Here is a 56724-nt window from a genome sequence, read left to right as displayed (position 1 = left end):
CGTTCTTCGTCGCCCATGCCAGCGAAGGCGCGGTCGCCCGGTCCGTCCTGCCGGAGGCGGTGATCTACGTCCTCAACGGCCTCGCTCCCGGCAGCGGCCCGGCTCTCGTGGCGCACGCCCTGCGCCCGGTCGTCGGATCCCGCGAGGAACTCGACGAATGGGCGGCGCTGGGGGCGGAGGCGGGCCGGCCGCTCCCGGCGGCCCTTCACGTCGATACGGGCATGAACCGCCTCGGCCTGACCGTGCCCGAAGCCCTGGCGCTCGCCGGCGACCCGATCATCGCGGCCGCCGGGATCGACCTGCTGATGAGCCATCTCGTCAGCGCCGAACTGCCGGACGAGGCGATCAACCGCCGCCAGTGCGAGGCGTTCGGGGACGTCCTGCGCGCCTATCCCGGCATTCCGGGTTCGCTCGCCAATTCCTCCGGCTGCTATCTTGGCGAGGGCGTCGCCAACGACCTGCTCCGGCCGGGCTACGCCCTGTTCGGCGGCAATCCGACCCCGTGGCGGCCGAACCCGATGCGGCCGGTCGTCCGGCTCGAAGCGTCGATCGCTCAGGTTCGCGACGTCGCGGCCGGAGACGGCGCGGGCTACAATGCCCGCTGGACCGCCCCCGGCCCGCGACGGCTCGCCACCCTGTCGTTGGGGTATGCCGACGGCTATCCGCGCTCGGCGAGCGGGCGCGGCCATGCCCTCGTCGGCGGGGTGCCCTGCCCCATCGTCGGCCTGATCTCCATGGACCTGATCATCCTCGACGTCACCGACGCGCCCGCCGCCCGGCGCGGCGAACCGGCCATCCTGATCGGCGATTCCCTCGACGTGGACAGCGTCGGCCGCGCCGCCGGCACCATCGGCTACGAGATACTGACCGGTCTTGGTTCCCGTTATGTTCGTCGTTATGTAAGATCGATAGATTGATCCGGCGATTCCTACTCCATCGCCTCATCCTGAGGAGCCGAAGCGAAGCGTAGGCCTCGAAGGAGGGCTTCAGATGGCGCAGCGGGCTCTGGACCCCTCCTTCGAGGCCCGCTGACGCGGGTACCTCAGGATGAGGGCGCGGGTTGGATGGCCGCAAACTGTCGTCCGTGCTTCCTCAAAAGGCGATCATGGCCAAGATCCACCAGACCTTCGTCTGCCAATCCTGCGGCGCAGTCTACAATCGCTGGCGCGGGCGCTGCGAGGCCTGCAACGGCTGGAACACGATCGTCGAGGAGACGGGCGGGAGCGGCCCTCAGGCCGGTCCGGTCAAGACTCGGCCGAGCCGGTCGCATGGTCGCATCTTCCCCCTCGAAGGACTCACCGGCGAGGCGCGCGAGGCTCCGCGCATCCCCTCCGGGATCGGCGAACTCGACCGGGTGACCGGCGGCGGCTTCGTGCGCGGTTCGGTGATCCTCCTCGGCGGCGATCCCGGCATCGGCAAATCGACCCTTCTGATGCAGGCCACCGCCGCCATGGCGCGCACCGGCGAGCGCGTGGTCTACATCTCGGGCGAGGAGGCGGTGGCGCAGGTGCGCCTGCGGGCCGAGCGCCTCGGCCTGTCGAGCGCGGCGGTGGATCTTGCCGCCGAGACCAATGTCGAGGACATCGTCGAGACCCTGAGCCAGGGCCGCCCGCCCGCGCTCGCCATCATCGATTCGATCCAGACCATGTGGACGGAGACGGTGGAATCGGCCCCCGGCACGGTGACCCAGGTCCGGTCCTCGGCGCAATCCCTGATCCGCTTCGCCAAGACCACCGGCACGGCGGTGATCCTTGTCGGCCACGTGACCAAGGACGGGCAGATCGCCGGTCCCCGCGTGGTGGAGCACATGGTCGACGCCGTGGCCTCCTTCGAGGGCGACCAGGGCCACCATTTCCGCATCCTGCGCGCGGTGAAGAACCGCTTCGGTCCCACCGACGAGATCGGCGTGTTCGAGATGACCGATCGCGGGCTCGCCGAAGTTCCCAACCCATCCGCTTTGTTCCTGGCCGGACGCGACCATGCGGCGCCCGGAACGGCGGTGTTCGCCGGCATGGAGGGCACGCGGCCCCTGCTATTGGAGATTCAGGCCCTCGTGGCGCCCTCCTCCCTCGGCACGCCGCGCCGTGCCGTGGTGGGCTGGGATCCCAACCGCCTGTCCATGGTGCTCGCGGTGCTGGAGGCCCATGGCGGCATCCGGCTCGGCACCCACGACGTCTATCTCAACGTCGCCGGGGGCCTGCGCATCACCGAACCGGCGGCGGACCTCGCGGTGGCGGCCGCCCTGGTCTCGTCGCTGTCGGGCGCGGCGCTGCCGGGCGAGACCGTCTATTTCGGAGAGATCGGTCTCTCCGGCGCGATCCGCCCGGTGGCGCAGGCGCCGTCGCGGCTGAAGGAAGCGTTGAAGCTCGGCTTCGCCAAGGCCGTCACGCCGCAAGGCCGCAACGAGATCGGCGACAGCTCCCTGCCCACGGAGGCCCTGCGCCACATCGCCGATCTGGTGGCCGGCATCGCCAGCGGCGCGCCCAAACGCGGCAGGCCCGAGCGCAACCCGGCGCGGTACGAATACGAGGACGACGAGTGAGGCCGGACGCTTGTCCGCACCGGAGGGTGACGGCCGAGATTCCGCACGATATACAGGCGCGGCGGCGAGGGGGAGCCGCACGAGCCGGCGATCGTCAGCCCCTCTGCCCCGTGCGACCATAGCCTTAAATGCCGTTTTCCGTTCTCGATCTGGCCGTTCTCGGCATCGTCGTCATCTCGGCCCTGTTGGCCGCCGTCCGCGGGGCGACACGCGAGGTGCTGGCCATCGTCGCCTGGGTCGCCGCCGCGGCGGTCGCCTGGAAGCTCTATCCCCTGCTGCTGCCCACCGTGAGCCAGCACGTCTCGAACGCCACCGTGGCGCTCGTCGCCTCCATCGCGACGATCTTCCTCGCCACGCTCATCGTCGTCTCGATCATCACGGTGAAGGTCTCCGACATGATCCTCGATTCGCGCATCGGCGCGATCGACCGGTCCCTCGGGCTCGTCTTCGGCGCGGGACGCGGCTTTCTCATCTGCGTGATCGGCTGGGTGTTCCTCGCCTGGCTGGTCCAGGGCAAGATGCCCGACTGGGCGGCCCAGGCCCGCAGCCGTCCGATGCTCGAGAAATCGGGGGACGCCCTGGTGGCGCAGTTGCCCGAGAATCCGGAAGGGTTCCTCAAGCAGTTCAAGAAGTCCAAGGGCGATGCGGCGGACCCTGCCGAACCGGCGGCCGACGGCGATGCGGCACCCGCCCAGCGCCGCACCGAGCCGCCGGCCCGGCGCTGACCTTCTCACGCAGCGCGTCTGATCTGCGTGGCATGCCGCTTGGTTGCGGGGCCAAGGCCGACTAAATGACGGCTTCTTGCAGGAAGCGGCCGTCGTCATAGATCGGTCGCAGGATGCAAGCCGGTCCGTGGACGGTGCCGAACTCGGCAGCGGCGGGCAACCTTAGGATCGCAGAACCAGATGTCAGCACGCAGCGCGAGCGCCCGCCATTCGGTCGACGTGGTGGATGGGCTGGACCGGGACGGGGACACCCTGCGCGAAGAGTGCGGCGTCTTCGGCATATTCGGCCATCCAGACGCCTCGGCCATCGTGGCCCTCGGGCTCCATGCCCTCCAGCACCGGGGCCAGGAAGCGGCGGGCATCGTCTCCTTCGACGGGCACATCTTCCATTCCGAGCGCCGCCCCGGCCTCGTCGGCGATTCGTTCTCAGACCGGTCCACCATCGAGCATCTCGAAGGCTCGGCCGCCATCGGCCACGTGCGCTACTCGACGACGGGCGGCACGATCCTCCGCAACGTCCAGCCCCTCTTCGCCGAACTCGCCAGCGGCGGTCTCGCGGTGGCCCATAACGGCAACCTGACCAACGCCCTCTCCATCCGCCGCGATCTCGTGCGCGACGGCGCGATCACCCAGTCGACCTCCGACACGGAAGTGATCCTGCACCTCGCCGCCCGCAGCCGGGCGCCGCTCATCGTCGAGCGCTTCACCGAAGCCCTGCGCCAGGTCCAGGGCGCCTATGCCATCGTCGCGCTTACCAACAAGAAGCTGATCGGCGCCCGCGACCCCCTGGGCATCCGCCCCCTGGTCCTCGGCGAACTCGACGGACGCTACATCCTCGCCTCCGAGACCTGTGCGCTGGACATCATCGGCGCGAAGTTCATCCGCGACGTGGAGAATGGCGAGATCGTCGTCATCTCCGAGGAGGGCATCGAGTCGATCCGCTTCGCGCCGGCGCAGCCCATGCGTCCGTGCATTTTCGAATACATCTACTTCGCCCGGCCGGATTCGGTGGTGAATGGCAAGAGCGTCTATTCCGTCCGCAAGAACATCGGCCACGAACTCGCCCGCGAATCCGCCACCGCCGCCGACGTGGTGATCCCCGTGCCGGATTCCGGGGTGCCGGCCGCCCTCGGCTTTGCTCAGGAAACCGGCCTGCCCTTCGAGATGGGCATCATCCGCAACCATTATGTCGGGCGCACCTTCATCCAGCCGACGCAGTCCGTGCGCGAACTCGGCGTCCGCATGAAGCATTCGGCCAACCGCGCCGTCGTGGAAGGCAAGCGCATCGTCCTCGTGGATGACAGCCTGGTGCGCGGCACCACGTCCGTGAAGATCGTGCGGATGATGCGCGAGGCCGGGGCCAAGGAAGTTCATTTCCGCATTGCCTCGCCGCCGATCACCTATCCGGATTTCTACGGGATCGACACGCCTGAGCGCGAAAAGCTGCTCGCCGCCACCCACGACCTCGAAGGCATGCGCCGCTACATCGGCGCCGATTCCCTCGCCTTCCTCTCCATCGAGGGCCTCTACAAGGCCATGGGAGAGGAGGGCCGCAACGAGTCCTGCCCGCAATACACCGACCATTGCTTCACCGGCGACTACCCGACCGGCCTGACCGACCTCGCCATCGCCGGGCCGAAGCGTCTCGCCATGCTGGCCGAAGCGGATTGAAGCGACCATGACGAAGCCCCTCGCCGGCCGCATCGCCCTCGTCACCGGCTGTTCGCGCGGCATCGGCCGGGCAGCGGCCCTGGCCCTGGCCGAGGCCGGCGCTCACATCGTCGCCGTCGCCCGAACGCAAGGGGCACTGGAAGAACTCGACGACGCGATCCGGCACGCGGGTTCGAGCGCGACCCTCGTACCCCTCGACCTCACCGATTTCGACGCCATCGACCGGCTGGGCCTGAGCATCCACGAACGCTGGCAGAAGCTCGACGTGGTCGTGGGCAATGCCGGCATCCTCGGCAACCTCACGCCCCTCGGGCACGTGACGCCCAAGACCTGGACGCAGGTGATGGACATCAACGTCACCGCCAACTGGCGCCTGCTCCGCTCCGTAGACCCGCTGCTTCGGATGTCGGATGCGGGCCGCGCCATCTTCGTCACCTCCGGTGCCGCGCAGAAATGCAAGGCTTATTGGGGGCCGTACTCGGTGTCGAAGGCGGCCCTCGACGCCCTCGTGCGCACCTACGCGGCGGAGACCGAGACCACGCCAATCCGCGCCATGCTCCTCAACCCCGGCCCCCTTCGCACCTCCATGCGCAAGGCGGCGATGCCGGGCGAGGACGAGACGCTTCTGAAGACCCCGGACGATCTCGCCCCTCATTTCGTGCGCCTCGCGAGCCCGGACTGGGATCAATCGGGCACGATCTACGATTTCCCCAGCGACCGCGTGCTGACGCCGCAGATGGCGGCGTAGACCCGTTGTCTAAGCGCCGCTCCGTGACCTCGTCCTGAGGTGCCGCGAAGCGGCCTCGAAGGAGGGCTCCAGATCGCTCTGCGAGTTCTGGAGCCCTCCTTCGAGGCCTGTCCTTCGCTCCGGCACCTCAAGATGAGGGAGTGGGGTGGAACGAGAAAATCGAATCTCCGAAAGCCTCGATCATGATCGACGTTCGCTGCATCTGCGCCATCGGCCTGCGCGGCCAGTTGGGCCTCAACGGGCACCTGCCCTGGGAGGGCAATACGGATCCGCTCTTCGTCGAGGACGTGACGCGGTTCTTCGCGCTGACCATGGGCCACGTGCTCATCGCAGGGCCAAAGACCGTGGCCTCGGTGCCGGACTTCGCCTTCAAGGACCGGACCATCGACGTGATCCGCAGCCACGAGGACCCGGAAGAGGTGCTCAAGCGCTATCCGGGCCGGCGCATCTTCGTCGGCGGCGGTATCACGGTCTGGAACGTCTACGCCAAGTACATCCAGAACTGGGACATCACCCGCCTGCCCTATGACGGCGAAGCCGATCGCTGGTTCGATCCGGCCTGGCTGGTGGGCGGGGCGTTGCGGACCTGACGGCAACGACGACGCTCCCTGCGAGTTGATGCTGATCCACCGCAGGAAACCTCCATGACCGCGCACAGCTATCGTTTCGGCATCGAGGAGGAATACTTCCTGGCCGATGCCGAGACGCGAGGGACGCCGCGGCGGTCGGTGAAGCCGTTCCATACCGATGCGAGCGAGCGCCTGCCTGAAATAGGGCGCGAGATGCTCCAGTGTCAGGTGGAGGTCTGCACCCCGCCCTCCACGGAGTTCAGCGAGGCGCGCGAGATCCTGGGACGTCAGCGCGACGCCCTCGGCCGTCTGGCGAAAGACCACGAGCTCCTGCTCTTTGCCGCCGGCACCCATCCGGTGGCCGACTGGGCGCGGCAATTGCCGACGAAGGGCGAGCGCTATCGCGGCATCCTACGGGATGTAGGCCTAGCGGGACGGCGCAGCCTGATTTGCGGCATGCATGTGCATGTGGAGGTGCCCGACCCACAGGTGCGGGTGGACCTGATGAACCGGCTGCTGCCGTTCCAGCCCCTGCTGTTCGCGCTCTCGGCCTCGTCCCCCTTCTGGCAGGGCAAGCCCACGGGCCTCACCGCCTACCGGCTCAGCGCCTTCGGCGAGCTGCCGCGCACCGGCCTGCCGCAGCTCTTTGCCGACCCCGACGCCTACGAGCGCTACGTCCGTATCATGACCCGAGCCGGCTCGATCCAGGATGCGAGCTTTCTGTGGTGGTCGCTGCGTCCATCGATCAAGTTTCCGACCCTCGAATTGCGGGTGGCGGATTCCTGCACGCGACTTGAGGATGCGCTCGCCGTGGCGGCGCTCTTCCGCTGCCTCGTGCGCTGCGTCGTCCGAAGTCCGGACCTCAACGCCGATCTCGACGGCGTCTCCCGGGCCCTGGCGGAGGAAAACCTCTGGCGCGCCCAGCGCAGCGGCACCGAGGCCGAGATCATCGACGAGGCCAGCGAGGACGCCCTCCCCTTCGCCGACGCCCTCGACGCGATGCTTGCCCTCATCGATGCCGATGCCGACGCGCTCGGCTGCGGCGCGGAGGTGGAGCGCGCGAGAACCATCGTTCGCGAGGGCACCAGCGCCGACCGGCAGATCGCGGTATTCGAATCCGCCCGTAAGGCGGGCCGCACCAACCGGCAGGGGTTGGACGACGTGGTGGATTGGCTGAGCCGGGCGACGTGCGGGTCGTAAGGTTCAGCCCTTGTTCTCCTTGTCGAACGGGTTCTTCGACGTCCGAAGCGAAAGCCGGATCGGCACACCGGGGAGGTCAAAGGCTTCGCGCAAGTTGTTGACGAGGTAGCGGGTGTAGGATTTCGGCAGCCCGTCGAGCTGGTTGCCGAACAGGGCAAAGTGCGGCGGGCGGCTTTTCACCTGGGTGGCGTAGCGGATCTTGATACGGCGGCTCGCTACCGCAGGGGGTGGGTTGCGCTGCGTCGCCTCGTTGAGCCAGTCGTTGATCTTCGAGGTGGAGATACGCTTGTTCCAGACCTCGAAGGTCTCGGTGACGGCCTTCATCAGCGTGTCGATGCCGTCGCCGGCAAGGCCCGAGAGCGGTACAACGGACACGCCGCGCACCTGCGGCAGCAGGCGGGTGCAATCTTCGCGGAGCTTCTTCAACAGGCCCGGCTGGTCGGCCACGAGGTCCCACTTGTTGAGGCCGATGACCAGGGCGCGGCCCTCGCTCTCGATGAGATCGACGATGGTCAGGTCCTGCTTCTCGAACGGGATCGTGGCGTCGAGGAGTACCACCACCACCTCGGCGAAGCGCACGGCGCGCAGGCCGTCCGACACCGCGAGCTTCTCGAGCTTGTCGTCGATGCGCGCCTTGCGGCGCATGCCGGCGGTGTCGTGAAGCTTGATCCGGCGGCCGCGCCATTCCCAGTCGAGGGAGATCGAATCGCGGGTGATGCCCGCCTCGGGGCCGACGAGCAGGCGCTCCTCGCCGAGCATCCGGTTGATCAGGGTCGACTTGCCGGCATTGGGGCGGCCGACGATGGCGACCTTGAGCGAGCGGTTCGCAGGGTCGTCGTCGTATTCCTCGTCCTCATCGTCGAGCTTGGGAAGGGCCTCGATGAGGGCGTCGTGCAATTCGCCGATGCCCTCGCCGTGTTCGGCCGAGAATGGGATCGGGTCGCCGAGCCCGAGCGAAAACGCCTCGTAGGCGCCGGACAGACCGGTGCCGCCCTCCGCCTTGTTGGCGATGAGCACCACCGGGCAGCCGGCGCGGCGCACGAGTTCGGCGAAGGGCTGGTCGGCGGGAAGGATGCCGGCGCGGGCGTCGATGACGAACAGCACCACGTCGGCCTCAAGAATCGCGGTCTCGGTCTGCGCGCGCATGCGCCCGAGCAGCGAATCCGCGTCGGCCTGTTCGAGGCCCGCGGTGTCGATGACGCGAAACACCAATCCGCCGAAGTTGCAGTCTCCCTCACGCCGGTCGCGGGTCACGCCGGGGCGATCGTCCACGAGGGCGAGCTTCTTGCCCACCAGCCGGTTGAAGAGGGTCGACTTGCCGACATTCGGCCGTCCGACGATAGCGACGGTCGGCATGTCCATGGTGGTCTCGATTCAGTCGTCGTACAGAAAAAATTCGTCGTGCAGGCGGCGTGCCGGAACCGGCTCAGCGCGTCACGGGCGGGGGTGCGGCCGGCTCAGGAGCAGGCGCCGCGGTCACGGTGACCGGGCCGCCGGCCACGAGGGCGGCATAGACCTCGATGCGCTGGCGGAGGTTGGCCGGGGTCTGAGGATCGGAGATGATCTGGTCGAACCAGCGCCCGGCGGCATCGTACTCGCCGCGCTTCAGCGCCACGAGGCCGAGCATCTCGCGGGCGGTGTAGCGGAACGCACCGGCCGGGGCGGCGAGCCCCTGGAGGCTGGCGAGGGCCGGATCGGGGTTCGGCTGATCGAGGCGGATCAGCGCCGCGCGCAGGCGGGCGAGGTCGCGCAGGCCGTCGCCGAGCTTGGTGTCAGCGGCGAGCGCATCGTATTCGGCAGCGCCGGCGGACGCGTCGCGCTTGGCGGTCTCGGTGGCGGAGCGGAAACGCGCCAGCATCCGGTAGCCGCCCGGAGCGTCGCCTTCCAGCGCCTCGAACGCCTTGTCGGCCTCGGCGCCCTTGCCGTCCTTGGCGAGACGGTTGGCGGCTTCGAACTTCTCGGACGCCGCTTCCGCGCGGACCCGCTGGTCGTGCTGCCAATAGCGATAGCCGCCGACGCCGGCCACGACGAGAATCGCCACGGCGACGATGAGACCGCTGTAGCGCTTCCAGATCTGTGCGACCTGATCGCGGCGATAGTCTTCGTTGACCTCGCGGATGAACTCGTTGTTCTCGGCCATGTCGTCTCACGCCGACCGCGATACGATCGGCGGCCTTGAGGAAAACCAAGCCCGGCGCCTAGCACAGCCAGGCCGGCTTGGCGACTGGCCATGCGGCCGGCCTTGGCGACTGGCCATGCGGCCGGCCTGGCGACTGGCCATGCGGCCGGCCTGGCGACTGGCCATGCGGCCGGCCTGGCGACTGGCCATGCGGCCGGCCTGGCGACTGGCCATGCGCCGATGGCTTCAGGCCGGGACGGGCCAGGCCGAGACGCCGATCACCCATTGATGCAGGTATTTGGCGAAGACGAACCAGACGACGAAGCCGACGGCCACCGCGATGGCGTCGTTGCGCCAGCCGGCCGGCGCCGCGACGGCACCATGCTGGGCGGCCACCGCGCCGGCCGAGCGGGCGCGGCGCTTGGCGCTGATCCGGGCAATGACCGCCCAGGCGAGGAAGCTTCCGAACAGCAGGATCGAGCCGAGGTCGCCATTGGCGAGGAGGTGGGCCGTCGCCCAGATCTTTACCGCCAGCAGCATCGGGTGCTTGGCCCGCGCCCGGATATGGCCGGGCAGGTAGGCGGAGGCCAGGGCGATGAAGGCGAAGAGCGTCAGGAGCAGCGCGAGGTGGCGCGTGAAGACCGGCGGGTTCCAGACTTGGATGTAACCGGTCGCGCGGTACTGGCCGAAGCCGTAGGCGATGAGCACGATGCCGAGGACCGAGAGAAGCATGTAGCCGAGCTTGAACCGGCTCTCCCCGATTTCATCGATGACACCCGCGCGCTTCGTCCTCAACATGGAGAAGGCATGCGTGCCGAGGAACAGCACGAGGCCGAGGATGAGGATGAGCATGGGACGCCTTCGAATCGCGCCTGTGGATCATGTGATCCGCGCCAGGCCGGGTGAAGCAGACTGTAATGGTTCAAAACCCAAACTCGGGCCGATGTCCAGGCTCACCCGATGACGCGGCTCCTCGCCCTCCTCCTCCTCGTCCTGGTCCCGCACGATGCCGCGGCGCGGTCCGAACCGCCACTCTCGGCGCTGACCCTCGTCGGGCCGCCGACGACGATCTTCAAGGCCGGCCGCGATGCCTGCGACGGGGCGGACGTGCCGGACGCCTCCGCGCGTGCTTTCCGCGACGCGTCCGGCAGCGTCGCCCTGTTCGGGATGCACTATCGCAACCGGGCCTTGCGCGGGCCGGCCCTCGACCAGCTGAAGCTCGACTGCGCCGTGGTGCTCGAGTCCGGCGAGAAGGCCGATCCGGCGGCTTATGACGACCGTTCCTGGATCACCGCCACATGGACGGAGGACGGCAAGGCGGTCTCGGCCCTCCTCCACCACGAGTATCAGGCCAACGAACACGAGGGCCGCTGTCGCTCGAAGGTCTATATCGAGTGCTGGTACAACACGATCGTCGCCGCCTCCTCCGGCGATGGCGGGCGCAGCTTCTCCCGCGCCAAGCCCCCCGTGGTGGTGGCCGGGGTGCCGTTCCGCCAGGAGGTCGGCCAGGGCCGGCACCGGGGATTCTTCAACCCGTCCAACGTTTTCTCGGACGGGCGCTGGCGCTACGTTCTCATCGCCACCACTGGATGGTCCACGGGGGGCAGCGACCAAGCCGCCGGGGCCTGCCTGTTCCGCACCGACACGCCGTCCGATCCGACGCGCTGGCGCGCCTGGACCGGGCTCGGCTTCACCGCCGTCTTCCCGGACCCCTACGCCAGGCCGACCCTGCTCTCCAAGCCTTGCAAGCCGCTGGAGCCGTTCGGCCTGCCGGTCGGCGCCGTCATACGCCATCGCGCCACGGGGGCCTGGATCGCCGTGTTCATGGCCGGGGCCGGCGGCACCATCCCACAGTCGGGATTCTACTGGACGACATCGCGGGATCTCCTGACCTGGGACCGGCCGCGCCTGCTGCTCGCCGGCTCCACGCTCTATGACGATCCCTGCACGGCCAAGGGCGATCTCATCGCCTATCCGTCGATCCTCGATCCGCAGGCGACCGGCCGCAATTTCGACGATGCGGGCGATACGGCCCTCCTCACCTACGTGACGCTCCGCCGGGAGGGCTGCACCGTGACCTCGGACCGCGACCTCGTCCGCAGGCCGTTGACGCTCAAGGTCTGGCCGTGAAACGGGACGCGCCTACCTCCGTGCGAAACGAAAAAACCATTTACACCTGTATGGAGGCCCCTCGCGTGACTGAGCATTGCGTCGCCTGGACGGATCGGACCGAGACCACTGCGCCGAACGGCGTCGCCAAGCGCCATCTCGACGGCGAGGGTGCGAGCCTCGCTCGCATCACCGTCCCGGCCGGGACCAAGGCTCCGCGCCACAGCCATGCACACGAGCAGTTCGTTCAGGTGCTGGCAGGCTCGGGCACCCTGGAGACGGAACAGGGCACGAAGGCGTTCGGGCCAGGCAGCGTCTTCCACTTCCCGCCCGACGTCTGGCACGCGGCCGAGTTCGTCAGCGAGACGGTTCTCGTGGAGGTGAACCTCGCCCCGCCCTCTCATTCACGCTTCGCCTGAGCATGCTTGGTCTGAGCACGCTTGGTCTGAGCAGGCTTGGCCTGAGGGCCTCTCCTGCATCAGTGCGATGAGGGCGCGCAGGGTGGAGGGCACGTGACGACGCCCGGAATAGTAGAGATGGAATCCCGGAAAGGCCGGGCACCATTCCGCCATCAGCCGCTTCACCCTGCCCTGCGCCAGGGCGTCTGCCGCATGGCCCTCGAACACGAAGGCGAGACCGATGCCCCGGACCGCCGCCTCGACCATCAGTTCCTGGTCGCCGAAGGTCAGCGGTCCCTCTACCTCGGTGTCGCAGGCCACCCCGTCCCGTTCGAACTCCCATTTGAACAGGCGGCCATCGGGGAAGCGCTGGCGGATGCAGGCATGGCCGGCGAGATCCTGCGGGTGGCCCGGTATCCCGCGCCGGTCGAGATAGGCGGGCGAACCGATGACGGCGAAACGCTGGGGTCCGCCGATGGGTAGGGCGATCATGTCCCTTGCCACGCGGTCCCCCATCCGGATCCCCGCATCGAACCCGTCCGCCACCACGTCGGTCAGCGCATTGTCGCCGATGATCTCGACGGCGAGATGCGGATGGCGCGCGAGGAGCTGCGTCACCAGCGGCATGAGAATGAGCCGGCAGGCCGCGTGAGGGGCATTGATCCTGAGGCTTCCGGTGACCTCGACGCTCAGCAGACGCGCCGCGTCCACCGCGCTGCCGATCTCGACGAGGGCCGGACCCAGCCGCGCCAGGAGAATCGCGCCCGCTTCCGTCACGGCAACGCTGCGCGTGGTGCGATGGAGCAGCCGCACGCCCATCCGCGCTTCGAGCCCACGCAGGGCGTGGCTCAAGGCAGAGGGCGAGACGCCGAGCTCCGTGGCGGCTTTACGAAAGCTGCGATGGCTCGCCACGGACGCGAAAACAGCGAGATCCGACAGGTCAGCGCGCTGCATTGGTGAAACTCGCTCAGCAGCTCATGCGGGATTGTCCGGCTTATCCGATGAACCCGGCCCTGTCAGGTTTCGCTTCGATCTCGAACAGGAAGCGTCCCATGCAGAAGCGTCCCCTCGGCAGCACCGGCCTCACCCTCTCCGCCCCCGGTCTCGGCTGCATGGGCATGTCCGAATTCTACGGCCCGACGGAGGAGGCCGTGTCCCTGGAGACGCTGAACGCTGCGCTCGATTTCGGCTACGACTTCCTCGACACCGCCGACACCTACGGGCTCGGCCATAACGAGGAGCTGCTCGGCCGCTTTCTCCAGCGTCGCCGCGACCGGGTGGTGCTCGCCACCAAGTTCGGCATCGTGCGCGATGCGGCCGGGTCGCGCCGGATCGACAACAGCCCCGCCTACATCGCGGCGGCCTGCGACGCCTCGCTGAAGCGCCTGCGCGTCGAGACGATCGACCTGTATTACTGCCACCGCCGCAATCCCGAGACGCCGCTGGAGGAGACCATCGGCGCCATGGCGAAGCTCGTCGAGACGGGCAAGGTCGGGGCCCTCGGCCTCTCGGAAGTGTCCCCTGCGACCTTGCGGGCCGCCCATGCCATCCATCCCATTGCCGCTGTCCAGAGCGAGTATTCCCTGTGGAGCCGCACGCCGGAGGATGGAATGCTGGAGACCTGCGCCGAACTCGGCGTGACCTTCGTGGCCTATTCGCCCCTGGGGCGCGGCTTCCTCACGGGCGCCATCGATCCGAACGCCCTGAGCGCGGGTGATTTCCGCAAGGGCAATCCGCGTTTTCAGGGGGAGGCCCTGGCGCAGAACCGGTGCCTCGCCGAAGCGCTCGGCCATTTCGCCGCCGCACGCGGGGTCACCGCGGCACAGGTCGCGCTGGCTTGGCTGGTGACCAAGGCACCCAACGTGGTGCCGATCCCCGGCACCCGCCGTGCGACACGGCTCGCGGAGAATGCCGCAGCCATGGACTTGGCTTTGTCGACGGCGGAGATCGCGGAGCTCGACGCCCTCTTTTCACCGATAGCGGTGGCGGGCGACCGCTATGCCGCCGGAGGGAGGGCGGGCATCGAGGTGATGTGACGGTCCTCGGATCCAGGCAGCGGACCGCCTCAGGGCCCCCATGGTGTCCGCGAAGCCCCGTCCCGCACTACGGTGACGAAGCGCCATAATCGGTCCGCTCGGACACGATGCGACCGAGGACGAGATGAACGACGGCCCCCATCGCCCCGCCGAGCAGGACCTCGCTCGTCCGCTGGACCGCCGTATGGACGATACTGTGATCGGTGGAGGCCGTGAGGAGGATGAGGGCAGCAGTCCACATCGCCACACGCAATGCCGGCCATTGCCGGGCGATCGTGGCGGTGACCGCCACCGCCGTGGCCATGGCCGGCAGGGGACGATCCGGCTGGAACACGAGCAGGCGGGCGCAGACCACGGCCAAGACCGCGCCGATGAGCGTACCCGCCGCTCGCCAGAGGAAGGTGTTTCGTGTCTCGCGGATGCCGTCCTGGGACACGACCAATCCCGACACCACCGCCCAGACTGGATGGCCAAGATCGAGCGCCGCGGCGCCGAGATAGGCCAGGATCGCCGTGACCGTGCAACGGAGGACGAACAGGGCGGACTGGACCGAAGCAGGTCTGGGTCGGAGCGGGCTCATCGCAGTCGCGGTACCCCGGACCACGTCACCGGCATCCTCTCCGATCCTGCCTGGGGATACGTTGCCAGCGGCTCATGAACACAGCTTCGCATCGCGTCCCGCGCCTCATACCTCCAGAGCAGAGCGGCTACACCCACCCTATAACCAGCGATGACGTTAAGTCTTTGAAAATTTACTGAAAAATACTCTCGCTCTTACGGCGCCGAGCACGCCACCGTGAAAAAACGACGCTCACGAGTGAAACGACGAAGACCTTTGCATAGCCCCGCTGACCGTCGCCAAAATCCGTCGAGGAATTCTGGAGAAGCCAGCCAGCAATCGCCGCGATCAGCTTGAGGCTTGGTTCGCCGGGCCAGAGGGCCCTCAGGCGCTGTTCATCGGTCGCGTGCCGCCCTTCGACGGAAAGCCGGTCTGATTTGGGCTCGGCTCTTGGCGGCCGGCAAAACAAAGGGACGACCGCGCAGCGCGCTCGACACCATCATCGCCGCCGTGGCCGAGGCTCACGGCTGCACTGTCGTCACCGACAATGAAAAGGATTTCCTCGACATTAATGTCATCGACTCGCCGCGCGGAGCAGCGATTTGACCAAAATTCGTTCTGTCGACATACTTTTTATTGATGAGTTACTTGAGGTGGGCGGTGGGTCGCACCATCAATAGCCATCAAGAGTATCGGGAAGCGCTACGGCGGCGTTCAGATAAACCCGAGCAGATTGAAAACTCGCATGGCCAGCTACTCGCACGCTTTAACCGGCTTCAGGGGCGAAGCAGGCATGCATCGCCCGCCATACCTGACGGTCCCGCCAATATGGCGCCCAGAATTCAAGCCACTGCCGTGCTTGAATCACTCCCACTCGATCGTGCCAGGCGGCTTCGAGGTGATGTCGTAGGTCACCCGGTTGATGCCCTTCACCTCGTTGATGATGCGGGTGGCGACGCGGCCGAGGAAGGCCATGTCGAAGGGGTAGAAATCCGCCGTCATGCCGTCGACCGACGTCACGGCGCGAAGCGCGCAGACATGGTCGTAGGTGCGACCGTCGCCCATCACGCCCACGGTCTTCACGGGCAGGATCACCGCGAAGGCCTGCCAGATCGTATCGTAGAGCCCGGCCTTGCGGATCTCGTCGAGATAGATCGCGTCGGCCTTGCGCAGTGCTTCGAGCTTCTCGGCGGTGATGGTGCCGGGGCAACGGATGGCGAGGCCGGGACCGGGGAAGGGATGGCGGCCGACGAAGGCTTCCGGCAGGCCGAGTTCCTTGCCGAGCACCCGAACCTCGTCCTTGAACAATTCGCGCAGGGGCTCCACGAGCTGCATGTTCATTCGCTCGGGCAGGCCGCCGACATTGTGGTGGCTCTTGATCGTCACCGAGGGGCCGCCGGTGAAGGACACGCTCTCGATCACATCCGGGTAGAGGGTGCCCTGGGCGAGGAAGGCAGCGCCCCCGATCTTCTTGGCTTCCTCGTCGAACACATCGATGAACAGGCGGCCGATGGTCTTGCGCTTGATCTCCGGGTCGCTGACGCCCTCCAGCTCACCGAGGAACAGTTCCTGCGCCTGAACGTGGACCAGGGGGATGTTGTAATGGTCGCGGAACAGCCGCACGACTTCCTCGGCCTCGCCCATGCGCAGCAGTCCGTGATCGACGAAGACGCAGGTCAGCTGTTCGCCGATGGCCTCGTGGATCAGCACCGCCGCCACCGAGGAATCGACGCCGCCCGACAGGCCGCAGATCACCCGCTCCTTGCCCACCTGGGCGCGGATCTTGGCGATGGCCTCCTCGCGATAGGCACCCATGGTCCAGTCGCCGGTGCAGCCGGCGATGTCGCGCACGAAGTTGCGGATCAGCAGGGCGCCGTGCGGGGTGTGCGCTACCTCCGGGTGGAACTGGACCGCGTAGTAGTTGCGCGACTCGTCGGCCACCGCCGCGAAGGGCGCGTTCTTCGACAGGGCGACGGTGGTGAAGCCGTCGGGGAGCTTGGTCACCCGGTCGCCGTGGCTCATCCAGACCGGATAATGCTCGCCCACATGCCAGACGCCCTTGAACAGGGGACAGTCCGAAATGATCTCGATCTCGGCGCGGCCGAACTCGGCATGATGCCCGCCCTCGACCTCACCGCCCAGTTGGGCGGCCATGGTCTGCTGGCCGTAGCAGATGCCGAAGACAGGCACGCCCGAATCGAACACGACCTGGGGCGTGCGGGGCGAGGCGTCGCTTGTCACCGATTCGGGGCCGCCGGACAGAATCACGCCCTTGGGCTTCGACTCGGCGAAGGCCTCCGACGCCTTGGTGAAGGGGACGATCTCGCAATAGACCCCCTCCTCGCGCACCCGCCGCGCGATGAGCTGGGTCACCTGGGAGCCGAAATCGACGATGAGGATCTTGTCGTGGTCGGTATTCATGGATCGGAGTTAGACGAGGCCCCGCCGCCGTGCAACGCGCAGGTTCCGCAGGTCGCGCGCCGCCCACATGCATCGGGCGCGCCCATCGCCGATCCGACTCTGGTCGCTCATGCGCGGAGGAAGCCCCGCCTGCGCATCCAGGTGAGAAACAGGCCGGACCATGCCGCCGCCGGGGAGCCGGGCACGCCGAGGCCGAAACCATGGCCGCCGCGTTCGAACAGATGCAATTCGGTGGGCACCAGGGCGCCGCGCAGGGCGGAATACATTAGAAGACTGTTGTCCACCACGGCGATGGGATCGTCGGCGGCCTGGGCGAGGAAGGTCGGCGGCGCCTTCTCGCGCACATGCGTCTCCACCGAGTAGGCCGAGGCCTTCACCGGATCGGGCGGGTCGCCCGCGAGGATGCGCCGGGTGGAGGTCCGGTCAAAGGGCGGAAGCAGGGTGATGACGGGGTAGATCAGCCCAGCGAGTTCGGGCCGCGCCGAGAGCGCGTCGCTGGCATCGAGCCCGGCATAGGTCTCCGTAGAGGCGCGCATGGCCGCCTCCCCCATCAGGTGCCCGCCGGCAGAGAAGCCGAGCACGCCGACCCGCTCGGGGTCGATGCCGTAGGACACGGCGCCCGCCCGGACGAGGCGGAGCGCCCGCTGCACGTCCTGAAGCGGCGCGTCGGCACCGGCCGCCCAGCCCTCGCCGGGCAGGCGGTAGATCAGCACGAAGGCGGTGATGCCCACCGCAGCGAGCCAGCGCGCCACCGGGATGCCCTCGTTGCCGATATCGATGCGCCGATAGCCCCCTCCCGCCGCGACGACCAGGGCCGCCCCGTTTGGCCGGGGCGCGCGCATGACGAGGAGGCAGGGCCGCGCCACGTTGCTGATCACCCCGTCGCGGCTCTCGTCGAAACGCCCATCCGCCGCGATCGGACCGCCGCCGCCGGGGGGCAGGCCGGGCCACAGGTCGATCACGTCGAGGTTCGTGCCCGGGGCCGGAACCGTCTCGGCGCGGGCCTGCGCACCGCCGGACAGCATCGCCGCGGCTGCGGCGACCAATGTCCGGCGGTCGAGGCGCATCAGCCGCGTCGTTCCAGGGTGGCGACGTAGAACCCGTCCGTCCCCGTGAGCGCCGGACTCATCTGCAGGCCGTGCTCGGTGAACCGCACCACCTCCGCGAGGCCCGGCGCATGGTCGGCGGCGACCCTCTCGGCCGGCACAACCGTCAGAGCGCCATTCGCCCGCGCGAGAATGCCGTCGATGGCGGCGTCGTTCTCCTCCCGCAGCAGGGAGCAGGTGATGTAGGTGATCCGCCCGCCCCGCCGCACCAGGCGCGAGGCCCGGTCGAGCACCTCGGCCTGGTCCGTGACGCGGGCGCTGAGGGAGCCGGGGCGCAGCCGCCACTTGGCGTCGGGATTGCGCCGCCACGTCCCCGAGCCGGTGCAAGGCGCGTCGACCACCACCCGGTCCACGGTGCCGTCGAGGTCGCCGAGCACGTCGGTCCGCGCGCGACCGCCGCGCGGGGTCCGGATCTCCGCCTCGGCACCGGAGCGGCGCAGACGGTCGTGGATCGGCGCGAGCCGGCGCGGATCGTCGTCGGTGGCGATGAGCCGTCCGCTATTTTGCATCATCGCCGCGAGGGCGAGGGTCTTGCCGCCCCCCCCGGCGCAGAGATCGACCACGGTCTCGCCGGCACGCGCGCCGCTCAGGGCGCCGGCGATCTGGGAGCCCTCGTCCTGAATCTCGTACCAGCCGTCGAGGAATTCCGGCTCCACATGCAAGGCGGGGCCGCGCCCGTCTTCGCCAAGGGGAATGCGCAATCCGTTCGGCGCATGGGGCGTCGGCTGGGCCGCCAGATGCGCGAGCCCGGCCAGGGCGGCCTCGCGGTCACGCTTCAGGGTGTTGATGCGGATGTCGAGGGGTGCGCGGCGGGCCAGAGCGCGCAGCTCATCGAGGAGGGTATCGCCGAACAGGTGGCCGAGCGAAGGCACGATCCAGTCCGGCACGTCGCCGGCCACATGGGCCGGCGCGTCGGCCAGCGAGCCCTCCGAGATGGCCTTGCGCTCGGCATCGGTCAGGGGATCGGGCGCGAAACGCTCGCCGGAGAACAGCTCGGCGATGGTGGGCGCCGCACGTCCGTACTGCAGCCGCAGCATCCCGATGAGGATGGCGCGCGGGGTCTCCTCCCCCATCACCCAGGCGGAAGAGGCGCGCCGGCGCAGGGCGTCGTAGACGAGGCTCGCGATGGCAGCACGGTCGCCGGAACCGGCGAAGCGGTGGGCGAGGCCCCAATCCTTGAGGGCGTCCGCGGCCGGTCGGCGCCGGCCGGCGATGTCGGCGAGCACTTCGATGGCGGCGGAGAGACGAGCGGGAGGGGTCAGGACGAAATCCTCAGGGTTAGGGAAGCATGACCGGCCATGGCCGTTGCCGCGGTACGGTCACGCTTTGAGCCGGGGACCGACACAATACAGCCGAGCTTCCGGCGCGATCGGCCGTCAGACAGGCAGGGCGCCAGACGCGTCTCGTGCCCTTGCTGCGCCCGAGCCCGCTGCGTCAACGTCCGGAGCCTCGCAATCGTCATGTCCCCCATTCTTCATCTCACTCTCGCGGGCTTCGTCCTGCTCTGCGTCGCCGCCTGCTCCACCGCGCCCGCCGTCGACCTGACGCCGCCGCCCCAGCGCCCCTACGATGCCAAGACGCAGCTCGAATATGGCAACCCGCCGCCGCCGCCCCCGGCTCCGCGCTACTGAGCGACCGTCCGTCCGGGGCCGCCGCTCAGGCAGCCTCGCGGGCGCGGCGGTTCTCGTAGGCCTTGAGATGGGTGTAGACCCGGTCGAGCATCGGGTGCGCCCCATCGCGGCTGCGGGCGATGAGATCGCCGATGATGTGATCGGCCTCGATCCGCGCCTTGTTCTCGATGTCGCGCAGCATCGAGGCGGTGAAGGCCGAGCCTTCCGCGGTGAGGCTGGTGCGCGTGTTCTGCATCACCTTCTCTCGCGGCGCATAGCCGGCGTCTTCCGCGATCCGGCGACACTCCTCCATCAGTGCCTCGATGAAGGCGAGGCCGCCCGGTGCGGCGACGATATCGCCGATGGTGGCGCGCATCAGGCAGGTCGCCCCGGCGAGCGTGGCCAGGAACGACCATTTCTCCCACATCTCCAGCACCATCGTCTGGCTGAGGCGCGCCTGGAACGTGACGCCCTGCATCAGCGCCTCGATCCGCTCCACTCGTTCGGAGCGCCCCCCTGCCCGCTCGCCGTAGGTGAAGGTGTGCAAGGGGCTCATCATGCGGATCTCGCCGTCGCCCCCCACCGTCGCCGCGATGGCGCAGGAGCCGCCGAGAACCCGCTCCGGACCGAAGGCGGCGTCGAGGGCGTCGAGATGGCGCAGGCCGTTGAGCACGGGGAGCACCAGCGTCGCCGGGCCCACGGCCGGGGACACGTCGGCGATGGCAGCGTCGAGGTCGTAGGCCTTGCAGCTGAGGAGAACGAGATCGAAGCTTCCGCCCTTGCCCGCCGCGAGATCGGCGGCGGTGAGCGTTGCGGGCTCCGCGATATGGATGTCGCCGGCCGGGCTCTTCACGGTGAGGCCCGAGGCGGCGAGCTTCTCCGCCCGCGCCGGCCGCACGAGGAAGGTGACGTCCCGCCCGGCCTCCACGAGACGCGCCCCGAAATATCCACCGGTGGCACCGGCGCCGACGACGAGCACGCGCATGGGACGATCCTCAATCTCGATGAGCGTCCCTCCTTATCGGATGAGGGAAGCGGTTTTCCAGGCGTGCGTTTATAGTCCGATGGGTGCGAGAAAGATGCGCACCGCGAAGACGATCCACATCGCCAGCAGCACCAGCGCCCCGAGCGCATAGGCCCGAAAGCGGGAGGGGACGTGGTTCGAGGTGACGTAGACGCCCGCATGAACGGCGCGGGACGCCACGAAAATCCAGGCGAGGACGACGAAGAGCAGATCGGCCTTCTTCGTATAGAGCGCCAGCGGCACCAGGGCGAAGAACAGCATCGGCAACTCGAACTGGTTCGAGAACGCGTTGGCCGATCGCTGCGCGCGAGGCGGCCAGTTCCGCTCGCCCATGGAGACGTCGCCGGCCGTCACCGAACCCGCCTTGATCTCGGCGAAACGCACCCGTCCGAGCCAGAACATCAGCACGAAGATCAGCAGCACCTGCGCGAAGACGGGGGCGAGGATGGCCTGGACGGTCATGGCGAATTCCGATGCGGCGGCGTCACCGCCCGAGGGCGACGAGGCCGAGATGCGCGACGAGAATCGTGCAGCCGAGGAAGTTGATGACGAAGACCTTGCCCCTGAGGGGCACGTCGTCGGTGAGCGTCTGGACGGCCGTATGGATCACCCGGCCGGCGAAGAAGAGCCAGGCGGCAGCGATATCGACCCAGGTCACCCGGTCGAGGGCAACCAGCAGGGCGACGCAGGCGAAGACGATGACGGGAAGTTCGAACTGATTCGAGAGGTTGCGGGTGATGCGCGCGATCGGCGGCGGCTCGTCGCGGCCGAACTCGAAACAGCCGAACTCCACCTCGCCGCGACGCACCGCCAGGAGGCGTGCCGCGGAGAGCCAGACATAGAGGCTGAAGGTCAGCCCGATCTGCGCCAGGACGGGCCAGAGCACGAGGTGACGCGGGTCGGACATCGGACCGGGCTCAGGCGCGGCTGGGGTAGTTCGGGCTTTCGCGGGTGATGGTCACGTCGTGGACGTGGCTCTCGCGCAGGCCGGCATTGGTGATGCGGACGAACTGCGCCTTGTCCTGGAACTCGGGAATGGTGGGCGCGCCGACATAGCCCATGGCGGCACGCAGGCCGCCGGCAAGCTGATGCAGTACCGCCGCCACCGGCCCCTTGTAGGGCACCTGTCCCTCGATCCCCTCGGGCACGAGCTTGTGGGTGTCGCTGACCTCGGCCTGGAAGTAGCGGTCGGCCGAGCCGCGGGCCATGGCGCCCACCGAGCCCATGCCGCGATAGCTCTTGTAGGAGCGGCCCTGGTGCAGGAACACCTCGCCGGGCGCCTCGTCGGTTCCCGCCAGCAGCGAGCCCAGCATCGCCACGGACGCCCCGGCCGCGATCGCCTTGGCGAGATCGCCCGAGAACTTGATGCCGCCATCGGCGATCACCGGCACATCGGCCCGATCGGCCGCCTCCACCGCCTCCATCAGGGCAGTGAGCTGAGGCACGCCGACGCCGGCCACGATACGGGTGGTGCAGATCGAGCCCGGACCGATGCCGACCTTGATCGCGTCCGCACCGGCATCGATCAGCGCCTGGGCCCCGTCGCGGGTGGCCACGTTGCCGGCCACCACCTGAACGGCGTTGGAGAGCTGCTTCACCCGGCGCACGGCATCGAGCACCTTGATGGAATGGCCGTGGGCGGTATCGACCACGATCACGTCGCAGCCCGCATCGATGAGGCGCTCGGCCCGCTCGAACCCGCTATCGCCCGTGGTGGTGGCGGCGGCGACCCGGAGGCGGCCCTGCTCGTCCTTCACCGCGCCGGGATAGGCCACCTGCTTCTCGATGTCCTTGACCGTGATCAGGCCGATGCAGCGGTAATGGTCGTCGACGACGAGGAGCTTCTCGATGCGGAACTGGTGGAGCAGGCGCTTGGCCTCCTCCTGGTTCACGCCCTCGCGCACGGTGATGAGCCGGTCGCGGGTCATCAGCTCGGCGACGGTCTCGGAGGGGTTGGTGGCGAAGCGCACGTCGCGGTTGGTGAGGATGCCGACGAGCTTGCCGCGCGAGCCGTTGGGGCCGCGCTCCACCACGGGAATACCCGAGATGCGGTTCAGCTTCATCAGCGAGAAGGCGTCGGCCAGGGTCTCGTCGGGATGGATGGTGATCGGGTTGAGCACCATGCCCGACTCGTATTTCTTGACGAGGCGGACCTGCTCGGCCTGCTCGTGCGGCTCGAGATTGCGGTGGATGACGCCCATGCCGCCGTTCTGGGCCATGGCGATCGCCATCGGCGCCTCGGTGACGGTGTCCATGGCCGAGGCCAGGATCGGCATGTTGAGGTGGATCGTGCGGGTCAGTCGCGATGCGACGCTGACCTCGGTCGGCATCACCGAAGATGCGGCGGGGCGGAGAAGCACGTCGTCGAAGGTCAGGCCCTCGATGATGGAATCCGCGGTGATACGAGCCATGTGCCAACTCCCGAAACGGTGAGAAGCGCCGGGCTGTAACAGCCGTCGGCGCCGAATGCGTTGGCACGGCGCAGTATCATGGGGCCGGACCCTGCGCAAAGGCAGGATCGCGGCATCGCAACGGGAAAACTCAGTTGATCGGGTCGCGGGGGCCCTTGTCGGTCCATTCCGGCGGCAGGCCGATATAGTCACCGACCATGCCGTCGATGCCCGGAGCCCGGCCGAACTGCTCGCAATCCGGGTCGAGCGGGGCCTCGCCGAGGGTGGTGACGCGGATGCGGTTCCAGCTCGGGATCGCCAGGGGCTCCTTGAACGGGTCGCGCCCGGTCACGAGCAACGTGCCGAAATCCTGGCCGAACTCGCCGGCGAGATCGTAGGCGTCCCCGGCCGCCGAGAAGCGCGCCTGGTTGGTGAAGGCGTTGGCGCCGCCGCCCCAGATCATCGCCGCGCGTTGCTGGTGACGACTATCGAGGGCTTCCGACTCGATGGTGATGCTGCCCAGACCGATCGGGATGCGCGGGATCGGCACGCGGCCGACAGCGGTGGCGAAACCGACGCCGACCTGGGACGCGATGGTGATTCCCGCCGAGGTGGCGATGGTTGCGCCGGCCGCCGGGACGTTGGTGAGTTCGACGCGGGTGACGGCGGAGCGGATCGTCAGGTCGGCCTTCTTGGTGGAGACCACGTCGTAGCGCAGCGACAACTCGTAGCAGAGCGCCCGGTCGGCCGCGTTGGCGATCAGCCGGCGCTCGACGCTGTTGAGACCGGGGCCGGAGATCGATTCCGGAAACACTGCTGGAATGATGCGGACCGTTCGCGTCGCCGCGAGGGTCGGCTGATCCGCGTAGAGCTTCGCTCCGGTCGCCACTTCGGTGCTTCCGTTGAGGCGGTCGTAGCGAGTGAGCGACCCGGTCTCGTTGAGGATGACGGTGCCGCAGCCGGCGACCATGAGGAGCAGGCCCAGAGCCCCACCGATGAGGGGCGAGCGTCGACAGGTTTCGAACCGCGAGGGCATTCAATAACTTTCACGCAAAATGGCGGCGGTGGCTCGCTCAGCCGATGTGATGCGAGACAGCCGAATTGTTGCTGAGCTTAAGGCGGTATCGGCGCCCCCGAAAGCCGGCCCCGCCGGCCGGAGGACTTGAAGCCCGCACCTGTGTCTCGCGGGTCACGGTCGTCACCCACGTGCGACACCGCACGCGTCATCCACAGACACCATCATTTGTGTGCGTCTTCGCCTAAGAATCGGATCGAGGCCCCATTCGAGACCGTGACGGAACCGGTCGGCTTCGGCCGCGCTACTACACGATCCCCATGCGCCCATCACAGATCGTTCCCCTCGTCGTCGCCACCGCCCTGTTCATGGAGAACACGGATTCCACGGTGATCGCCACCGCCCTGCCGGCCATCGCCCGCAGCCTCGGCGAGGATCCGATCGCCCTGAAACTGGCGCTGACCTCCTACCTGGTGAGCCTCGCGATCTTCATCCCGATCAGCGGCTGGATGGCGGACCGTTACGGCGCGCGCACGATTTTCCGCGCCGCCCTAGTCGTGTTCATGGCGGGGTCGCTGGCCTGCGCCGCTTCCGATTCGCTCGGCGCCTTCGTCGCCGCGCGCGCATTCCAGGGCATGGGCGGGGCCATGATGGTGCCGGTGGGCCGTCTCGTCATCCTGCGGGCGGTGCCGAAGAGCGAACTCGTGAGCGCTCTCGCCTACCTGACGATCCCGGCCCTGATCGGACCGATCATGGGGCCGCCGCTGGGCGGTTTGATCACGACCTATCTCGACTGGCGCTGGATCTTCTTCATCAACATCCCGATCGGCCTCGCCGGGATCGCGCTCTCGACGATCTACTTCGAGAACATCCGCGAGCCGTCCCGGCCGCCCCTCGACATCACCGGATTCCTGCTCTCGGGGGCCGGCCTCGCGACGCTGATGCTCGGCCTCGCTTCCCTGGGGCGTCATCTGCTGCCGGATTACGTCTCGTGGGGGTGCCTCGGCGGAGGGGCGATCCTGCTCGCGCTCTATCTCGCGCATTCGCGCCGGGTGCCGCATCCGGTGATCCGCCTCGACTTGTTGAGATACCCGACCTTCCGCGCGGCGGTGACCGGCGGCAGCCTGTTTCGCATCGGCACCGGGGCGATCCCGTTCCTGCTGCCGCTGATGCTGCAGATCGGCTTCGGTCTCGACCCGTTGCAATCGGGATTGCTCACCTTCGCCGCGGCGGCGGGCGCGCTTCTCATCAAGCTCATCGGCCCGCGCATCCTGCGGGCCTACGGGTTCCGCCGGGTAATGCTGTTCAACGCCGTCGTCGCCTCGTGCTTCCTCGCCGTGAACGGCATGTTCACGGTGCAGACACCGCATTGGCTCATCGTAGCGGTCCTGCTGGTCGGCGGCTGCGTCCGCTCGCTGCAATTCACCTGCGTCAACGCCATCGCCTATGCCGATCTCGATGCGCGGGAGATGAGTTCGGCGACAAGCTTGGCGAGCGTGGCCCAGCAATTGTCCCTCAGCCTCGGCGTCTCCATCGGAGCCTTGGCCCTCGAGACAACCGCCGCGCAGCATGGCCGCACAGCGATCGAGGCCGGCGATTTCTGGCCCGCCTTCCTCACCGTCGCGATGATCTCGTTCGCCTCCCTCTTCGCCTTCCTGAGGTTGAAGCCGGATGCGGGCGCGGAGGTCTCGGGTCAACGCCTCGCGTCGAAGGGCGTGTAAGCGGCGGGGCTCATGCCGCGCGGCTCGACGGACGCGCTGGGCTGCGCTTCGGTCCCTTTGCCGATTTTGCATTGGCGTTGGCCGATTGCGGCCGGGCGGGGGCGGGCGCTTCCCGGTTCGAGCGGCGCCAGCCCTGCCAGCTCCAGGCACCCGGACCGGCGAGGGCATAGATGAGGAAGCCGCCGGCCAGGCCGAGATCGGCCAGGAACAGGGTGCGTTCCGTCATGGCCGCCGCTCCGGAATAGGCCCAGAACCCGTGCAGCAGCACCGCCATCGCCACCGCGAACCCCGCCAGGGCGAAGCCGGTGATGCGGGGCAGGACACCGAGGATCACCGCCAGCGGCCCGAAGACCTGAACCACCACGGCCGCCGTGGCGACGGCATTGGGAGACGGCATCCCGGCCCCGGCCAGCGCCAGCGCGAAGCCCGAGACGTTGAGCGCACGCGCGATGCCGGTAGGCAGCAGCGCCGCCGCCAGCAACAGGCGCGACGCGAGGAGGATTCCGTCCTGGCTCCGACCGAACACGCGCGAACTCCGTCCCTGACCCATCGAGATCGGGAGAATGCGCGAGGTCGGCTGAAGACGGCGTTAAGGGGTGTCACCCTGGCTCATTCGGCTGGGGAGCGACGCTCCGTTTTTGTCAGCGAGGGTTCTCGAATCAGAACGGCGGGCCAACCGAGGCCGATCGCGAGCAGCGGCGTGAAGACGAAGGCGATCGCGCATCCATCGACACTCACCCCGACACCCCACCCCGGAACAACCGCCCTCGCTCGGTCCAGGCGACCACGAGAAGTGCCGATCCGCCGAGGCCTGCATAGCCGAGGCCGAGGGGCAGCACCGTGCCGTCGAAAGCGTGGCCGATGACGAAGCCGCAGAAGGCGCCGAGGATCGTGGTGTAGAATCCGAGGAAGGACGAGGCCGTGCCGGCGATCTCGCCGAGGGGCTGCAGGGCCAGCGCGTTGAAGTTCGGCATGGCGAAGCTGATCGTGAACTGGTTGCCGGCGAGCACCGTCAGGAACAGCCACAGGGGCGGATGCCCGGCATAGACGAGGCCGATTCCGACCTGGGCCAGCGCCACCGCCACGAACAGGGTGAGGCCCACATGCGAGAGCGGCCGCATCCCGAGGCGCCGCACCAGGCGGGCATTGACGAGGGTGGCCGCTCCCATGGCACCGGCCACCAGGGCGAAGGCGAGCGGGAACAGGGCGCCGAGCCGGTAGAGCCCGGTATCGAAGAGCTGCTGCGCCGAGCCGACATAGCCCATGATGCAGCCGGTCAGCAGCCCGAGGGCGGTGGCGTAGCCGACCGCCACGCGGGTGCGGAAGGTCAGGGAGACCGCCTGGCCGATCGACCGCAGGGAGAGCGGACGCCGGAATTCCGGGTGCAGCGTCTCCGGCATGCGCCAGGAGAACCAGAGAGCGAGGATGCCGGCCAGGGCCAGCATCGAGACGAAGACGTAATGCCAGGAGCCGAGTAGCAGCATCGCCCCGCCGATGGCGGGCGCGATCATCGGCACGATGAGGAACACCATCATGATCAGCGACATGACGCTGGCCATCTCGCGTCCCGAATAGCGGTCGCGCACGATGGCCGTGGAGAGGACGCGCCCGCCCGCCGCCCCGATACCCTGGATGACGCGGGCGGCCAGCAGCCATTCGAACGAGGGCGCGACCATGGCGAGGCCCGTCCCCGCACCGTAGACCGCCAGACTCCCGAGAAGCACGCGGCGTCGCCCGAAGGCGTCCGAGACCGGCCCGTAGACGATCTGGGCCACGCCGAAGCCGATCATGTAGACGTAGACGAGAAGCTGCAGCGCATTGGGATCGGCGACGGAGAACCGCGCCTGGATCGCGGGAAAGGCCGGCAGCAGATTGTCGATGGAGATGGCGGTCACCGCCATCATCAGGGCGACGATGCCCACGAATTCGCCGAAGCCCGGGCCGTTCCAAGCCGGACCGCCCTCCGGAATAGCCCGTTCCGATACCGGCCGGCCGCTCGGCGGAACCGGCCTCAAGGGTGCAGTCACTGGTCCTGAGCCTCGCTGCGGTCGCGGGCTCCTGCGCCGGCGACGTAGTGATGAAAAGTCAGCGGCCCGACCTCCGGTTGCGCCGGCCCTTCGCGTGCCGTCATTCCCGGAGGTCGGGCTCGGCTCGGAAGGGAGCTACTGCCCGCCGCCCGCCATCTGACCGAGCTTGTCGATGTTCTTGGTCACGAGGGCGATGTTGCCGTCGGAGGGCTTGGTCGGCTCGCCGGCGGCGATCGCCTCGTTGATGTCCTTCAGCGCGGCGGCCTTGTCCTTGGGCTTCATCTTCGTGTCGGCCTCGATGGCGGCGACCTGCTTCTTCAGTAGGGGCACGACACCGACATAGGTCTTCGTCTCGGGGTCCACGCCGTCCAGCACCGCCTCGACGCTGTCGGCCGCATCCTGCAACTCGTCGACGCTGGCAAAACCGTTCTTCTTCGCGATGGCCACGGCCTGGGCCTGGACCTTCGGATCGGGCTTCGTCGCGTTGCCGGCAGGGAGTTTCGCCAGTTCGGGCTGCGCCGCCACGAGGCCGTCGATGAGCGCCTGGGTCAGGGCGACCTCCTTCTGCTCCTCGGCCTCGGGGGCGGGAGCGGCGGGGGCGGGAGTGGCCTTGGCGGGTGCCGGCGCCTTCTGCGGCGACTGGGCGAAGCCGACCTGCGTGACCAGGGCGGTGGCCCCGAGAGCGAGGGATGCGGCCAGCATGACGCGAGTGGTGCGGCTCATGGATGTCAATCTTCCTGTTGCATCGTGGGGAAGGACCGCCATCGGCGGATCGGGTCCGGCCCCGACGGCTTGCGTCGTCCGGGGCACGAAGACGGGCCGTGTGGCGGAGCTTCGGGGCGAAACGGTGATCTCGGCACCGATGCCGATCACGGTTTCGCGGGAACGCCGATGATGCAGGCAGAGGATGGCGCCCCCGCGCAACCACGCCACATTTCTCCGCGACCTTGGCTTTCGCGACCTTGACCGGATCGTCGCCGACGGATCATCGCGTCTCATGCTCTCCCGCCTTCTCGCCTGTGCCTGCACCCTTTTGATGCTGCTCGCCGGCCCCGCCGACGCACAGGAGCAGGCTCTCCGAGCACCCATCGGGGGCGAGACGGAGGCGTTCACGCGCAAGGCTGCCGCGTTGATGGAATCCCACGCGGAAGGCGGCGTCTTCTCAGGCGCGGTGATCGTGGCGCGGGACGGCATCCCCCTGTTCCGCCGTGCCTACGGCCTGGCCGACCGGGAATGGGCGGTCCCCAACACGCCGGACACCCTGTTCCGCATCGGCTCCATCACGAAGCAGTTCACCGCGGCGGCAATTCTGAAACTGGCCGAGGCCGGCTCCCTCTCCCTCGACGATCCCGCCATCCGCTACCTGCCGGAACTGCCGCCGGCCTGGGCGCCGATGACGATCCGCATGCTCCTCAACCACAGTTCCGGCCTGCCCAATGTCACCGCCCTGCCGGGCTACGCGACCCAACTCGGCCGGATCGAGCGTTCGCCGATGGAGACGGTCGCCCTCCTTCACAACGAGGATCTGCTGTTCCCGCCGGGGACCGGCCACGAATACAGCAATACCGGCTACATTCTCCTGGCCGGCCTGATCGAGCGGGTCACCGGCCAGACCTTCGCGCGCTACCTCACCGACACGGTCCTGGCGCCGGCGGGGTTGGGGGCGACCCGTGACGCCGATCCGGGTGCGATCATCCCCCGGCGCGCCACCGGCTATCGCCGCGAGGCGGGCGAGTGGCGCCAGGCGCTGCCCCTGGCGGCCAGCGCGCCATCGGGCGCCGGCATGCTGGCCTCGACCCTCGACGACCTCGTGGCCTGGGACAGGGCCCTGTTCTCCGGCCGCATCCTGTCGGACGAGTCGCGCCGGGCGATGGTGACAGATTACGGCCACGGCTACGGCCTCGGCTGGTACATCGGCACGGCCTACGGGCGCCGGCTGTGGTCGCATGGCGGGTTCATCAGCGGGTTCAGCGCGATCAAGGATTCCTACCCCGATCTCGGGCTCACCATCGTCGTGCTCGGCAATACCGAGATCGTGCCGGCTCAGGCCCTCTCGCGCGAACTGGCGGCGCTCTATCTCGGGCAGCCGGCGCGGACCGAGATCAGCGTCGGCCGGACCGTCCTCGACCGCTATGTCGGTTTCTACCGAACCGGACCGCGCTCGGTCCTCGGCATCACCCGCGACGGCGACCGCCTGATCGCCCAGGGCCTCGGACAGGGATCGGGCGAGCCCCGCGTCAGTCTCACCCCGGAGAGCGACAGGGCCTTCGTGGCGCGGGACTTCGTCGGGCAGGACGGGACGATCCGCGTGGCGTTCGACATCGAGCCGGACGGGCGCCCGACCGGCGTGATGATCCACCGCGACGGCATCGAGCGGGCCGGGCCCAGAATCGACCGGGCGATCGCACGGCGGGTCACCGCCCGACGCTTCACCCGGCTGCCGTCGGGACGGTGAATCGCCTCCCAGCGGCATCGCCAGACCGCCGCAGAGGGGCTAGACTGTCCATGCGCGTAGCTCCCCGCCACAGAAGCGGGACCACGCGCCGACCCGCTCGATGCCGTCGCATCCGAGCCGGTTTGGCCAAAAGTCTATCTTGATTTGGCACCGCGTCCGGCTTCTGCTGGCGCTTACAAGAACAACATGGAGGATACGCACATGAACAAGCCGGAATTCCTGTCGTCGGGTACCAAGGCGCCGTTCTCGGCCCGTTACGAGAACTTCATCGGCGGCCAGTGGGTCGCCCCCGTCAACGGCCGCTACTTCGAGAATACCTCGCCGGTCACCGGCCGCGTCATCTGCGAGGTCGCCCGTTCGGACGCGCAGGACGTGGAGAAGGCCCTCGACGCGGCCCATGCCGCCAAGGAGGCCTGGGGCCGCACCGCGCCGGGCGAGCGCGCCCTCATCCTCAACCGCATCGCCGACCGGATGGAGGAGAATCTCGACCTGATCGCGCTCGCCGAGACCTGGGACAACGGCAAGCCGATCCGCGAGACGACCAACGCCGACATCCCGCTCGCCATCGACCATTTCCGCTACTTCGCCGGCTGCGTCCGCGCGCAGGAAGGCTCGATCTCCGAGATCGACCACGACACGGTGGCCTACCATTTCCATGAGCCGCTCGGCGTCGTCGGCCAGATCATCCCGTGGAACTTTCCGATCCTGATGGCCGTGTGGAAGCTGGCGCCCGCGCTCGCCGCCGGCAACTGCGTGGTGCTCAAGCCCGCCGAGCAGACCCCGGCCTCGATCCTCGTGGTCGCCGAACTCATCGCCGACCTGCTGCCGCCGGGCACCCTCAACATCGTCAACGGCTTCGGCCTGGAATGCGGCAAGCCGCTGGCCTCTTCGCCCCGTATCGCCAAGATCGCCTTCACCGGCGAGACGACGACGGGCCGCCTGATCATGCAATACGCCTCGCAGAACCTCATCCCGGTGACGCTGGAGCTCGGCGGCAAGTCGCCGAACATCTTCTTCGCCGATGTGGCCAACGAGGACGACGACTTCTTCGACAAGGCCCTCGAAGGCTTCACCATGTTCGCCCTCAACCAGGGCGAGGTCTGCACCTGCCCCAGCCGCGCGCTGGTGCACGAATCGATCTACGACCGTTTCATGGAGCGGGCGATCAAGCGGGTCGAGGCCATCGTCCAGGGCTCGCCCCTCGACGCGGCCACGATGATCGGCGCCCAGGCCTCGGGCGAGCAGCTCGAGAAGATCCTGAGCTACATCGACATCGGCAAGCAGGAAGGTGCCAAGGTTCTCACCGGCGGCGAGCGCAACACCCTCGAGGGCGATCTCGCGGAAGGCTTCTACGTGAAGCCCACCGTGTTCCAGGGCCACAACAAGATGCGCATCTTCCAGGAGGAGATCTTCGGCCCCGTCCTTTCGGTGACGACCTTCAAGGACGATGCCGACGCGCTCAGCATCGCCAACGACACGCTCTACGGCCTCGGCGCCGGCGTCTGGACCCGTGACGGGACCCGCGCCTACCGCTTCGGCCGGGCGATCCAGGCCGGCCGCGTCTGGACCAACTGCTATCATGCCTACCCGGCCCATGCGGCCTTCGGCGGCTACAAGCAGTCCGGCATCGGCCGCGAGAACCACAAGATGATGCTCGACCATTACCAGCAGACCAAGAACATGCTGGTCAGCTACTCGGCCAAGAAGCTCGGCTTCTTCTAGGATCTCAACGCATCGAGACCACCTTGCCCCGGCCGGGAACGGCCGGGGCTTTTTCATGCCCCGACCTCTGCGCGGAAACTATTCGCGCCAGCCGTAATCCCGCGCATGCGCGGCCGTTCGATGGAACACCAGCCGGCGGTCGTATTCGAGCGGGTCCTTCGGCTGGACCAGGGCGCCGGCAGGCACGTTGAGCCAGTCGACGAGGCGGGTCAGCATGAAGCGCAGGGCCGCGCCCCGGCACAGGATCGGCAGCGCCTCGACCTCGTCGTCCTGCAGGCGCCGCACGGACTGGTAGCCTGCGATCATCGCCTCGCCCTTGTCGGGGAAGAACGTGCCGTCGGGCTCGAAGCACCAGGCGTTGAGGCAGATGGCGAGGTCGTAGGCAAAGGCGTCGGTGCAGGCGAAATAGAAGTCGATCAGGCCCGACAGGTCGTCGCCGATGAAGAACACGTTGTCGGTGAAGAGGTCCGCATGGATCACGCCGGAGGGCAGGCCGCGCGGCCAGCCCGCCTGAAGCACCGCGAGGTCGGCGCGCACGCGCTCCGTCAGGCCCTCGGAGACGCTGTCGGCTGCGGGGCCGGCAGCCAGGAACAGCGGCTCCCAGGAATCCACGGAGAGGTTGTTGGCGCGGGTCATACCGAAATCGCTGCCGGCCCGGTGCAGCCCGGCGAGAGCGACGCCCAGGGCACGGCAATGGTCGGCGGTGGGGCGCTTGACCGAGACGCCCTCCAGAAAGCTCACGATCACCGCCGGCCGGCCGCAGAGTTCGCCGAGCGCCGCGCCGTCGCGCTTCGCGATGGGCTGCGGGCAGGCGAGGCCGCGCGCGGCGAGGTGCTGCATCAGGTTGAGGAAGAACGGCAGATCGCCGGCATCCACCCGCTTCTCGTAGAGGGTGAGGATGTAGGAGCCGGCGGTGGTGTGCAGGAAGAAGTTGGTGTTCTCGACGCCCTCGGCGATGCCCTTATAGGAGAGCAGCGTGCCGATTTCGTATTGGGCGAGGAAGGCGGTCAGCGCCTCGTCGGAGACCTCGGTATAGACGGCCACGGGCTTCGCTGACGTTGGAGGGCAGACATGAGAAGGGGCGCCCTTCGGCGCCCCCAGCGAGGAAAACCGGCGATGCGGCCTACTCGGCGGCTTCGCTGCGCAGTTCGCGCGGCAGTGGGAAGGACATGTCCTCCACCACCGTGGAGACCGTGTCGACGGTGACGTCGTAACGGGCGGCGAAGGCGTCGATGATCTCCTCCACCAGCACCTCGGGCGCCGAGGCGCCGGCGGTGAGGCCGAGCTTGCGGATGCCCTCGAAGGCCGGCCAGTCGATCTCCTCTGCGCGGAGCACGAGGCGGGTGATCGGGCAGCCGACGCGCTCGGCGACCTCGCGCAGGCGCTGCGAGTTCGAGGAGTTCGAGGAGCCGACGACGATCACGGCATCCACCAGCGGGGCCACCTGCTTCACCGCTTCCTGGCGGTTGGTGGTGGCGTAGCAGATGTCGTCCTTGTGCGGCCCGGTGATGGTCGGGAACTTCTGCTTCAGGGCGGCGACGATGTGGCGGGTGTCGTCCACCGACAGGGTCGTCTGCGTGACCCAGGCGAGGTTGTCGCGGTTATCGGGCTCCAGGGCGGCGATCTGCTCCAGATCCTCCACCAGGGTGATCGAGCCCTTAGGCAACTGGCCCATGGTGCCGACCACTTCCGGGTGACCCGAATGACCGACCAAGAGGACATGGCGGCCGCGCTTGTGGTGGATCTCGGCTTCGCGGTGGACCTTGGTCACCAGCGGGCAGGTGGCGTCGATGGTGACGAGGCCGCGATTGTCGGCATTGGCCGGGACCGTCTTGGCGACTCCGTGTGCCGAGAAGATCACCGGGGCGTTGCCGTCCGGCACCTCGTCGAGCTCACGCACGAACACGGCGCCTTTGCGCTTCAGGCTCTCGACCACGTATTTGTTGTGGACGATCTCGTGACGCACGTAGACCGGAGGTCCGTAGATCGCCAGCGCCCGCTCCACCACGTCGATGGCACGGACCACGCCGGCGCAGAAGCCGCGTGGCGCGCAGAGCAGGATCTCCAGGGGCGGCTTGGCCGAACCGTCGGGAAAGGTCTTCGAGAGAGGATCGCTCATGATAGCCGGGATGTGGCGAGGCGAGGCTGCCCCTGTCAACCTCCTATAGCGTAAAATGCGCCGCGGTGTCAGGGCGGACGGGGCACACCGGGGCGGGATCGGGAACGTCCCTCCCTTGCGTCACTTACCTGCGCCCCAGCATCCGGTCGCTGATGATCCGCCGCTGGATCTCGCTCGTTCCCTCGAAGATCGTCGTCAGCCGCGCATCGCGCCAGTAGCGTTCCACGCGCCGTTCGGTGGTGTAGCCGTTGCCGCCGTGGAGCTGCATCGCCTGGTTGGTGACGCGCACCGCCATCTCGGTGGCGAGAAGCTTCACCTTGGCGGATTCGCTCTCGGCCGCCTCGCCCTCGTCGAGGAGGTGGGCCACCTGCTGCCAGTAGGCGCGGGCCTGATCGACCTCCGCCGACATGTCGGCGAGCGCGAAGCGCAGGGCCTGGAACTCGCCGATCGGATGGCCGAACTGCTCGCGTTCCTGCAGGTAGAGCTGGCAATCCTCCACCGCCGCGCGGGCGACGCCGACGGCGCGGGCGGCGGTGTGGACGCGGGCGATGTTGAGGCCGCGCTGCACCGAGGCGAAGCCGCCGGAATCCGCATCGGCGCCACCGTCGCCGTAGAGGCCGGTGAGGCGGTCGCCCTCGGGCACGCGCACGCCGTCGAGTTCGAGCTCGAAGGTGAGAAAGCCGTGATAGCCGATCTTGTCGATGACATGCCCGGTCATGCCTTCCGGAAAGGTGCCCGGCTTCTTGACCACGAGGAACGGCTCCAGCCCGGCCGAGCGCGGCTCGCCCGGCTCCGGTTCGCGGGTGCGAGCCAGGACCTCGATGAAGTCGGCGGCCAGGGCGAATCCGGCCCAGCGCTTGGTTCCGGTAAGCACCCAATCGTCCCCGTCGCGCACGGCGCGGGTCTGGACGCCCGCGAGGTCGGAGCCGGCGGTGGGCTCGGACAGGGCGATGCCGCCGATCCACTCGCCGCGAGCGGATCGGCGCAGAAGCGCGCGGCGGCGCTCCTCGTCGAGGGTCTGGGTGCCGAGCCCCTGCCCCCGCGCCAGGATGCTGCCGACGGACAGCCAGGCGCGGGCCAATTCCTCCGAGACGAGGCAGTATTCGAACACGCCGAGGCCGAGCCCGCCATGCTCGGCGGGGATGGTGATGCCGAACCAGCCCTTCTTCGCCATGGCGTCGATGAGCGAGCGTGGCATCTCGGCCTTCTGCCGGTCGAGTTCGTCGGCCAGCGGCAGCACCACGTCGCGGGCGAAGCCGCGGGCCTCTTGCTGGAGCCGGGCGCGCGCCTCGCTGCGCCAGGGCGAGAACAGTTCGGGCGGACGCGGCTGCTTCAACTCCGGCTTCGACATGGGTCCTCCCGACATATTTTTTTAGCTTTGCCGTATCTCTTCAAAGCCTCGGCCCGGGCGGTGGGTTCCGGACAGAGCTAACCGGATCCAGCTCAGACGGCCCCCATGGCGTCTTCCAACACCGAAAACGTCTTCGGATCGGCGCAATGGGCCACGTTGAAGCGTAGGAACTCGCGCCCCCCCGTCCCGGTGCTGAAGGCGGCGCCGGGGGCCAGCACCACGTCCCTGGCGAGGGCGTTGCGGGCGACGTCGGCCGAATCGAGCCCGTCCGGCAGGCGCGCCCATAGGAACAGCCCCCCGCGCGGCTCGGTCCACAGGGTCAGGCCGCAGCGTTGCAACCGCCGCGCCGTCTCGCCCATGGCGCGGGCGAGCTTCTCGCGGATCTCTGCGAGGTGGCGGCGATAGGCGCCGTCGGTGATGAGGCGGTGCATCAGCGCTGCGGAGAGATGTCCGTTGCCGAGGCTCAAGGCGAGCTTCAGGTCGATCAGCCCCTCCACCCAATCGGGCCGCAGGGCGATGTAGCCGCAGCGGATCGAGGCCGAGAGGGTCTTTGAGAAGCTGCCCACCGCGATCACCCGGTCGAGCCCGTCGAACCCCGCCAGGCGCGGGGCCGGATCGGCTTCGAGATCGCCGAAGATGTCGTCCTCAAGGATGAGCATGTCGTGCGCCTCGGCGAGCTTGAGGACGCGGTGGGCCACGACCGGGGCCAGGGTGGCGCCAGTGGGGTTATGGAGCGCGGAATTGGTCAGGTAGAAGCGGGGTCGGTGCTCGACGATGAGCCGCTCGAGCTGCGCGACGTCCGGCCCGGTGGGTGTGAAGGGCACCCCCACCACCTTAGCCCGGTTCGCCCGCAGCAGCGCATGGTAGTTGAAGTAGCACGGGTCATCGACCAGCACGGCATCGCCGGGGTCGAGGAGGAACCGGCACAGCAGGTCGACCGCCTGGGTCGCCGAATCCGTCAGGACGATCTGGTCGGCCTCCGCCTCGACGCCCTTGTCGGCGAGCCGGCGGGCGATCTGGCTGCGCAGCGGCGGAAAACCGAGGGGCTTGTCGTAGCAGATCAGGTTCGAGTCGGGGTCGCGGGCGATGTGGCGCAGGGAGCGCCGGATCGCCTCCTCGGGCATCCATGACGACGGCAGCCAGCCTGAACCGGGCTTCAGCAAGTCCGGCCCGGATTGCATGGATTGCCGGGTGATCCAGAGGGGGTCCACTGCCCGGTCGAGCTGCGGCCCGATCTCCTTGAGGCAGAGCGGGCGGGTCTTGCCCGCCACGTAGAAGCCCGAGCCCCGGCGCGCGACGATGGCGCCTTCCGCGCCGAGGCGCTCGTAGGCCTCCACCACGGTGGATTTCGACACGCCCATGGATTCAGCGAAAGCCCGCACCGAGGGCAGCCGCGCGCCGGGCATGAGCTGGCGCCCGGCGATCCGCTCCGTGATCGCTGACGAGACCGTCTCCACCAGGGTGAGCGTCGCCCGCGCCGATCCCGCCATCTGTACTGCTCCACCGTCCGGACAATTCAGGGAAAGCGTACTGGACTGTCCCTGTCTCCGCCAGGGGCCCTGCGCGCATCACCGTCGAACGATCAAGACGGATAAGACGAGGACCACCGATGACCACGCTCCTGAAGCAGCAAGCCGGCTCCGGTACCGGCGACCGGGTCGGACGGCTCGCGCGGTTCGCTCGCCGGCTCCTGGCGAACGCCGCCGCCGGGTTGTCGCGCCAAGCCATCAATCGGCGCGTCCTGCACAAGCTCTCGGTGATGTCGGATCGCGAGCTGAAGGATATCGGCCTGATCCGCCAGGACGTGACGGATGCGGGCGCCGGAGAGGCCGATGCCTCCCAGTTCCTGATGAGCCGCCGGGACGAGAGACGGGAGGCCCGCCGCCCTCGGATCGTTAAGATCTGATCAAGATGGCGAAACGTGCATTATTGAGCATGACTTCGAATTCGCCATGCCGCCAAACTGGTCATTCGGGCGGTGATTGAGGTTTATCCGTGGTCTGGTTCTACCAGACCTGCAGGCACCGCAAGTCTATTGAGGCTAAGTGTTCGATCGCACGTCATTCACGACGGATGGGGCGCACATCACCCCCATCACCTTCCTCGTCGTGCATCACCTTACCTCTGCGTGAATGTGCTTCGAGAACTTGGATACTAGGATCATGAACAGCACCCTCAACTGGACCCCGGGCGACGCAGCAGCCGATCAGGTCGGACGGGCCACCCGCTTCGTCGGCCGCCTCCTCACCAAGGCCGCGTCCCTGGTCTCGCGCAACGATGTGGACGAGCGCGGCCTCGTGGAGCTCGGCTCCCTCTCCGAGCGTGAACTGAACGATATCGGCCTGACCCGCTGGGACGTCCTCGACGCCTACGACGCACCCTCGCCCTCGGACGCCACGAAGGTGCTCCTGGCCCATCGCGCCGTCCGTCAGGTCACGCGCCGCTTCGCCTGAACCGCGTGCCGCTCCGCACCGGTGATGGATTTGACACCGCCCGTCCACGCCATGCAGGCGTGGCGGGGGCGGTGCCCCTGGTCTAAGAGGGAGACAAGGCGATGCGCCTGCGGCACCGGCCGCAGGCGACACCACTCCTCTCAGACCGGATCGACATGGCGAGCGCCTCCACCCATGTGAGCTTCCTGCCGCCGGTGCTGACCTTCCTGTCGGCAGCGGTGATCGGCGTACCGATCTTCCGCCTGATCGGGCAGAGCGCGGTGCTCGGATACCTCGTCGCGGGCGTCATCATCGGCCCCTTCGGCTTCTCGCTCATCGCCGAGCCGGAGACCGCCGCGAGCGTCGCGGAGCTCGGCGTCGTCCTCCTTCTCTTCATCGTCGGTCTCGAACTCGAGATTTCCCGGCTGATCTCGATGCGGCGCGACATTTTCGGGCTCGGTGCGGCACAGCTGCTCCTGTGCACCATTGTGCTTGCCGGCGCGGGCGCCCTGTTCGGGCTCACCCCGGCCGCGAGCCTCGTCATCGGCGTCGCCCTCGCTCTGTCGGCCACGGCGGTGGCGCTGCAGCTTCTCGAGGAGCGCGGGGACCTCGGCACGCCCTATGGCGGCCGCGCCTTCGCGGTGCTCCTGTTCCAAGACATCTCCGTCGTGGCCATCCTCGCTCTGATGCCGCTCCTCGCCTCCACCGGCAGCTCCGGCAACGATGCGTGGCTCGGGCATGCGCTGACATCCACGGGAACGGTGGGCGCAGCCCTCCTCGCCGTGGTGCTGGTGGGCCGCTACGGCCTCAATCCGTTCTTCAGCCTGCTCGCGGCCAGCGGCGCGCGCGAGGTGATGACGGCGGCGGCCCTCCTCGTGGTGCTCGGCACCGCGATGCTGATGGAGCATGTCGGCCTGTCGATGCCCATGGGCGCCTTCCTCGCCGGCGTCCTGCTGGCCGAATCGAATTTCCGGCACCAGCTTGAAGCCGACATCGAGCCGTTCCGCGGCATGCTCCTCGGCCTGTTCTTCATGAGCGTGGGCATGTCCATCGACGGCGGCCTGCTCAGGAGCGCGTGGCCCGCCCTGCTCGGCGCGACGGCGGCGGCCATCCTCATCAAGGTCGGGCTGGTGGCCGGACTGTTCCGCCTGTTCGGCTCGCCCTGGCTCGATGCGGTGCGCGGAGCGGCGATCCTCGCGCCGGCCGGCGAGTTCGCCTTCGTGCTGCTGCCGGCGGGGGCCGAACTCGGCCTGATCGACCAGCCCTCCACACGCTTCGCGGTGGCGCTGGCCGCCCTCACCATGCTGGTCGGCCCCGTCGCCGCCAAGGCCCTCGACGGCTACCTGTCCCGCCGCCGGCCGGAGGCGGCCGTACAGGTGCCCGACCAGATCGAGAGCACCGAGGCCCGCGTTCTCGTGGTCGGCTTCGGCCGTTTCGGGCAGATCCTGACCCAGGTCCTGCTGGCAGAGGGGATCAGCGTCACGGTGATCGACAAGGACGTGGAGCAGATCCGCAGCGCCTCGCGCTTCGGGTTCCGCATCTATTACGGCGACGGCACCCGCCTCGACGTGCTCCGCGCCGCCGGGGTGGGCCGCGCGGAGCTCCTTTGCATCTGCGTCGACGACCCGCAGGCCGCCCTGAAGATCGTCGACATCGTCCACGAGGAATTCACGGCGGTGCGCACCTATGTCCGCGCCTACGACCGCATGCATTCGGTGGAACTGATGAACCGGGACGTGGATTACCAGCTGCGCGAAACGGTGGAATCGGCCATCGCCTTCGGCCGTGCCACCCTGGAAGGGCTCGGCATCCCGGCGGAATCCGCCGCCGCCACGGCCCAGGACGTGCGCAAGCGCGACGTCGCCCGCCTCGTCCTTCAGCAGGCGGGCGCATTGCCGGAGGAATCGCGCTACGTGGGCGGCAGCCCCGAGATCAAGCCGGAGCCGCTCACCGTGCCCAAGCGTCCCTCGCGAGCCCTGAGCACCGAGACGCGGGACATCATCGGCATGGAGCGGCGCGAGGCGGCGACCCGTACGCTGCAACCCCAGGACACCCCGTCGGATGCCTGACACCCGCAAGGCGGCGGGAAATCCCGCCGTCCGACAGGAGGCCGGACGGTTCGTCACGGGATCGATCCTGCGGCACGTGGTGGTGATGACCGGCACGGGCTCCATCGGCCTGATGGCGATCTTCGTCGTGGACCTGCTCTCGCTGATCTACGTCTCCAAGCTCGGCGACCCGACGCTCACGGCGGCGGTGGGTTTTGCCACCATCGTCCAGTTCTTCGCCATCGCCATCAATATCGGCCTGATGATCGCCGCCGGGGCCCTGGTCTCGCGGGCCATCGGCGCCGGCGACGAGGCCGGTGCCCGGCGGCTCGCCACCTCGGCCTCGATCCACGGCATCGTCGTCTCGGGCATCCTCGTCCTTGCGATGCTGCCGGTCCTGCCGTTCATCCTGTCGTGGATCGGCGCCGATGCCGAGACGCTTCCGGTGGCCGAGCGCTTCCTCTGGATCGCCCTGCCCTCGAACCTGCTGATGGGGCCGGGCATGATGTTCTCCGGCCTGCTGCGCGCCGTCGGGGCGGCGCGGCAGGCCATGTACGTGACGCTCGGCGGCGCCATCGTCACCGCCGGTCTCGATCCCCTCCTCATCTTCACGGCGGGGCTGGGGATCGACGGGGCGGCCATCACGACTTGCGTGGCGCGGGCGACCTTCGCCCTCGTCGGCCTGTGGGGCGTGCGCCAGCACCGGATGTTGGCCGTCCCCACATTGGCGGACGTGATCGCGGACGCGCCCACCGTGTTCAGGATCGCCCTGCCCGCCGTGCTCACCAACCTCGCCCCCTCGGTGGCGAGCGCCTTCATCGCCCATGCGCTGGCCAAGTTCGGCGCCGTGGCGGTGGCCGGCAACGTGGTGATCGACAGGCTGTCCCCGGTGGCCTTCGGCGGGCTCTTCGCCATGTCCGGCTCCATCGGCCCCATCCTCGGCCAGAACTGGGGAGCGGGGCGGTTCGACCGCATGCGCGGCGTGCTGCGGGACGGGGCGCTGGTGACGGCGGCCTATGTGGCGGTGGTCTGGATCGCCCTGATCGTCTTTCGCGGACCGCTGACGAGCCTGTTCGAACTGACCGGCGCCGCCGCCGACCTCTTCGTCTTCTTCTGTCTCGTGAGCGGGGGCGTGTGGTTCTTCACCGGGCTGCTGTTCCTGGCGAACGCCTCGTTCAACAACCTCGGCTTTCCCTTCCTGTCGACCTTCCTCAACTGGGGCAGGGCGACCATCGGGACCGTGCCCCCGGCCCTCCTCGGAGCCCATCTCTACGGCCCGAAGGGCATCATCGCCGGGGTGGGCTTCGGCTCCGTCGCCTTCGGGGCGATCGGGATCGCCCTCGCCTTCCGGACGGTGGCGCAGCTGGAGGAACGGACCGATCTCGCACCGACAATGCCCGCCGAAGCCGATGCGGATGCCTCCGGAGGCGATATTCCGGCCCCGGAGAGGCCGAACGCACTGGTTTAGTACCGGGACGGGCATGATCCCGGGCTGGTAAGTACGGTCGGGATGCGACAGAGTTCGCGTCTCCACAGCAGGCCGGAGCTTTTCGGCCTGGCCGCGATGGGATCATGAGGCCGCCGCCATGTTCAACCTGTTCGATCTCATGCAGGCGCAGGGTGGCATGGGTGCCAACGTTTTCGGCCAGCAATTCGGCCTGTCGCCGGACCAGACCCGCCGGGCCATGGAAGCCCTGATGCCGGCCCTGACCCTCGGCCTTCAGCGCAATGCCGCGGCCGATCCCACCGGCTTCACCCAGATGTTCAGCTTCATGGACCCGACCGCGGCCACCTCCGCGCAGGCCAAGCCGCAGATGGATGCCATGATGCGCCAGCTCTTCGGCTCGCAGCATCTTGGGCAGGCCGTGCTTCAACAGGCCGCGGCGGTGAGCGGCGTGGCGACGCCTGCCCTCCGACAGATGCTGCCGCTTATGGCCGGGATGGTGGTGGCGGGGATCGTCCACGTCATGATGAACCCGAGCCCGGCGGCTCCGGCCCCGGCGCCGCCGGCTTCCCCCTTCGGCATCCCGACCCATCCCTACTGGACCGAGATGATGAACACGTTCATGTCGGCGGGCGGCTCGATGCTGGCGGCGCCGAAAGACGTCACGTCCTCGCGCGCGACGCCGGCCCCGAGAAGCCTGCCGCCGGCACGCTTCTTCCCGGAGCCCACCCAATCCGCGAGTCCAAGGCCTGCCTCGGGCTCCAAGCCCGCCTCGGGCACCAGGCCCAATTCCGCTGAAGCGGCGCAAGGCTCGGCACTGAACCCATTCGACCTGCTGCAGCAGATGTTCCAGTCCGGGCTGGAGGCTCAGCAGGAGAACGCCAGGACGATGCAGAGCTTGTTCGACAGCCTGTGGCGCGACGGGATGACGGCAGTGGACCCGTCGAAGGCGAAGCCCACGGCCAAGCCCGGCCCCACGCGGCGCTGAGGATAGCGCGGCCCCTCAGCTACTCCGGGCGACGGCGTTACCGATATACTGGTACATTGCCCCGACCCGGTCGGCATAGAGATGCAAGGCCGTGACGATCGCCAGGAAGATCAGGCCGGTGATCAGCGCGTATTCGATCGCGGTCGTGCCGCGCGTGTCCCGGCGGAACCGGGCGACGATGCGCGAGAGACGGGGTCGGGTCACGGTCCGGTCCCGCGTCGTCGTATCGGTTGTCTCGACATTCGTCATGGAAGCGGGGCGATCCTCGACGAGCCGGCGCAGGTAGTCCTGCGCCGGAAATCGTTGCCGACCGTTTAAGTGCGTCGCAGAAAACGCCCGGTTCGCCGTCATGACCGCCGTGAGGAAAGCAGGTGACCGGAGATCAGTCCCGTCCGGCTTCCTTGCGCAGGGCATCGATGCGCTTCGAAGCCTCGGCCTTGTCGAGATCCGGCTCGAAGGAATCCGGCGACTTCGCCTCTTCCGACAGGGTCTTGAGGTAGGAGGCCTGCGCGCCGGTCATCGGCTCGTCGCCCGTGGTCCACTCGCTCGGATCCTTGATCCGGTTCGACGCGTCGCCACCGGCCGTCTTCGGGTTCTCGTTCTCGTCCGTCGCCTGCTTCTTCGTCATAGCCCTACCTCGTTCATGAATTGTTCTCTTCACAACGAGGGCCTCGCCGACAGGTTCCGAACCATCGCCCCTCCCCCCGGCGAATGTCGGAAGCCGGCGCGCCGCGGACTCGCGCAAACGTGAGGCGTCGTGGCCCACGGTGCCTCGGCGACATTCGAGCCCGCTCGGGAGGCGACGGCACCTTGATTTTCCGCACGTGCGCCAGATTTCGCTCACGGTCCCGGATCGCGCGAGGGTTGCCGTGTCCCGAGGCGTCGCACGCCTCGCGCTACCGCCGGCGACAGACCGGCGGCCTGGGGATTCCAACTCTGCGCCAAGGGAAATATTGATGAACGAGATGACGATCGAAAAGACGAAGACCGAGTCCTACCCGATGGAAGGCCGGTGCCCGTTCGGAGGCGACCGCATCGGCGGAGCCCTCGGCAGCCGCCCGGCCCTCGAGAACTGGTACCCGCACCGCCTCAGGGTCGAGCTCCTGCACCAGAACGGCGTAGCGGCCGATCCGCTCGGACCGGATTTCGATTACGCCAAAGCCTTCGAGACCATCGACCTCGACGCGCTCAAGAGCGACATCAAGCGGTTCCTCACCTCGTCGGTGGCGTGGTGGCCGTCCGACTACGGCAATTACGGTCCGCAGATGATCCGCATGGCCTGGCACTCGGCCGGCACCTACCGCATCGCGGACGGGCGGGGCGGCGCCGGCACCGGGATGCAGCGTTTCGCACCGATCTCGAGCTGGTGGGACAACGGCAACACCGACAAGTCGCGCCGCCTCCTGCAGCCGATCAAGCACAAATACGGCAACGCCCTCTCCTGGGCCGACCTGATGGTACTCACCGGCAATTGCGCCCTGGAGATCATGGGCCTGCCGACCTACGGATTCGCGGGCGGGCGCCTCGACGCCTGGGAGGCGGACGACGCCACCTACTGGGGTCCGGAGGTCGTCGAAATGGGCTCGGTGTCGAGCTTCGACGACATGGTCAACCGGGACAAGCGCTGGCGCGGCAAGAATGGCGATGCCGATTACGACCTCGAGAACCCCCTCGCCGCCTCCCACCAGGCGCTGATCTACGTGAACCCCGAGGGGCCCTACGCGAACGGCGACCCGCAGGGCTCGGCCAATGACATCCGCGTGACGTTCACCCGCATGGCCATGAACGACGAGGAGACCGTGGCGCTCATCGCCGGCGGCCACGCCTTCGGCAAGAGCCACGGCATGACCCCCGCCAAGGAGATCGGACCGCCGCCGGAGATGGCGCCGATGGAGGCGATGGGCCTCGGCTGGCACAACCCGAAGGGCACCGGCGCGGGCAAGGACACGATGACCAACGGCATCGAGGGCAGCTGGACCCCCGACCCGACGAAATGGGACAACGCCTACTTGGAGAACCTCTTCAAGTTCGAGTGGGAGCAGACCAAGAGCCCTGCCGGTGCCCTGCAATGGACCCCGACGGATCCGAACGCGCCGCGGACGCCCGACGCGCACGTCGCGGGGCAGTCGCATCCCCTGATGATGATGACCTCCGACATCGCCCTCAAGGTCGACCCGGAGTACCGCAAGGTCTGCGAGAAGTTCCTCAACGACTTCGACGCCTTCACGCAGGCCTTCTCCAAGGCGTGGTACAAGCTCACCCACCGCGACATGGGTCCCAAGCACCGCTACCTCGGCCCGGAGGTGACGATCGAGGACGGCCTGCTCTGGCAGGATCCGATCCCCGATGCCGCCTACGCCCCGGTGGGCGAGGCCGAGGTCGTCACGCTCAAGCAGGCGATCCTGGCCACGGGCCTCTCGGTCTCGGATCTGGCCTTCACCGCCTTCTCGGCGGCCTCGACCTACCGCGACAGCGACAAGCGCGGCGGCGCCAATGGCGGCCGTCTCGCGCTTGCCCCGCAGAAGGACTGGGCCGTCAACCGCCGGGCCGCGCCCGTGGTCGAAGCACTCCGCGGGGTCATGGCCGAGTTCAACGGTGGCCGCACGGACGGCAAGCAGGTCTCGCTCGCTGACCTCATCGTCCTCGCCGGCTGTGCCGCCGTGGAGAAGGCCGCCAGGGATGCCGGGGTCGAGACGCAGGTGCCGTTCACGCCCGGCCGGGTCGACACCACGCAGGAACTGACCGACATCGAGATGTTCCAGTGGCTAAAACCCGTCGTCGACGGCTTCCGCAACTACGTCGATGACGGGTTCGGAGCGATGGCGCCGAGCCTGTCGCCGGAGGAGATGTTCCTCGACAAGGCCAACCTGCTGACGCTGACCGCGCCGGAATGGGTGGTGCTGACCGGCGGCTTGCGGGCTCTGAACGCCAACCACGATGGCTCGAACCGGGGCATCTTCACCGACCGGGTGGGCGTGCTGACGACGGACTTTTTCCGAACGCTGACCGACACGAACCTGGTCTGGGAGAAGGCCGACGCCGCCGGCACTACCTTCGCTCTGAAGGACCGCGAAACCGGACAGGCGAAGTTCGACGCCACGCGCAACGATCTCGTCTTCGGATCGAACGCGCAGCTGCGCAACATCGTCGATGCCTATGCCGGCAGCGATGGCCAGAGCCGGTTCGTGGCGGATTTCGTCCGGGTCTGGGACAAGGTGATGATGCTCGACCGCTACGACGTGAAGGGCCACCGGCGTCACGGCCCCATGGCGGCCTGAAAGTGGTCGCCCGATCGACCACGGTCCGTATGAGCCCGCCCCCCGTCCCACCGTCTGGCGGGGCGGGGGGCGTCATGAGAGCAGGTCCGCGCTGAAACGACGTATTCTCTCATCAGGTTCAGCAAACGTGGCAATCGGTCTTGCATCTCAAGACCTGCGACACGTCAATGACCTGAGCCAGGTGAAGCGTTGGCTAGCCGATGCGCACCTGCTCAGGCGGTTCGATCGACGATGAAACGTCCTCGGCGGGCGTGTCCACGGCCCCCCGCCATCACGTCCGTTCGCGTGAGGGTCGGCCATGCCTCGTCACAGGCGACGGGCTCGATGAGAGGCCCGAGCGAGGGAGGACGGCACGAGCGAGGACGGCGCGCCATGCCCCTCGCTTTCGCAGGCCCCGCGAGGTGACCGCCGGGCCATCCCCGTCGCGGGCGCCGCCGGACAGGTTGCTGGGCCGCGCGGCGGGCGGCCATGTCCAAGCAGGTTCGCGTTGGCGGGCCAACGCTTCGCCCCACTCAAGTCTTTAGGGTGTGGCAGGATGCAGGACGCAAGACGGGCATCCACTTCTGCGAAACCCGCTCAGGCCGCCACCGCCTTCGGCTGAACCTCGGCGGTGTAATCGTCCATGAGCGTCTTCGTCATGGTGGCCGGGGTGAAGCGGTAGGGGCCAATCTCGGAGACAGGCGTCACTTCTGCGGCCGAGCCGGTGATGAAGCACTCCGAAAAGCCCTCCATCTCCTCGGGCTTGATCCGCCGCTCGATCACCTCGAAACCGCGCCGGCGGGCGAGGTCGATGACGGTCTGGCGGGTGATGCCGTTGAGGAAACGGTCGGCGAGCGGGGTGTGGACCACGCCGTCCTTGATGAAGAAGATGTTCGCGCCGGTGCATTCGGCGACGTAATCCTCCCAATCGAGCATCAGGGCGTCGGCATAGCCCTTGTTCTCGGCCCGGTGCTTCGAAATCGTACAGATCATGTAGAGGCCGGCCGCCTTCGAGGCGGAGGGGATCGTGCGCGGATCGGGGCGGCGATAATCGGCCAGATCGAGGCGGATGCCCTTCATCTTGGTCTCGGGGTCGAAGTAGCTCGGCCATTCCCACGCTGCGATGGCGAGGTGGATGGTGTTGTTCTGGGCCGAGACGCCCATCATCTCCGAACCGCGCCAGGCCACGGGACGCAGGTAGGCGTCGGTGAGGCCGCTGGTCTTGAGCACGAGCTCCTTGGCCGCCTCGATCTCGGCGACGCCATAGGGGATCGCGAAGTCGAGGTACTGCGCCGAGCGGAGCAGGCGCTCGGCATGCTCGTGACTCTTGAAGATCTGTCCGCCATAGGCGCGCTCGCCTTCGAAAACCGCCGAGCCGTAATGAAGGCCGTGGCTGAGCACGTGAATCTTGGCCTCGCGCCACGGCACCAGCACGCCATCGAACCAGATGGTGCCCTCGCGTTCGTCGAACGGGATCACGGACATGACGAATTCCTTGAATCCGCGGGCGTGCATCGTCGCGCCTGCGGGGTCGGTCGATCGGGTTGGCGCGATGGCCGGGCAATGCCCCGCGCAGTATCCGCGAGGCCGGAGGTCCGCAAGACGGCCGTTCGCGGCGAGCCGGCCTCGGGAAGGCTTGACGGGTATCAATGCCCCTGAGATATGTCAACATCACTGACATATATCGAGGGCATCGCCGGACGTGACGCGCCAATCGACTCTGGCAACGGGCCCGGCCCCCATTTCCGTGTCCGAGGAGGATGACGGGCCTGTGAATGCCGGGTGCGCGCCCGAGGGCGTGCCCACCGCCGATAACGGCATCACCAACGATCTCGTCGAACTGCTGTTCTTCGCCTACCGCGATTTCGTCGGCGACCCGGACCGGATGCTGGCGGAATACGGCTTCGGGCGGGCGCACCACAGGGTGCTCCACTTCGTCTATCACTACCCAGGTCTGACGATCGCCGAACTCCTCGACATCCTGCGGATCACGAAGCAGAGTCTGAACCGGGTTCTCAAGGATTTGATCGAACAGGGCCACATCGTGCAGAAGACCGGCCGGAGCGACCGTCGCCAGCGGCTGCTCTATTGTTCGGAGACGGGCGCGACGCTCACGGCGGAGCTGACGCGGGTCCAGGTGCGGCGGGTGGCCCGCGCCATCGCCGATCCGGTGGCGGACGGACCGAAGGGCGCCGGGGACGGACACGGATTTGCCGCAGCACAGGGATTTCTCATGGCGATGATCGAACCGGAGGAGCGTGCGGCGGTCCGCAGCCTGATGGCGCGCCGCGCCCGGAGCCGTCGCTGACATGGCGTCGCCGGAGCCGAGAATTCGCGCCGAGCTTCCCGACCATGCCCCCCATATCCTCGTGGTGGACGACGACCGGCGGGTGCGCGAGCTGTTGTCGCGCTATCTCTACGAGCAGGGATTCCGGGTCACGTCGGCCGGCAATGTCGAGGAGGCCCGGCAGCGGGCTCAGAGCTTCGTCTTCGACGCCCTCGTCCTCGACGTGATGATGCCGGGGGAGAACGGGTTCGATTACGCACGGCAGGTGCGGGAGACCTCCCGTGTGCCGATCCTGATGCTCACCGCCCGCTCCAACCCCAACGACCGGGTGATGGGGCTCGAGATCGGGGCCGACGATTACCTGCCCAAGCCCTTCGAGCCGCGCGAGCTGATCCTGCGCCTCAACAACATCATCAAGCGCCGCCCGGACGGCGTGCCGCCCTCCGACCGGACCATCGCCACGGTGACGTTCGGGCCGTTCTCCTACCGCATCGACCGGGGCGAGTTGCGCCGCGACGAGGAAACCATCCGCATCACCGACCGCGAGCGCGAGATCCTCACGATCCTGGCCGAGGCCAAGGGCGGCAATGTCGACCGCGACGTGCTGGCCGGAAATGGCGGGCTCGCCGCGGAGCGCACCATCGACGTGCAGATCAACCGCCTGCGCCGCAAGACCGAGGTCGATCCGGGCAATCCCCTCTTCCTCCAGACGGTCCGCGGCATCGGCTACCGCCTCGCGATCGATTAGGCAGGACCCGCCATGGCCCTCGCCGGCGTGAACCTGTCGCGGATCAGAACCGGAACCGCCGCCGCCTGGCGCGCGAGGCCGCATCCGCGCCGGATATGGAAGACGGTGGCGCGCGCCATCGGCAACGCCCTGCCGAAGGGGCTCTACGCGCGCTCGCTCATCATCATCATCGCGCCGGTGGTGCTGCTGCAATCGGTGATCGCCTACACCTTCATGGAACGGCACTGGCAGCTCGTGACCCGCCGCCTCTCGGCGGCCGTGACCGCCGACGTGGCGGCCATGATCGACGTCTACGAGAGCTACCCCCAGGACAAGGACGCCGACACCCTCACTCGCATCGCCGGCACGCGGCTGAATCTCGACCTCGACATCCTGAAAGGGGCGAAGCTCCCCCTGCCGGGGCCGCGCCCGTTCTTCTCGATCCTCGACGAAACCCTCTCCGAGGAGCTCGCCAAGCAGGTCGGCCGGCCCTTCTGGATCGACACGGTGGGCCGGTCCAGCCTCATCGAGATCCGGGTCGAGATCCCGGACGGGGTGATGCGGGTGACCGCCCGGCGGAGCATGGCCTACGCCTCGAACTCGCACATCTTCCTGCTCTGGATGAGCGGCTCGTCCCTGGTCTTGCTCGGCGTGGCGATCCTGTTCCTCCGCAACCAGATCAAGCCGATCCTTCGACTGGCCGCCGTGGCGGAGAGCTTCGGCAAGGGCCGCGAGATCGAGTTCCGGCCGCGCGGCGCCCGCGAGGTACGCCAGGCCGGACACGCCTTCATCGAGATGAAGCGGCGCATCGAGCGGGCGATGGAACAGCGCACGACGATGCTCAATGGCGTCAGCCACGACCTGCGCACCATCATCACCCGGTTCAAGCTGTCGCTCGCCCTGGTGGAGCAGACCAGCGAGGTGGAAGACCTCCAGCGCGACGTCGACGAGATGAGCCGGATGCTGGAAGCCTACCTCGCCTTCGCGCGGGGCGATTCCGGCGAGGCCGCCGTGCCCACCGACATGCGGTCGATGCTGGAGGACCTGCGCACCGACGTGGAACGCCTCGGCGCCCATGTGGCCGAGGTGGAGTTCGACGGCCGCGCCATGGTGACGCTGCGCCCGGACGCATTCCGGCGTTGCCTGTTCAACCTCGCCGCCAACGCGGCCCGCTACGGCGAGACGGTGGCGATCCATGGCCGCACGGAGGCGCGGTCCTTCCTCGTTTCCATCGACGACGATGGTCCGGGCATCGCCGTCGAGAGCCGCGAGGAAGTGTTCAAGCCCTTCGTCCGCCTCGACGATGCGCGCCAGGATGCCGGCGGGTCGGGCCTCGGCCTCGCCATCGCCCGCGACATCGCCCGCGCCCATGGCGGTGACGTCGCCCTTCACGACAGTCCCCTCGGGGGATTGCGCGCCACCGTGCGCATTCCCGCGTGATGGCCGGGAGCCTGTGAATTTTGTTGCGTCCGGGGTGTCCCCTCCCGCACGCAGCAATGCTATGACCGGTGCCGCTTCAAGAGAGAAGGGCCGAACCCCGGTCCCGACAACGCGAGTACGCCATGAACCCGCTGGGCCCCGTCCTGATCGTCCTGCTCATCCCGATCGCCGCCATCGGCCTCCTGCTCTACACCGATACCGGCATCGAGCCGACGCTGTTCACCGCCACCGTGAAGACCTTCGTGGCCCTGTTCGCCATCGCCGGGATCCTGTCCTACGGCGCGAGCCGGCTCGCCGCCCGCTCGGAAGGCTGAGAGACCGCGTCTCCGACCGGCCCCGCGGCGGGGCCGGTTTCCCGGTGACGCCACGGTGATGACGGGATCGAGGACGACATGAAGGCCGCCCTCGTTCTCTGCCTCGCGGCGAGCGTCCTCGCGCTGTCCCTTCCGGCCCTGTCCGTCGAAGATCGCTCGGCCCATCCGACCCCGGCGATGCCCGAGCCCCCGGTTCGTCCGGCCGAGTTGAAGCCAGACCCCGCGCCGACGCCCGCGACGGTTCCGCCGCTCCCGGACGCTCCGACCCCGCCCGGACGCCCGGCCGAGCTGACGCCCCTTCCCCCGGCCGCGCCGGAGACGGGTCCGGCCCCCGAGATGCCACCGCCGCCCCCGCGCCCGGTCGATCTTTCGACGCCGCCGGCATCGACGCCCGCCCTCGCCCTGACGGTCGCCCCCCTCGACGACACCGCCTGCCGCAAGCGCCTGGAGCGCCTGGGGGCGACGTTCGAGGCGCTGCCGCCGATCGCGAACGGGCAATGCGGCGCGGAGAAGCCGCTGAAACTCACCCGCCTCTCCGGGGACGTGGCGCTCACCCCGCCCGCGACCCTCGTCTGCACTACGGCCGAGGCCCTGGCCCGCCTGGCGACGGAGGCGCAGGAAGCCTCCGAGCGCATCCTGAAGGCGCCCCTCCGAAGCCTGTCCATCGGCACGTCCTACGAGTGTCGCGGCCAGAACCACGATCCCGAGGCCAAGCTCAGCGAGCATAGCTTCGCCAACGGCGTCGACATCATGGGCTACGGTTTCGAGGGGCGTGGACCGATCAAGGTCGGCGCCGGCCTCGACGACGCACCGGAGGCGACGTTCCAGGCCGCGATCCGCGCCAAGGCCTGCGGCTTCTTCCGCACCGTGCTCGGACCCGGATCGGATGCGGCCCACGGCAACCACCTCCATCTCGACGAGCGCGAGAGGAACGCGGGACATCGTCTCTGCCAGTAGGAGGTGTGGAACGCCCGAGGCCCCACCCGGCTTGAAGGAGCGCACCTGTCGATCCCGCGACGAAAGTTGATCCCGAAATGGCCCATCTGCCCCTGCCGAGCGCCGTCGCGCTCATGGCCCTCGTCTGCCTGGCGACACCGGCGGCACCAGAGGCGAAGCCGGCAGGAAGCACGTCCTCGGACGCGGGCAAGAGCACACCCGGCGAGGCCCTGACCGTCGAGGCGATCAACGGCGCGACCTTCACGGCGCCGGAGAGCGGCGGAAAGGCGAGCGACAAGAAGGCCAGAACGGGCGAAGGCACGAAGGACAAGCGTCCGCAGCCGCTCCTGGTGAAGGTCCAGGTGCTCCTCGACCGGGCGCATTTCTCCCCGGGTGCCATCGACGGGCGGGACGGCGAGAACATGCGCAACGCCCTGTCGGCCTACGCGGTGGCGCAGGGGCTGCCTGCGAGCCAGACCCTGAACCAAGCCCTCTTCGACAAGCTCGCCGCATCGAGCGCCGACCCGGTGGTGGTCTCCTACACGATCACCGAGTCCGACGCGGCGGGCCCCTTCGCGGAGAAGATCCCCGCCAAGATGGAGGAGCAGGCCGATCTCGAGGCGATGAGCTACACCAATCCGCGCGAGATGCTGGCCGAGCGGTTCCACATGGCGCGCGACCTCCTCACCGCCCTGAACCCGGACGCCGCCCTCGACAAGGCCGGCACCGGCATCCTCGTAGCGGCGGTCCCTCCCCTGGACACCGGCAAGCCGGCGAAGGACGAGGCGAAGTCCAAGAGCAAGTCCGACGACAAATCCGAGACGAAGGCCGCGCCGGAGGATGGGGCGGACGCGGCGAAGAAGGACATCGCCCGGGTCGAGGTCGACAAGGTCACGCGCCATGTCCGGGGCTTCGGCGAGGACGGCACCCTGCGGGCCTATTACCCGGCCTCCATCGGCAGCGCGGAGAAGCCGGCCCCCTCGGGGGAGGCCAAGGTGAAGGGCGTCGCCTTCGCGCCGGTCTACACCTACAACCCCAAATACGCCTTCAAGGGCGTCAAGACGAAGAAGACCTTCTCCATCCGCCCCGGCCCGAACAACCCGGTCGGCATCGTCTGGATCGACCTGTCGATCCCGTCCTACGGCATCCACGGCACGCCCGAACCGGAGAAGGTCGGCAAGACCGAGTCGCACGGCTGCATCCGCCTCACCAATTGGGACGCCCGCGACCTCGCCACCCGCATCGAGCGCGGCGCCAAGGTGACGTTCAAGGACGAGTGAGGTGTGTCACGGGGTGAGCCGGCACCTCACACCGTTTGGCCATGTGCCATTCGGCAAGCGGCGTCACAATGCGGGGCGGCGCCCCAGGTGCAGGTAGTTCGGTTTGAACGTGGCGATTCTCTTCAATCGCGGAAGATCCAGAACCGTCAGGCGCCCCCTTTTCAAGGTGATCAGCTCCTGATGCCTCATCCCTTGCAAGATGCGGTTCACGTGAACCGTCGTGATCCCGATCGTATTGCCCAGGACGGTCTGTGTCAGCGGCAGGACGCAGTTGTCCTCACCGGCATGTCCGACCGCCTTCATGCGCGTCAGAAGCTCGCAAAACAGATGCGCCATTCGTGACAGAGCGGAACGGCAACCGACGTTGACGAGCCATTCTCGCAATGTCGCCTCGTCCACGAGCTTGGATACGCGCAGAGCCCGGGCGATGCCGGGGTGGTCGCGCATCAGCTCCGCGATCGTCTCGGGCGCGATGTGAACGATCCGGCACGACGAGACGGTGGTGAGGGTGTGGTCGATCTCGTCGAGCAGGGCCACATCGAGCTCGCCGAAATCGCCGGGCAGCAGGTAGGCCATGATCTGGCTCTGACCGGTCGGCTGGTGCTTCTGGCGGCAGACGAAGCCGTCCATGACGAGGAACACGCCATCGGGTTTGTCGCCCTCGCGCACGAGATCGGTATGCGCGGGAACGGTGCGGGGTCTCGCGCTGATCCGCTCCAGCACCGCTCGCTCCGCATCCGACAGGGCGGCGTGGCTCTCCAGCTTGCGAACGAACGGATTGCCGCTGTCCATCGGCGCATGGGGCTGTGCGATGGTGATGTGAGGGCGGTTCGGGGGCGCACTTGCTGGCAGAGGGGACGTGAGGGAGATCTGATCACAGAGCGCCACCACTTCTTCCGGCGAAGCCGGTTTGGTCAGCCAGGGCACCCCTTGGCAGTCGGGGGCAAGCGACTGATCCGGCTGGTAAGCCGAATGGACGAGGAACGGGATCCGACGCTGGCGTAGCTCGCGCAACAAGTCGGTGCAGGCCCCATCCTTCAGCATGATGTCGACGATCGCCAAAGTCGGCGTCTCGCGCATGAGGCTGGGCAGCGCCTCGGCACCCGTCCTGAAGGGCCCGAGCACGCAGTAGGCCTTCCGCCGCAGCATGTCGCCAAGGTCCGCGGCGACCAAAGCGTCAGCCTCGGCAAGAAGGACGATGGGCTGCCGGGCTATCAGGTCCATGGCGTGCCTCCGGGACGACACTCCACCCAGCCTTTTCGTGGGTGCAGGACTGTATGTCCTAAGATATAAATGCAATTGAATTGGAGAGTAAATCTCCGCAGCAACCCTGTACGCTAGCGCACCCGTTGAGAGGACATCACCAAACCACTAAGCGTTCGATACCGCACATTGGGTAAGTCGAGGCACGTAGGCTCATAGACTTGCTTTTTTATGGCGTCCGCCCCACAACGCTGCTGCGGCTTGCTGGTAAGGTCTGAGCGTAAGCAGTTGAGAGACAAGGCGTGCTCTTGCTCCGATAGGGAGAGCAGGATCCCATGGCTCACGTTCAGCAATCCGCCGTGCGCAATCGCCTCCTGAAGGCCATGTCTGCCGACGACTTCGCCCGGCTTCAGCCCTACCTCGAGCCCATGGACCTGGCCTCGGGGCAGACCCTGGCCGAACCCAACGTCCGAACCGAGCACCTGTACTTCATGGAAGCCGGGGTCACCTCGATCACCGCCGAGGGCGCGAACGGTCGGGTCGAGGTGGGGATCATCGGCCGTGAGGGCGTGGTGGGTGCGACGCCCGTGCTACTCGGCACCGACCGTGCTCCCTATAACCACTTCGTGCAGATGCCGGGAAGCGCTCTGCGCATCCGCGCCGATGTCGTGAGCGCGGCGGTGGAGGAGAGCCCATCCTTACGCAAGCTCCTGCTGCGCTACATCCTGACCGAGATGGTGCAGGTGCGGCAGACGGCGTTCATCAACGCGACCCTCGAGATCGAGGCGCGCCTCGCACGCTGGCTCCTGATGTGCCACGACCGAACGGACGGCGACGAGCTTCTGCTCAAGCACGAGTTCCTGTCGATGATGCTGGGCGTGCGGCGATCCGGCGTGACCCTTGCCATGCAGCAGCTCGAAGGCGCAGGGCGCATCCGGGCCAAGCGCGGGCGCGTCACCGTGCTCAACCGGGAGCTTCTGGAGGAGATGGCGGATGGCGGCTACGGTACGCCAGAGGCGGAATATGCCCGCCTGATCGAGGGAGCATGACATGCCCCGCTACTTCTTCAACCTGCGTTACGGTCCCCACCTCGACAAGCTGACGGTCGACCCGGAGGGGGATGAACTCGCCGATGACGAAGCGGCGCGTGAGCATGCGTTGCAGATCGTCCGCGACCTCGTCGCCGGGCCAGCCTCGTTCGCCGTGCGGGATTGGTTCGCCTGCTCCTTCGAGATCGAGGACGAAAATGCTCGGCGCGTGTTGACGGTGCCGTTCAGCGACATCGTTCCCGAAGAGGACGACGATCAGACGGCCTGACAGGCTCGGCGCCGCGGAGACGGCGCCCCCCCCTTGGGCGAGGCCCAGGTGAAGGGCGCCGCCTTCGCACCCGTCTATTCGCTCACTGGGCAAGGGGCCCACGCAGGATCGTCGATCTGGGGTCGATTGCATTTCTCACGGATCATTTGTCACGCTCGCCCCGTTGCGATCCGCCTCGTACATCGAAGCGAGGCCTGAAAGATTGCGACCCGTGAGCGACCACACCGAAGACCAGCGGATTGACGCCGAGATTGCACGTCCCGAGCCGGGTTCCGACCCGTTCGCCGGGGCTGTCCGTGCCACGCGTATGCCAATGCTGATCACGGACCCCCGTCAGCCCGACAACCCCATCGTGTTCGTGAACAATGCCTTCTCCAAGCTGACCGGCTACGAACGCCATGAAATCCTGGGCCGAAACTGCCGGTTTCTCCAGGGGCCGGAGACAAACCAGGCGGACGTGGCACGGGTGAGAGAGGCTATCGAGCGGCGCGTGCCCATCGAACTCGATCTGCGCAATCACCGCAAGGATGGGACGCTCTTCTGGAACCGCCTCCTCGTCTCGCCGGTGTTCGATGAGGATGGCGAGCTCACCTACTTCTTCGCGTCGCAGTTCGATGTCACCTTGGAAAAGGAGCGGCTCGTTCGGCTCCAGCAGGATCGGGATGCCCTGGAGGCCGAAGCCTCTCAACGGTCGCAGGACTTGATCCAGAGTGAAGAACGTCTCCGTTTCACGCTCAAAGCCGGGCGCCTCGGATCGTGGGCCGTCGATCTGCGCACCATGCGGTTGATCGCATCCGAGGGTTTCAAGGAGAATTTTGGCCGTTCGCCGAACGATCCCTTCACCTACGAAGAGACACTGGCTGCGATCCACCCGGATGACCGGGAGCGCAAATTGTCCGCGAGGGATGCCGCGATTGCGAGCCGTTCGGACTACGACATCGAAGTCCGGGTCGTGACGCCGCCGGGTGAAATCCGCTGGCTCCAACTGCGCGGACAAGCGTCGTATCGCGCCGATGGCACTCCGTTGAGCATCGCCGGGATCAGCCTCGACATCACCGACCGCAAGCGCGCCGAGGAACACCGGGACCTCCTCGCGGGCGAACTCAACCACCGCATCCAGAACACCCTCGCGACCGTCCAATCCATCTCCCGTCAGACGCTGAGGGGCGCCTCCTCACTGGAAGAGGCGCAGGTGGCGATGGAAGCGCGTCTGAAATCCCTGTCGGCCGCGACGACGATGCTGGCCCGCGGCAGCGGGGATTGGGCGACCCTGACGGAAGTGGTCATCTCGGCGTTGCATGCCTTCGGCGTCGAGCAGGACCATCGCTTCAAGATCGGCGGTCCGATCCTCCGGGTAGCCCCCCGCGTCGCCTTGGCGTTTGCACTGGCGATCCATGAGCTCGCCACCAACTCG

Annotated in this window: 53 protein-coding genes and 1 pseudogene (2 of these 54 only partly in view); 30 read left to right on the top strand and 24 right to left on the bottom strand. The window is 68.0% G+C overall.

Going from position 1 to position 56724, the window contains the following annotated elements; translation table 11 throughout:
* The 7 genes from alr to K368_RS0109210 all read left to right on the top strand — a co-directional run.
* On the top strand, positions 1-917 hold the 3' portion of the coding sequence (alr, locus tag K368_RS0109245) for an alanine racemase (protein WP_155935069.1). Its footprint begins 193 nt before the window's first position; only the last 917 of its 1110 coding nucleotides appear in the window; its start codon lies beyond the left edge, outside the window; it ends in the stop codon at positions 915-917.
* A gap of 188 nt (positions 918-1105) precedes the next feature.
* Entirely contained in the window at positions 1106-2542 is a 1437-nt protein-coding gene (gene radA, locus K368_RS0109240; protein WP_027172144.1) for a DNA repair protein RadA, read from the top strand.
* Positions 2543-2670: 128 nt separating this feature from the next.
* A complete protein-coding gene (locus tag K368_RS0109235; protein WP_027172143.1) occupies positions 2671-3267 on the top strand; it encodes a CvpA family protein in 597 nt (198 codons plus the stop codon).
* 180 nt (positions 3268-3447) lie between these two features.
* On the top strand, positions 3448-4938 hold the full coding sequence (purF, locus tag K368_RS0109225) for an amidophosphoribosyltransferase (RefSeq protein WP_027172142.1): 1491 nt from the start codon (positions 3448-3450) through the stop codon (positions 4936-4938).
* A gap of 7 nt (positions 4939-4945) precedes the next feature.
* The gene (locus K368_RS0109220; protein ID WP_027172141.1) at positions 4946-5686 is read left to right on the top strand and encodes an SDR family NAD(P)-dependent oxidoreductase; all 741 of its coding nucleotides are present in this window, start codon (positions 4946-4948) and stop codon (positions 5684-5686) included.
* Between the two features lie 182 nt (positions 5687-5868).
* Positions 5869-6276: a dihydrofolate reductase gene (locus K368_RS0109215; RefSeq protein WP_027172140.1), complete on the top strand. Its 408-nt coding sequence runs from the start codon at positions 5869-5871 to the stop codon at positions 6274-6276.
* 54 nt (positions 6277-6330) lie between these two features.
* Positions 6331-7455, top strand: a complete 1125-nt coding sequence (locus tag K368_RS0109210) for a carboxylate-amine ligase (protein ID WP_027172139.1) — start codon at positions 6331-6333, stop codon at positions 7453-7455.
* A 3-nt stretch (positions 7456-7458) separates the two neighbouring features.
* Here the strand turns inward: K368_RS0109210 and der are convergent, their stop codons facing one another.
* From der to K368_RS0109195, 3 genes are all read right to left on the bottom strand, one after another.
* A complete protein-coding gene (der, locus tag K368_RS0109205; protein WP_027172138.1) occupies positions 7459-8817 on the bottom strand; it encodes a ribosome biogenesis GTPase Der in 1359 nt (452 codons plus the stop codon).
* Between the two features lie 64 nt (positions 8818-8881).
* Positions 8882-9595, bottom strand: coding sequence for a tetratricopeptide repeat protein (locus K368_RS0109200; protein ID WP_027172137.1), 714 nt, complete (start codon positions 9593-9595; stop codon positions 8882-8884).
* A 225-nt stretch (positions 9596-9820) separates the two neighbouring features.
* Positions 9821-10426 (bottom strand): NnrU family protein, encoded by a 606-nt coding sequence (locus K368_RS0109195; protein WP_027172136.1) that lies wholly within the window; start codon positions 10424-10426, stop codon positions 9821-9823.
* A 108-nt stretch (positions 10427-10534) separates the two neighbouring features.
* Here K368_RS0109195 and K368_RS0109190 point away from each other — a divergent pair, with 108 nt between their 5' ends.
* Together K368_RS0109190 and K368_RS0109185 are read left to right on the top strand one after the other, a co-directional pair.
* Complete coding sequence (locus K368_RS0109190) at positions 10535-11704, top strand: hypothetical protein (RefSeq protein WP_027172135.1); 1170 nt, start codon at positions 10535-10537, stop codon at positions 11702-11704.
* Positions 11705-11769: 65 nt separating this feature from the next.
* Positions 11770-12102 (top strand): cupin domain-containing protein, encoded by a 333-nt coding sequence (locus K368_RS0109185; RefSeq protein ID WP_027172134.1) that lies wholly within the window; start codon positions 11770-11772, stop codon positions 12100-12102.
* Here K368_RS0109185 and K368_RS24305 read toward each other — a convergent pair.
* A complete protein-coding gene (locus K368_RS24305; protein WP_051439825.1) occupies positions 12088-13035 on the bottom strand; it encodes a LysR family transcriptional regulator in 948 nt (315 codons plus the stop codon). The two genes, K368_RS0109185 and K368_RS24305, sit on opposite strands and share 15 nt — an antisense overlap.
* A gap of 98 nt (positions 13036-13133) precedes the next feature.
* Here K368_RS24305 and K368_RS0109175 point away from each other — a divergent pair, with 98 nt between their 5' ends.
* On the top strand, positions 13134-14117 hold the full coding sequence (locus tag K368_RS0109175; protein ID WP_027172133.1) for an aldo/keto reductase: 984 nt from the start codon (positions 13134-13136) through the stop codon (positions 14115-14117).
* 67 nt (positions 14118-14184) lie between these two features.
* On the opposite strand, the gene K368_RS0109170 is transcribed toward K368_RS0109175, so the two are convergent.
* Entirely contained in the window at positions 14185-14721 is a 537-nt protein-coding gene (locus K368_RS0109170; RefSeq protein ID WP_155935067.1) for an FUSC family protein, read from the bottom strand.
* A 235-nt stretch (positions 14722-14956) separates the two neighbouring features.
* Here K368_RS0109170 and K368_RS24300 point away from each other — a divergent pair.
* A pseudogene (locus K368_RS24300) lies at positions 14957-15282 on the top strand (PIN domain-containing protein).
* 258 nt (positions 15283-15540) lie between these two features.
* On the opposite strand, the gene guaA reads toward K368_RS24300, so the two are convergent.
* From guaA to K368_RS0109150, 3 genes are all read right to left on the bottom strand, one after another.
* Positions 15541-17097: a glutamine-hydrolyzing GMP synthase gene (gene guaA / locus K368_RS0109160; RefSeq protein WP_027172131.1), complete on the bottom strand. Its 1557-nt coding sequence runs from the start codon at positions 17095-17097 to the stop codon at positions 15541-15543.
* Between the two features lie 107 nt (positions 17098-17204).
* Positions 17205-18164 carry an alpha/beta hydrolase gene (locus tag K368_RS0109155; RefSeq protein WP_027172130.1) on the bottom strand — a complete coding sequence of 320 codons (960 nt, stop codon included), beginning with the start codon at positions 18162-18164 and terminating at the stop codon, positions 17205-17207.
* A complete protein-coding gene (locus K368_RS0109150) occupies positions 18164-19465 on the bottom strand; it encodes an RsmB/NOP family class I SAM-dependent RNA methyltransferase (protein WP_027172129.1) in 1302 nt (433 codons plus the stop codon). Before K368_RS0109150 ends, K368_RS0109155 begins: the two co-directional genes overlap by 1 nt.
* 198 nt (positions 19466-19663) lie before the next feature.
* Here K368_RS0109150 and K368_RS27045 point away from each other — a divergent pair, with 198 nt between their 5' ends.
* Positions 19664-19834, top strand: coding sequence for a hypothetical protein (locus K368_RS27045; RefSeq protein WP_197031000.1), 171 nt, complete (start codon positions 19664-19666; stop codon positions 19832-19834).
* Positions 19835-19859: 25 nt separating this feature from the next.
* On the opposite strand, the gene panE is transcribed toward K368_RS27045, so the two are convergent.
* The 5 genes from panE to K368_RS0109120 all read right to left on the bottom strand — a co-directional run bounded on the left by panE (position 19860) and on the right by K368_RS0109120 (position 24263).
* Positions 19860-20798, bottom strand: a complete 939-nt coding sequence (panE, locus tag K368_RS0109140) for a 2-dehydropantoate 2-reductase (RefSeq protein ID WP_027172128.1) — start codon at positions 20796-20798, stop codon at positions 19860-19862.
* Positions 20799-20867: 69 nt separating this feature from the next.
* Positions 20868-21299, bottom strand: a complete 432-nt coding sequence (locus K368_RS0109135; RefSeq protein ID WP_027172127.1) for an MAPEG family protein — start codon at positions 21297-21299, stop codon at positions 20868-20870.
* A 22-nt stretch (positions 21300-21321) separates the two neighbouring features.
* Positions 21322-21744 (bottom strand): MAPEG family protein, encoded by a 423-nt coding sequence (locus K368_RS0109130; protein ID WP_027172126.1) that lies wholly within the window; start codon positions 21742-21744, stop codon positions 21322-21324.
* A 10-nt stretch (positions 21745-21754) separates the two neighbouring features.
* Positions 21755-23248, bottom strand: coding sequence for an IMP dehydrogenase (gene guaB / locus K368_RS0109125; RefSeq protein WP_027172125.1), 1494 nt, complete (start codon positions 23246-23248; stop codon positions 21755-21757).
* 130 nt (positions 23249-23378) lie between these two features.
* Positions 23379-24263 carry a DUF3313 domain-containing protein gene (locus K368_RS0109120; RefSeq protein WP_027172124.1) on the bottom strand — a complete coding sequence of 295 codons (885 nt, stop codon included), beginning with the start codon at positions 24261-24263 and terminating at the stop codon, positions 23379-23381.
* A gap of 299 nt (positions 24264-24562) precedes the next feature.
* Here K368_RS0109120 and K368_RS0109115 point away from each other — a divergent pair, with 299 nt between their 5' ends.
* The gene (locus tag K368_RS0109115; RefSeq protein ID WP_027172123.1) at positions 24563-25963 is read left to right on the top strand and encodes an MFS transporter; all 1401 of its coding nucleotides are present in this window, start codon (positions 24563-24565) and stop codon (positions 25961-25963) included.
* 10 nt (positions 25964-25973) lie between these two features.
* Here K368_RS0109115 and K368_RS0109110 read toward each other — a convergent pair whose 3' ends face one another.
* From K368_RS0109110 to K368_RS0109100, 3 genes are all read right to left on the bottom strand, one after another.
* Positions 25974-26489, bottom strand: coding sequence for a DoxX family protein (locus K368_RS0109110; protein WP_027172122.1), 516 nt, complete (start codon positions 26487-26489; stop codon positions 25974-25976).
* Between the two features lie 208 nt (positions 26490-26697).
* On the bottom strand, positions 26698-27864 hold the full coding sequence (locus tag K368_RS0109105; protein WP_027172121.1) for a multidrug effflux MFS transporter: 1167 nt from the start codon (positions 27862-27864) through the stop codon (positions 26698-26700).
* A gap of 261 nt (positions 27865-28125) precedes the next feature.
* Positions 28126-28713 (bottom strand): hypothetical protein, encoded by a 588-nt coding sequence (locus tag K368_RS0109100; protein WP_027172120.1) that lies wholly within the window; start codon positions 28711-28713, stop codon positions 28126-28128.
* Between the two features lie 184 nt (positions 28714-28897).
* On the opposite strand from K368_RS0109100, the gene K368_RS0109095 reads away from it, so the two are divergent.
* Together K368_RS0109095 and adh are read left to right on the top strand one after the other, a co-directional pair.
* On the top strand, positions 28898-30445 hold the full coding sequence (locus tag K368_RS0109095) for a serine hydrolase (RefSeq protein WP_245259545.1): 1548 nt from the start codon (positions 28898-28900) through the stop codon (positions 30443-30445).
* 201 nt (positions 30446-30646) lie between these two features.
* On the top strand, positions 30647-32167 hold the full coding sequence (adh, locus tag K368_RS0109090; protein WP_027172118.1) for an aldehyde dehydrogenase: 1521 nt from the start codon (positions 30647-30649) through the stop codon (positions 32165-32167).
* Positions 32168-32245: 78 nt separating this feature from the next.
* On the opposite strand, the gene thrB is transcribed toward adh, so the two are convergent.
* The 4 genes from thrB to K368_RS0109070 form a co-directional block, all read right to left on the bottom strand.
* Positions 32246-33211, bottom strand: coding sequence for a homoserine kinase (thrB, locus tag K368_RS0109085; protein WP_027172117.1), 966 nt, complete (start codon positions 33209-33211; stop codon positions 32246-32248).
* A 79-nt stretch (positions 33212-33290) separates the two neighbouring features.
* Positions 33291-34286 carry a 4-hydroxy-3-methylbut-2-enyl diphosphate reductase gene (gene ispH / locus K368_RS0109080; RefSeq protein ID WP_018045088.1) on the bottom strand — a complete coding sequence of 332 codons (996 nt, stop codon included), beginning with the start codon at positions 34284-34286 and terminating at the stop codon, positions 33291-33293.
* Between the two features lie 124 nt (positions 34287-34410).
* On the bottom strand, positions 34411-35637 hold the full coding sequence (locus tag K368_RS0109075) for an acyl-CoA dehydrogenase family protein (RefSeq protein ID WP_027172116.1): 1227 nt from the start codon (positions 35635-35637) through the stop codon (positions 34411-34413).
* A gap of 92 nt (positions 35638-35729) precedes the next feature.
* Positions 35730-37127 carry a PLP-dependent aminotransferase family protein gene (locus tag K368_RS0109070; RefSeq protein WP_027172115.1) on the bottom strand — a complete coding sequence of 466 codons (1398 nt, stop codon included), beginning with the start codon at positions 37125-37127 and terminating at the stop codon, positions 35730-35732.
* A 119-nt stretch (positions 37128-37246) separates the two neighbouring features.
* Here K368_RS0109070 and K368_RS0109065 point away from each other — a divergent pair, with 119 nt between their 5' ends.
* The 5 genes from K368_RS0109065 (at position 37247) to K368_RS0109045 (ending at position 42549) form a co-directional block, all read left to right on the top strand.
* Entirely contained in the window at positions 37247-37543 is a 297-nt protein-coding gene (locus K368_RS0109065) for a DUF1127 domain-containing protein (protein WP_027172114.1), read from the top strand.
* Between the two features lie 256 nt (positions 37544-37799).
* Positions 37800-38090, top strand: coding sequence for a DUF1127 domain-containing protein (locus K368_RS0109060; RefSeq protein ID WP_027172113.1), 291 nt, complete (start codon positions 37800-37802; stop codon positions 38088-38090).
* A 155-nt stretch (positions 38091-38245) separates the two neighbouring features.
* Complete coding sequence (locus K368_RS0109055) at positions 38246-40138, top strand: monovalent cation:proton antiporter-2 (CPA2) family protein (protein ID WP_027172112.1); 1893 nt, start codon at positions 38246-38248, stop codon at positions 40136-40138.
* Positions 40131-41585 (top strand): MATE family efflux transporter, encoded by a 1455-nt coding sequence (locus tag K368_RS0109050; protein ID WP_027172111.1) that lies wholly within the window; start codon positions 40131-40133, stop codon positions 41583-41585. Before K368_RS0109055 ends, K368_RS0109050 begins: the two co-directional genes overlap by 8 nt.
* Positions 41586-41703: 118 nt before the next feature.
* Positions 41704-42549 (top strand): DUF937 domain-containing protein, encoded by an 846-nt coding sequence (locus K368_RS0109045; RefSeq protein ID WP_027172110.1) that lies wholly within the window; start codon positions 41704-41706, stop codon positions 42547-42549.
* Positions 42550-42564: 15 nt separating this feature from the next.
* Here K368_RS0109045 and K368_RS0109040 read toward each other — a convergent pair whose 3' ends face one another.
* A complete protein-coding gene (locus K368_RS0109040; protein WP_027172109.1) occupies positions 42565-42798 on the bottom strand; it encodes a Flp family type IVb pilin in 234 nt (77 codons plus the stop codon).
* 133 nt (positions 42799-42931) lie between these two features.
* Positions 42932-43177 carry a DUF3072 domain-containing protein gene (locus K368_RS0109035; protein WP_027172108.1) on the bottom strand — a complete coding sequence of 82 codons (246 nt, stop codon included), beginning with the start codon at positions 43175-43177 and terminating at the stop codon, positions 42932-42934.
* 328 nt (positions 43178-43505) lie between these two features.
* Between K368_RS0109035 and katG the strand changes: the two genes are divergently transcribed.
* On the top strand, positions 43506-45827 hold the full coding sequence (gene katG / locus K368_RS0109030) for a catalase/peroxidase HPI (RefSeq protein WP_027172107.1): 2322 nt from the start codon (positions 43506-43508) through the stop codon (positions 45825-45827).
* A gap of 576 nt (positions 45828-46403) precedes the next feature.
* Here the strand turns inward: katG and K368_RS0109025 are convergent.
* Entirely contained in the window at positions 46404-47291 is an 888-nt protein-coding gene (locus K368_RS0109025) for a branched-chain amino acid aminotransferase (protein ID WP_027172106.1), read from the bottom strand.
* A gap of 286 nt (positions 47292-47577) precedes the next feature.
* Between K368_RS0109025 and K368_RS0109020 the strand changes: the two genes are divergently transcribed.
* The 6 genes from K368_RS0109020 to K368_RS0108995 all read left to right on the top strand — a co-directional run bounded on the left by K368_RS0109020 (position 47578) and on the right by K368_RS0108995 (position 52790).
* The gene (locus K368_RS0109020) at positions 47578-48114 is read left to right on the top strand and encodes a helix-turn-helix domain-containing protein (RefSeq protein ID WP_051439823.1); all 537 of its coding nucleotides are present in this window, start codon (positions 47578-47580) and stop codon (positions 48112-48114) included.
* Between the two features lies 1 nt (position 48115).
* Positions 48116-48841, top strand: coding sequence for a response regulator (locus K368_RS0109015; RefSeq protein WP_027172104.1), 726 nt, complete (start codon positions 48116-48118; stop codon positions 48839-48841).
* Between the two features lie 12 nt (positions 48842-48853).
* Complete coding sequence (locus tag K368_RS0109010; protein ID WP_027172103.1) at positions 48854-50260, top strand: ATP-binding protein; 1407 nt, start codon at positions 48854-48856, stop codon at positions 50258-50260.
* A gap of 122 nt (positions 50261-50382) precedes the next feature.
* Positions 50383-50574 (top strand): hypothetical protein, encoded by a 192-nt coding sequence (locus K368_RS0109005; protein WP_027172102.1) that lies wholly within the window; start codon positions 50383-50385, stop codon positions 50572-50574.
* A gap of 78 nt (positions 50575-50652) precedes the next feature.
* Positions 50653-51531: an extensin family protein gene (locus K368_RS0109000; protein WP_036266131.1), complete on the top strand. Its 879-nt coding sequence runs from the start codon at positions 50653-50655 to the stop codon at positions 51529-51531.
* A gap of 77 nt (positions 51532-51608) precedes the next feature.
* Positions 51609-52790, top strand: a complete 1182-nt coding sequence (locus K368_RS0108995; protein WP_027172100.1) for a L,D-transpeptidase — start codon at positions 51609-51611, stop codon at positions 52788-52790.
* A gap of 63 nt (positions 52791-52853) precedes the next feature.
* On the opposite strand, the gene K368_RS0108990 is transcribed toward K368_RS0108995, so the two are convergent.
* Positions 52854-54014, bottom strand: coding sequence for a helix-turn-helix domain-containing protein (locus tag K368_RS0108990; protein WP_027172099.1), 1161 nt, complete (start codon positions 54012-54014; stop codon positions 52854-52856).
* 314 nt (positions 54015-54328) lie between these two features.
* Here K368_RS0108990 and K368_RS0108985 point away from each other — a divergent pair, with 314 nt between their 5' ends.
* The 3 genes from K368_RS0108985 to K368_RS0108975 all read left to right on the top strand — a co-directional run.
* Positions 54329-55042, top strand: coding sequence for a Crp/Fnr family transcriptional regulator (locus K368_RS0108985; protein ID WP_027172098.1), 714 nt, complete (start codon positions 54329-54331; stop codon positions 55040-55042).
* A gap of 1 nt (position 55043) precedes the next feature.
* Entirely contained in the window at positions 55044-55310 is a 267-nt protein-coding gene (locus K368_RS0108980; protein ID WP_027172097.1) for a hypothetical protein, read from the top strand.
* A gap of 211 nt (positions 55311-55521) precedes the next feature.
* Positions 55522-56724: the 5' portion of a PAS domain S-box protein gene (locus K368_RS0108975; protein WP_027172096.1), read on the top strand. Its footprint extends 267 nt past the window's final position; the window shows 1203 of its 1470 coding nt (coding positions 1-1203); its start codon is at positions 55522-55524; its stop codon lies off the right edge, out of view.

The organism is Methylobacterium sp. 10 (genome assembly GCF_000519085.1).
Lineage (GTDB): Bacteria > Pseudomonadota > Alphaproteobacteria > Rhizobiales > Beijerinckiaceae > Methylobacterium.
Note: the sequence above shows the minus strand (reverse complement) of the source record. Positions and strands in the feature narration are given on the sequence as shown.

Bases quoted from the DNA above. Each gene is read 5' to 3' on its own strand.
- K368_RS0109070 (WP_027172115.1), bottom strand. From the start codon at position 37,127: ATGGCGGGATCGGCGCGGGCGACGCTCACCCTGGTGGAGACGGTCTCG.
- K368_RS0109105 (WP_027172121.1), bottom strand. From the start codon at position 27,864: ATGGCGGTGACCGCCATCTCCATCGACAATCTGCTGCCGGCCTTTCCC.
- K368_RS0109025 (WP_027172106.1), bottom strand. From the start codon at position 47,291: ATGTCCGTGATCCCGTTCGACGAACGCGAGGGCACCATCTGGTTCGAT.
- guaB (WP_027172125.1), bottom strand. From the start codon at position 23,248: ATGGCTCGTATCACCGCGGATTCCATCATCGAGGGCCTGACCTTCGAC.
- K368_RS0109095 (WP_245259545.1), top strand. From the start codon at position 28,898: ATGGCGCCCCCGCGCAACCACGCCACATTTCTCCGCGACCTTGGCTTT.
- radA (WP_027172144.1), top strand. From the start codon at position 1,106: ATGGCCAAGATCCACCAGACCTTCGTCTGCCAATCCTGCGGCGCAGTC.
- panE (WP_027172128.1), bottom strand. From the start codon at position 20,798: ATGCGCGTGCTCGTCGTCGGCGCCGGTGCCACCGGTGGATATTTCGGG.
- adh (WP_027172118.1), top strand. From the start codon at position 30,647: ATGAACAAGCCGGAATTCCTGTCGTCGGGTACCAAGGCGCCGTTCTCG.
- K368_RS0109200 (WP_027172137.1), bottom strand. From the start codon at position 9,595: ATGGCCGAGAACAACGAGTTCATCCGCGAGGTCAACGAAGACTATCGC.
- K368_RS0109115 (WP_027172123.1), top strand. From the start codon at position 24,563: ATGCGCCCATCACAGATCGTTCCCCTCGTCGTCGCCACCGCCCTGTTC.
- der (WP_027172138.1), bottom strand. From the start codon at position 8,817: ATGGACATGCCGACCGTCGCTATCGTCGGACGGCCGAATGTCGGCAAG.
- K368_RS27045 (WP_197031000.1), top strand. From the start codon at position 19,664: ATGTCCCCCATTCTTCATCTCACTCTCGCGGGCTTCGTCCTGCTCTGC.
- K368_RS24305 (WP_051439825.1), bottom strand. From the start codon at position 13,035: ATGCAGCGCGCTGACCTGTCGGATCTCGCTGTTTTCGCGTCCGTGGCG.
- K368_RS0109155 (WP_027172130.1), bottom strand. From the start codon at position 18,164: ATGCGCCTCGACCGCCGGACATTGGTCGCCGCAGCCGCGGCGATGCTG.
- K368_RS0109000 (WP_036266131.1), top strand. From the start codon at position 50,653: ATGAAGGCCGCCCTCGTTCTCTGCCTCGCGGCGAGCGTCCTCGCGCTG.
- K368_RS0109130 (WP_027172126.1), bottom strand. From the start codon at position 21,744: ATGTCCGACCCGCGTCACCTCGTGCTCTGGCCCGTCCTGGCGCAGATC.
- K368_RS0109045 (WP_027172110.1), top strand. From the start codon at position 41,704: ATGTTCAACCTGTTCGATCTCATGCAGGCGCAGGGTGGCATGGGTGCC.
- K368_RS0109175 (WP_027172133.1), top strand. From the start codon at position 13,134: ATGCAGAAGCGTCCCCTCGGCAGCACCGGCCTCACCCTCTCCGCCCCC.
- K368_RS0109195 (WP_027172136.1), bottom strand. From the start codon at position 10,426: ATGCTCATCCTCATCCTCGGCCTCGTGCTGTTCCTCGGCACGCATGCC.
- K368_RS0109040 (WP_027172109.1), bottom strand. From the start codon at position 42,798: ATGACGAATGTCGAGACAACCGATACGACGACGCGGGACCGGACCGTG.
- K368_RS0109215 (WP_027172140.1), top strand. From the start codon at position 5,869: ATGATCGACGTTCGCTGCATCTGCGCCATCGGCCTGCGCGGCCAGTTG.
- K368_RS0109050 (WP_027172111.1), top strand. From the start codon at position 40,131: ATGCCTGACACCCGCAAGGCGGCGGGAAATCCCGCCGTCCGACAGGAG.
- K368_RS0109100 (WP_027172120.1), bottom strand. From the start codon at position 28,713: ATGAGCCGCACCACTCGCGTCATGCTGGCCGCATCCCTCGCTCTCGGG.
- K368_RS0109220 (WP_027172141.1), top strand. From the start codon at position 4,946: ATGACGAAGCCCCTCGCCGGCCGCATCGCCCTCGTCACCGGCTGTTCG.
- K368_RS0109015 (WP_027172104.1), top strand. From the start codon at position 48,116: ATGGCGTCGCCGGAGCCGAGAATTCGCGCCGAGCTTCCCGACCATGCC.
- guaA (WP_027172131.1), bottom strand. From the start codon at position 17,097: ATGAATACCGACCACGACAAGATCCTCATCGTCGATTTCGGCTCCCAG.
- K368_RS0109135 (WP_027172127.1), bottom strand. From the start codon at position 21,299: ATGACCGTCCAGGCCATCCTCGCCCCCGTCTTCGCGCAGGTGCTGCTG.
- purF (WP_027172142.1), top strand. From the start codon at position 3,448: ATGTCAGCACGCAGCGCGAGCGCCCGCCATTCGGTCGACGTGGTGGAT.
- K368_RS0108995 (WP_027172100.1), top strand. From the start codon at position 51,609: ATGGCCCATCTGCCCCTGCCGAGCGCCGTCGCGCTCATGGCCCTCGTC.
- K368_RS0109060 (WP_027172113.1), top strand. From the start codon at position 37,800: ATGAACAGCACCCTCAACTGGACCCCGGGCGACGCAGCAGCCGATCAG.
- K368_RS0108990 (WP_027172099.1), bottom strand. From the start codon at position 54,014: ATGGACCTGATAGCCCGGCAGCCCATCGTCCTTCTTGCCGAGGCTGAC.
- K368_RS0109235 (WP_027172143.1), top strand. From the start codon at position 2,671: ATGCCGTTTTCCGTTCTCGATCTGGCCGTTCTCGGCATCGTCGTCATC.
- K368_RS0109120 (WP_027172124.1), bottom strand. From the start codon at position 24,263: ATGCCCTCGCGGTTCGAAACCTGTCGACGCTCGCCCCTCATCGGTGGG.
- K368_RS0109210 (WP_027172139.1), top strand. From the start codon at position 6,331: ATGACCGCGCACAGCTATCGTTTCGGCATCGAGGAGGAATACTTCCTG.
- K368_RS0109190 (WP_027172135.1), top strand. From the start codon at position 10,535: ATGACGCGGCTCCTCGCCCTCCTCCTCCTCGTCCTGGTCCCGCACGAT.
- K368_RS0109075 (WP_027172116.1), bottom strand. From the start codon at position 35,637: ATGTCGAAGCCGGAGTTGAAGCAGCCGCGTCCGCCCGAACTGTTCTCG.
- K368_RS0109065 (WP_027172114.1), top strand. From the start codon at position 37,247: ATGACCACGCTCCTGAAGCAGCAAGCCGGCTCCGGTACCGGCGACCGG.
- ispH (WP_018045088.1), bottom strand. From the start codon at position 34,286: ATGAGCGATCCTCTCTCGAAGACCTTTCCCGACGGTTCGGCCAAGCCG.
- K368_RS0109035 (WP_027172108.1), bottom strand. From the start codon at position 43,177: ATGACGAAGAAGCAGGCGACGGACGAGAACGAGAACCCGAAGACGGCC.
- K368_RS0108980 (WP_027172097.1), top strand. From the start codon at position 55,044: ATGCCCCGCTACTTCTTCAACCTGCGTTACGGTCCCCACCTCGACAAG.
- K368_RS0109010 (WP_027172103.1), top strand. From the start codon at position 48,854: ATGGCCCTCGCCGGCGTGAACCTGTCGCGGATCAGAACCGGAACCGCC.
- K368_RS0108985 (WP_027172098.1), top strand. From the start codon at position 54,329: ATGGCTCACGTTCAGCAATCCGCCGTGCGCAATCGCCTCCTGAAGGCC.
- katG (WP_027172107.1), top strand. From the start codon at position 43,506: ATGAACGAGATGACGATCGAAAAGACGAAGACCGAGTCCTACCCGATG.
- K368_RS0109055 (WP_027172112.1), top strand. From the start codon at position 38,246: ATGGCGAGCGCCTCCACCCATGTGAGCTTCCTGCCGCCGGTGCTGACC.
- K368_RS0109005 (WP_027172102.1), top strand. From the start codon at position 50,383: ATGAACCCGCTGGGCCCCGTCCTGATCGTCCTGCTCATCCCGATCGCC.